A 54,489-nucleotide genomic window follows, 5' to 3' on the forward strand; every position below is an offset into this window, starting at 1 on the left:
CTGCGCCATAGCCCGACTGCAGGCCTTCATAACGATATTGGGTGAAGGAGCAAGCCCGAAAAGCATCGCGTGGCTCAGGCGTTTTGCATGCCGTCACGCAAGGCTTCCAGCCGCGCAAGAAGCGGCGCTATGGCGGCCGCCTGTTCCCGGATCGCTGCCGTATCGGTGGAAATTTGCCCCAGCAGACGTCCGGGGATGTCGGGCAGGTCGGTGGGCAAATCGGGTAAATCGATCTGGAGGGCAGGTGGCGGCGTCTCGTCCACAAACGGGAAGGCATCCTGAACCGGCGCGGCGGGTGCTGGCTTCGGTGCCGCTTTGACAGGCGCAGGTTTCGGTGCCGGTTTGGGCGCAACTTTGACGTCTGGGGTAGGGTCGGTCATCGACTGACCCAGCCCAGCCACGTACTTCACGCCTTTTTCGCGCAAAAGCTTCTGGGTGCCTTTGATGGTTAACCCATCTTCATGCAAAAGCTGCTTGATACCCCCCAGCAAATCCATGTCAGTGGGGCGGTAATAACGGCGTCCGCCTGCGCCCTTGACCGGTTTGATCTGGCTGAACTTGCTTTCCCAAAAGCGCAGAACATGGGTGGGGGTGTCCAACCACTCCGCGACCTCACTGATCGTGCGAAAGGCGTCCTTGGCCTTGGCCATCGATCAGCGCTTGTTGCCTGCTGCCACGCGATCTTTCATCAGATGCGAGGGGCGAAAGGTCAGCACGCGGCGGGGATGGATCGGCACTTCCTCACCGGTTTTCGGGTTACGCCCGATGCGGGCGGCTTTTTCGCGGACAGAGAAGGTGCCGAAAGATGAGATTTTGACTGTTTCGCCGCGCACCAGCGAGTCCGACACGTGGTTCAGTACGCTTTCCACCAAATCCGCGCTATCGTTTCGGGAGAGGCCAACCTGGCTGTGAACCGCATCTGCAAGGTCCATACGTGTCAGTGTCTTATCGGCCATCATCAATCCCCTGTGTTTTATTGGACGAGCATAGGCTCGCCGGAAATTCAGAGTCAATAACAATGGCTTGGCATTCGGCCTTGACAGTCGCTTTCTGCTTACCAGCGCAGAACGACGGCGCCCCAGGCCAGCCCGCCGCCAATGGCCTCGGTCACGACCAGGTCGCCCTTTTTGATCTGACCGTTGGCGACGCCGACCGAAAGGGCAAGAGGAATCGACGCGGCAGATGTGTTGCCGTGGTCTTGAACAGTCACGACAACGCGGTCCATCCCAACACCCAGTTTCTTGGCCGTGGACTGGATGATGCGGATATTGGCCTGATGCGGCACGACCCAATCGACGTCATCAGCACCCAGCCCGACCTTTTCGAGGGCAGTATCGGCGGTCTGGGCGAGTTTTTCGACCGCATGGCGGAAGACCTCTTTGCCCTCCATCCGCAACATACCGGTATTTTGGGTTGCGACCCCGCCATCGACGTAAAGCAGGTCTTTGTAGCGCCCGTCAGAGTTCAGATCGGTCGCCAGAATGCCGCGATCAGTGTTTTCACCGCTGCCGTCTTCGACGCCCAACACCAGGGCACCCGCACCGTCGCCAAAAAGCACGCATGTGCTGCGATCTGTCCAATCCATGATCCGGCTGAATGTCTCGGCCCCAATCACAAGAACACTGTCCGCCTGACCTGATGCAATCAGCGCATTCGCGTTCGCCAAGGCATAAACGAAACCTGCGCAAACCGCTTGTACATCAAAGGCATAGCCGGTCGTATTGCCGATGGCGTTTTGGACCATTGTTGCCGCAGAAGGGAATGTCATGTCTGCTGTAGATGTCGCCAAGACGATGGCATCAACCGCAGAGCCCTCCAGACCGGCCATTTCGAGAGCTGCCAGTGCGGCCTGGGTCGCAAGCTGCGAAGTGGTTTCACCCGGTGCCGCCAGATGGCGCCGCTCAATGCCCGAGCGCGCCTTGATCCATTCGTCAGTTGTATCGAGCGTTTTTTCGAACTCGGCGTTGGGAACAATGCGCTCAGGCAGGTAATGCCCGACCCCTTTCACCACTGCACGACGTACCATGTTGATTTGCCTGTTTAGGTATCGAGATCGTCTGTCTCAATTTCTTGACCTGCATCTTGGGCAAGTGATGCTGCAGATGCAACCCGCGCCGCCAGTTTATCCGAGAAACCGCTTTGCGCGAGGCGGTAGGCCAGATGCAGCGCCGCCGCCACCCCTGTTTCGTCGGCGGAGCCATGGCTCTTGATCACGGTCTGATTGAGCCCCAGAAAGACACCGCCATTGACGCGCCGCGGGTCAATGCGTTTGCGCAGGCGTTTCAACGAACCGCGTGCAAGCACCGCCGCAACGACGGAGAGCGGCGTTTTCATGAAGGCCGCGCGGAGGAGCTCCGCGATCAGCGTGGCTGTGCCTTCGCCGGTTTTCAGCGCCACATTGCCCGTGAAACCATCGGTGACAATCACGTCGATCTTGTCCGACGGCAAATCGCCGCCTTCGATGAAACCGACATAATCGAACTCACCTTTTTCTGCTGCATCTGCAATGAGTTCGTGGGCAACCTTCAACTCGGCCCGGCCCTTATGCTCTTCGGTGCCCACGTTCAAAAGCCCAATCCGGGGGCGTTCTATATCGAGCCCGTTGCGCGCGTAAGACGCGCCCATAAGCGCATAGGTCAAAAGATCATCTTGATCTGCGCGGATATCGGCGCCTGCATCCAGCATCACATTGAAACCTGCCGGGTTGCGTGAGGGCCAGAGGCAGGCGATGGCAGGCCGGTTCACGCCCTCGGCCTTGCGCAGGCGCAGCATCGACATCGCCATCAGCGCGCCGGTATTGCCGCAGCTGACGCAAACCGCCGCCTCACCATTGCGCACCGCCTCAATCGCCGACCACATGGAAGTCTTTTTGCCGTGCCGCAGCGCCTGGCTGGGCTTATCGGTCATCTCGACAACGTCTGTGGCGTTGGAGATTGCGACGCGATCCGCGATCTTGTGCTTTTCGACGAGCCGTTTCAGCTCTTTCTTCGGGCCATGCAGGACGGCGCGCGCCTCTGTCGCCTTGCCCATAAACTTGGCAAGGCCTGCAACCACAATTGCAGGCCCCTGATCGCCACCCATGGCGTCGACGGAAAGCACATTGCTCGCAGCATGCCCGGATTGCGGCGCTGCGTCCGTCTGGGCTTGTGTCATGCTGCTGCGCCTCTGGCTGGCGATTTATGCCGCGTCGTCTTCGAGGTCGATTTCGTTGGTGTCGGCAATCACTTCACGCGATGCGTAGTGACCGCAAGACGGGCACACGTGATGTGGGCGCTTCAATTCACCACAATTGTCGCATTCAACAGCATTCGCGCCGGTCAGCGCGTGATGTGAACGCCGGTTGTTGCGGCGCGATTTGGATACTTTGTTTTGCTGGACAGCCATGTCTCAACCCTATGATAGTAGGGCGTCGCGCCCTGATTTCCGTGCATCTGGCCGGGTCCTACGCCATTGCGGTAGCCCTGTCGAGACGCGATGTAAAAGAGGCCGCGAACATACTGCGATTCCGCATTTGTGCAAGCCTTTTTCCGCGTGTCTGTTGCGCGGCTTATTTGCCTTTCTTTTCAAGCTCTTCGCGCAAGGCACCGAGGGCGGCAAACGGTCTTGCAGCCTCATCCGTCATCGGTGTGACGCCGGGTTCGGCAAAAACGGTCTCGTCCAGCTGCGCACCTTCACTGCGCGGATAATCGGGGAGGGCGAGTGCCAAGGCCTCGATCATCACCGCGTTCAGGTCAAGAACGGTAGGCAGCGGCTCGACCGTATCATCTTCGGGCATCTCGCTTTCGCCGCCATCAGGTTCGACCCAATCCGCGACGTAGCTGCGGGTCACCTCCACATCGATCCGTGTCGTTACCGGATCAAGCGTGGTGACGCATGGCTGCACAACCGTTGCCCCCAGCGTGCCGTCAAGTGCCCAATCGCGGGCACCTTTGGTGGTCAATTGACCTGCAAAGCGTAATTTCCTGATTTGTGTGATCCCAAGTTCGTCGGCGATCCCCGCACGCTCTTCTGCGGTGGGCACAAGCGCAAAGTCGGTGGCCCGCCGGTTGGGCAGATCCGCCAAACGCAAGTGTGAAGGGGGCAGGGCGGTCACGGGTGCTTCCATTCTTGAACAGGGTCAGGTCGTGCTGTAGGGGAGATAAAAGCCCAAAGATGCCAAAGCAAGAGGCCCGCGATGATCCGCCATTTCCCGCTTTCCCCCAGCCTGCGTATGCTAGGTATTGTGCTGGGCGTTGCCGCGGCTGCTGGCTGCACACGGATGGAGCGGTTTCACGGCTTTGCCCCTTCGGAGGGGGATCTTGAGTCTGTGCAGGTCGGCCAGACCACCAAGGATGCGGTCCTGGCGAGTTTTGGCCCGCCCGTCTCTGACGGAACGCTCGACAATAATGCGGTCTACTACGTTTCCAGCAGGTTTGAGTTTTTTGGCCCATTCGCGCCAGAGGAGACAGACCGGCAGGTGGTTGCGATCCGCTTTGACGGAAACGATGTGGTGCGCGATGTCGGGCGGTACACGTTACAAGACGGGCAGGTTGTAGCGCTTGACCGGCGTGTGACCGAGGGCGGGATCAATGACGTGACGCTGCTGGGCCAGCTTCTGCGGTCCTTCGGACGGTTCAACGCAGCGACCATTCTGGGCGAAGAACCACAGGACTTCTAGTTGGTGGGCCATTGGCCGAATGGCATGTGCCACGAGCTACAAGCTAATTGATACAGTATTGATGCATTTGAGAATCGCCGCTATGGTTCCCCTGTTCTCAGGGCGGGGCGGAATTCCCCACCGGCGGTATGGGGCCATCGGCCCCGAGCCCGCGAGCGCCTTTGGTCGTGCCAAAGGGTCTAGCAGATCAGGTGAGAGGCCTGAGCCGACGGTCATAGTCCGGATGGAAGAGAGCGGGTTGAACGGGCTTTGCGCCCGATCTGTCCTGTTTGCCTTGGGTCTCGCTGGGGAAGAAAGGACAGATGCGATGATCCAGATGGAAATGAAAAGAGGGGCCGTGATTGGCCCAATGTATTTTGTCACTGCCGGGGCACTTTTTGCCGGTGCAAACACGGCGGTGCAGGGGGCGGCGATGCTTTATGGCGTGCCGTCACCCACGATTGCCTTTTGGCAATATGCCCTGGCCGCACTGGCCGCCTTGCCACTTGTCTGGCATGCGCCTTGGCGGACGGACAGGCCAGGGTTGCACATTTTGCGCGTGGTTCTGGCGGCCATTGGCGTGCAATTCTGGGTGGCCGGTCTCGCCCATGTGCCGATCTGGCAGGCGGTGGCGTTGATTCTGACCTCTCCGCTTTTCGTGACGCTGGGCGCGGGCCTGTTTCTGCGAGAGCGGCTGACATGGTCGCGTGTCATGGCCGTTTTGCTGGGTGGCTTTGGCGGTGTTCTGATCCTCGCACCTTGGGAGGAGGCGTTCAGTTGGGCCGCGTTGCTGCCTGTTGGTGCAGCAGCGTTCTGGGCGGGTTCGTCGCTTGTGACCAAGCTTCTCACCCGGACCGAGGATGCGGGTACCTTGACGCTGGCGTTGCTTGTGTTGCTGGTGCCCATCAACGGGGTTGCAGCGTTGGAGGCCGGGTTCGTTGTGACGGCAGAGGCGCTGTGGCTGGTGGCCTTGTCGGGCCTGTTGATCGCAGGGGCGCAATACTTATTGGCCAAAGCCTATGTGGTCGCTGATGCCGCTTATCTGCAGCCGTTCGACCATCTAAAGTTACCGCTCAACGTGTTGTTGGGGCTGGTGTTTTTCGGCTTTGCCCCACCGGGGCTGATGTGGGTCGGCGCAGCCGTGATTTTGCTTGCGGGGGCATGGGTAATGCGCGAGGAAGCGTAGGGCAAATGTTCAGGCTGCGGGACGGCCTTATGTCGTGATAGAAGCGATTTTGAGGGAGTGTGATTTGAAAATCCGCAAGAATCTCTTAGCGACTTTGCTTGCCATCGTTCCTGCCGCGATATCGGCAGACCAAATCGCCGAAGAGGCAATCAACGCTTACTTTGCGAACTACAGGGTTCTGGATGATCATCCCGGATGCAATGGCATCGGTCAGACGCCATACGAGATTTTTTTCGAGGCAAGCGATGTCCGTTTCAGCGTTGTTCATCACCCCACCGGCCAAAGCCTTCAACCAATGAGGCATAGCGTTGTATCCGGAGCAGTCGAACCCATTATCGTCGAACGCCCGCGCTGTTATCGCACAGAACGACGCGGCACCGAACCAATCCAAATAGAAGTCGCATGTGCGGGTGATCAGCCTAGTGAGGACCCCTTTGCTAGGCTGTCTGTGGAAAATGCATCACTTTCCATTTCAGCGCGTGTCGAGGCCTGCCTGTCTTTTTCGCAGTTTGATCTCCTTGATGGATCGTGGGACGCGCAACTTCAAAACGGGCTGCAAACAACATCTTCTCAAGGTTCTTTTCTGATGCGTCCCGAAACGACCTGCAGTCAATCTGTGCCTGCACAGCGTCCGTTCGCGACACTGGACTATGCCATGTCGGGTATTTGGGCAAATCCGGGTGACTACTCACGCTGGCGGCGCGCAAATAATTACAACGAGGCTGCCGCGCCGTCTCTTTTTCGATTGGTTCTGAAAGGACTTCCGCTGTCATCCGCCAACGATATGGCCGCATTTGCAATTGATGCTGCGACCTACTTCTTCGTCATTAATGAGGGTGGTGCAGGTTGTCCGGATGGCATTTGCGAGCTGCCGCGGCTTGGGCTTTTGGCGGTCGGGAGTGACACACAGGTTTGCCCCTAGGTGTTCGATGATGATCACTCATCCTCTGCCTCAAATTCCAAAGCCACCCCATTAATACAATACCGCAATCCCGTCGGCTGCGGACCATCAGGAAAGACATGGCCCAGATGCGCGTCGCAGCGGTTGCAGTGGACCTCGGTCCGTTTCATGAAAAAGCTGCGGTCGATGCTTTCGCCGACAATCTCGGTATCGATGGGCTGATAGAATGACGGCCAGCCGGTGCCGCTTTCGAACTTATGGGCTTGATCAAAGACCGGCGCGTTGCAGCAGACGCATTTATAGCTGCCGGGTCCTTTGGGAAAGTCCTCATGCGTGCCCGCCCGCTCTGTCCCGTGTTTGCGGGTGACCTTATAGGCCAGATCGCTGAGCTGTTCGCGCCACTCTGCATCCGATTTGACGATCTTTTCCATCGGTTTCATCTTCCTTTTGCCTTGCTTGCGCTTAACCTAGGCCCCACGGATCGGTTCGCCAAGGTGAGGCCATATGACAATTGCGTTGCGCAAAGGCGCCTATGTGGTGCGTCTGGCCGATGGGCCTGCCGATATGGCGGCCTGTCAGCAGATGCGGCACGTCTGCTTTTGCGGCGGCACAGGCGTGGATGCGGATCGGTTTGATCATCTCTCGCATCACATCATGGTCGAGGATCTTGGCAGAGGCCTTGTGGCCACCCTGCGCGTGGCGATCTGGCCGGATGGTCGCGCCATGCTTGGCGGCTACGCCGCGCAGTTCTATGACCTGTCCCGTTTGGCAGCAGCGCGCGGCCCATTTGCCGAGATCGGGCGGTTCTGCATCGACCCCGCCGTGCGGGATGCTGACGTCCTGCGGGTGATTTGGGGGGCGTTGGCCCGGATCGTGGACACCGAAGATGTCCGCTATTTGATCGGGTGCACGAGCTTTGCGGGGCTTGATCCCGCGCCCTATCAAGCCGCCTTCGCCCTTCTTGGCATGCGGCATGTGGCGCCTGGGCATTTGCGCCCGGCGGTGAAAGCGGGTGAAGTTACGCATTTCTCGACGGGTCCACGCGACATGAAAAGCGCCCTGCGCCAGATGCCCGCCCTTTTGCGCAGTTATCTGATGATGGGTGGCTGGGTCAGTGACCATGCGGTGGTCGACCGTGACCTGCAGACGCTTCACGTCTTCACTTGTGTGCCTGTCGCAAGCATTCCTACGGCGCGCGCGAAGGCGCTGCGCGCTGTCGCTGGTTGACCCTTTCGGCGCGCCGCACTAGCAGGCTGACATGGCACGTGCACCGTTACTCCAGCTTTCTGATATCGCGCTGACATTTGGCGGCGATCCTGTGTTCTCTAACCTGTCGCTTGTGGTGCAGCCGGGTGACCGCGTGGCACTGGTCGGGCGCAACGGGTCGGGCAAATCGACACTGATGAAGGTCATAGCCGGGCTGGTGGAGGCTGACAACGGCGCGCGTGTTTTGTCGCCGGGCGTGACGGCGGGCTACATGGAGCAGGACCCAACCATGGCTGGCTGCGCAACCCTTGGTGATTATGCGGCGAGTGGGCTGGGGCCGGAGGAGGCCTATAAGGTCGAAATGGTGGCCGAGGGGCTGAAGTTTGACCCTGCGGGCGACGTGGCCACAGCATCGGGCGGGGAGCGGCGCCGGGCGGCTTTGGCCAAGCTGATGGCCGAGGCCCCGGAACTGATGTTGCTTGATGAGCCGACCAACCATCTGGATATCGAAGCGATTGCCTGGCTGGAAAACGAACTGAAACAGACCCGCGCGGCCTTCGTTCTGATTTCCCACGACAGGGCGTTTTTGCGCGCCTTGACCCGCGCCACTCTGTGGATTGATCGCGGACAGGTGCGGCGGGCCGAGCAGGGTTTCGACCGTTTCGAGGAATGGCGCGACAAGATCTGGGAGGAAGAGGATCAGCAGCGCCACAAGCTGAACCGCAAGATCAAGGCCGAGGCGCGGTGGGCCGTTGAGGGGATTAGCGCCCGGCGTAAGCGCAATCAGGGCCGTGTGCGCGCCCTGCAGAACTTGCGTGCCGAACGGGCTGCGCAAATCAAGCGTCAGGGCACAGCTGCGATGGCGTTCGAGGGCGGGCCGGTGTCGGGGCGCAAGGTGATTGAGGCGGCGGGCCTTGCCAAAAGCTTCGACGGCAAGCCCATCGTGAAGGGCTTTGATTTGAATGTGCAGCGCGGCGACCGGGTCGCCTTTGTGGGGCCAAACGGCGTGGGAAAAACCACGTTGATCAAGATGTTGCTGGGGCAAGTTGATCCGGATGAAGGCCGTGTGAAGCTGGGGACCAATCTGGAGATTGCAGTCTTCGATCAGACCCGCGCGGCACTGAACCCCGACATGTCGTTGTGGGAGAACCTCGCCAACGATCCGGAAATCGGCGTCTCGGGCAAATCCGATCAGATCATGGTGCGCGGCGCGGCCAAACATGTAGTGGGCTATCTCAAGGAGTTCCTTTTTGACGAGGCACAGGCCCGCGCACCGGTCCGGTCGCTGTCAGGTGGTGAGAAAGCGCGGCTCTTGCTCGCGCGGCTTATGGCACGCGAAAGCAACCTGCTGGTGCTGGACGAACCGACAAATGATCTGGACGTCGAGACACTGGACCTGCTGCAGGACATTCTGGGCGACTATGAAGGCACGGTCCTGCTGGTCAGCCACGACAGGGATTTCCTGGATCGGGTTGCCACCACGACCGTGGCGATGGAAGGCAACGGGCAGGCGGTTGTCTACGCGGGTGGATGGACTGACTACCAAGCGCAGCGCACGTCGGACGCCTCAGATGCACCAGCCTCCACCAAACCTGTCATCAAAAAGGAAAAGGCGCCAGCGCAGAAAGCGGCGCCATCCGGCCTGTCGTTTACCGAAAAGCATCGTCTGGAGGAATTGCCCGACGTGATCGACCGGCTGACTGCAGAAATCGGCAAGCTCGAACAGCTGCTTTCCGACCCCGAGCTCTTCACGCGCGAGCCGGTAAAATTCCAGAAAGCCACCGACGCATTGATTGCCCGTCAAGAGTCCTTGTCTGATGCTGAGGATGAATGGCTAAAGCTGGAGGAAAGGGCGGCGGGGTAGCCGTTGCTCAAGGCGGGTAACGCGGAGGTTCAAACGCTCGTTTGCGCCTACACTACAAATCACCAGGATAGCCCAAAGGGCGAGCCCAAAAAACTATGAGCTGCTGCGCCAGATCGTGGCAAGTGTAATCGCATGCACCATCGCGATGAACACATTGCTCACAACGACCGGATTGCCAAAAGAGCCAACAGTAAGAGGCGTGGTTAGCTTGTAAAGCACTTGGACCAGCAAAAGCGCGATAACCAGCTTCGGGTCGCTAATGACGAGCAGTAGAGCTGAGACGAGCAGTATGGACAAGTAGACAGAAAGCAGGATGCTGCGCGCTTCTGACGGTGCGCCATAGGCCGATCCGACCCAATTGGCACTTGTCAGCAGGCCAAAGCAGACCGGGATGAGCACGCCGACGTTTAGGAGAAGTGAGAGTGTTATCATCGTTTGCATGAGCGGCTCCGTAAGCAGCGACATTATCAGGTACGAACCTGAGTTGTGGCTAGATCAGACCCGCTTTAATGGGACGACACGTGCGCTTAACAAAAATATCCGGGCATGTTGGTTGGACGCGGCGCAATGCGCAGATCTGCTTGGAGTCCACGTTTTCGGATGCCGCCCGCATGAACCGTGGCCAGTACAGGAGAGACTTGGCTTTGTGGCGCAACAAAATTTGGAATCTGCGCTCTCGTGCAAGTGATAACTACGCCTCAGCACAGCTTTGTGAGATCGCTGTCGCACGTGTTGTCGGCATAGCACCCAGCATGGTGGAAAAGACCTTCGCAGGGTCTCAGCTCATCTGTGCTGAAACCCTTTTTCGATACTGGCCATCTCCGAAACCAATAAATCAACGAAGTACCTCACGCGCGGTTGCAAGAATTTCTTGTGCGGATAGAGCGCAACAATTGGGACTTCTTCGCATACGACATTAGGCAATACCTGTAAAAGGCGACCGGCTATCAGGTCATCGTCCACCAAGACAGTTGGCAGCAGTGCAATCCCCATCCCCGCTAGGGCGGCGTCACGCAGGGCTTCGGCACTGTCCAGTCGTAAACGGACGTACCCAGGTGCATTGTTCCAGAGACCTGCTTCATCCCGTAAGGACCACATTTGACGTTTTCCAATACTCGAAAACTGCAGAAGGTGGTGCGTGCTGAGGTGGTCAATCGTTTTTGGCGGATCACGTCCTTCTAGATAGCCGGGAGATGCGCACATTACCGGCCTGTCCGTCATCAGTTTGCGTGAAATCAATGATGTGTCGGGGGAGCTCACACCAATTCGAATGGCTAGGTCAAACCCCTCCATTACGAGGTGAGCAATTGCATCAGAGAAACTGATCTCGCATCGAACTTTCGGCCACTCGCTTTGGAAGCGCTTCACAACCGGCAGGACAAGGCGGCGCCCCAACGCACCTGGTGCCGCGATCTTGAGGGTGCCAGCAGGAATCCCATGTAATCCTTCCATACTGGCGTCGGTGTCTGCAATCGCGACCTTAACGGCTTGCCCCTTATGATAAAGCCTTTGCCCTTCCTCGGTCACGCTGATCGCACGTGTGGTGCGGTTCAAAAGACGTACACCATATCTGTCCTCAAGCCGTGCTACCGCCTTTCCGGCGGTGGATCGGGAGAGGCCATTGATCTTGCCAGCCGCTGCGAAACTGCCAGCCTCCACGACAGACATAAAGACTAGGATATCGTTTACTTTTGAATCAGCCATTTTCCCAATTAGCGACCATAGATCGCCTCAGAAAAGAAAATCATGCGTCAATATTCTGGCGTATCTTCCGGGGCATCAAGCTAAAATGGGTCGTAAACATGCCAGACACACTCACGCGAATAAACCCGTCGACTTTGCCGGACACCGGCAGTTTAGGCTATTCTCAAATCTCCGTTGCCGATGCAGGCGCGTTAGCCTTTGTTTCTGGCCAGGTTGGCGCGGATGCTAAGACGTCTGAGGTGCCAGAAGGGCTTGAGCTGCAGATCAAGCAAGTGATCGAAAACCTCAACGCTGCATTGCATGCGATCAATGCGGGCCCGGAAGACATCGTCCAACTCCGGGTATACATGATTGACCTTAACCAAGACAGCATGGCCATCGCGATGCCTCCCTTGATGCGTTTCCTCAATGGTGCTAGACCAAGTCTGACAGGGGTTGGGGTCGCAGGACTTGCGGGCGCGGATCTGAAGGTCGAGATTGAAATGGTTGTTCAGGTTCCAGTCAAATCGAGTTGAGTATCTGCACTTAAATGCGCAGTTTGACCAAATACGAAGGTTGAACAGCATCGCTGTGAAATTCGTGGCCTAAATCGGTTCGCGCAAGGCTGGCCCGGATAGTCAGGGCATCCGCAATGCGCCGTCCAGCCGGATCGTTGTGCCGTTCAGGTAGTCGCATTCGACGATAAATCGTACCAAAGCCGCGAACTCCGCGGGGTCACCAAGACGCCGGGGAAAGGTCACATCTGCCGCCAAGCCCTCCATGACCTCTTGTCCCAACCCTTCGAGCATAGGTGTGCGGAAGATCCCCGGTGCAATGGCCATAACCCGAATCCCGTTGCGGGCGAGATCACGCGCCATCGGCAATGACAGACCGGCGATGCCTGCCTTTGAGGCGGCGTAAGCCGCCTGACCCTTTTGTCCGTCGAACGCCGCAATTGAGGCCGTATTGACGATAACGCTGCCCTCGTTCATTCGTTCTGCAGCCAGGCGAGCGACATTAAAGCTGCCTACGAGGTTGATATCGATTGTTCGCTTGAAACTGTCGAGCGCGTGCGGTCCGCCGCGGCCAAGCGTCTTTTCAGTCGTCGCGATGCCCGCGCAATTGGTCAAGGTGTTTAGCCCACCCATCGCGTCGTATGCTCTATCTAGCGCGTCAGCAGCGTTTCCCTCGTTCGTAACATCGACCTGAAAAAACGTGGCGCCGATCTCGGCAGCAAATGCCGCACCGTCGGGATTTTGATCGAAGATCGTGACCGTCGCACCTGCAGCGGTCAAGCCTTTCGCTGTCGCCGCGCCTAGCCCGGACGCTCCACCTGTGACAATGGCGCGGGATTGGGTGATGTCCATGTTGTCTCTTTCGTTGTTGGCACCTTGCCACTGCGCCGTTGTCCTCCAAAGCGCCGTACATAGGTCTTCGTTGTTCTAAGCCTGCTGATAACAGACACCCGGCTTAAGACCGCTAATCAATAAAGAATGCGACGGTTCCGGTAAACTCTATTGTGCCCTATCTTCGTCTGTCACCGCAGTATTCGATGCCTCAATACCGACCACCTCCTCGGCACTGCCGCCAAAAAATACCCGACAAGTCCGAAGTCGACGAGCACATATGGCGTGCATCGCCGCACTAGTCTCGAGCGGGTCTAACAGGGTTTGAGGTGCAAATCTGCATTGGTTACTTCCCGGACCGCGTGCGAGTCAGGTCGGTTCCCCCACCGTCTTTTCAGCCGCCTTGATCTCGCTCCAAAGGGCGTCCATCTCTGCAAGGTTGCTTTCAGCCGGGGTTTTTCCCCGTGTTGCAAGAGCATCTTCGACGGCCGAAAACCGGCGCTCAACCTTTGCATTCGTCCGGCGCAACGCAACCTCGGGATCAACATCAAGATGCCGGGCAAGATTGGCGAGCACGAATAGGAGATCGCCAAATTCGCTTTCCACGTCCTGCGGTTTCAACTGATCGCGTGCCTCGACCAGTTCCCGTGTTTCTTCCACGATTTTGTCGAGCACGCTTTCAGTCCGGTCCCAGTCAAAACCGACACGCGCCATTCGTTTTTGCAGTTTGACGGCGCGGGTCATGCCGGGCAAACCAATTGCGACACCGTCAAGGGTGCGCTTTTGCGCTTTTCCAGCGCGTTCGGCAGCCTTGATCTGCTCCCAGTCGGCGATTTGCTGGTCGGCAGATTTATCCCGGCTTTCACCGCCAAAGACATGTGGATGGCGGGCGATCATCTTGTCACTGATCGCCTTGACAACGCTATCAAAGGTGAAATAGCCAGCCTCGGCACCCATCTGGGTGTGATAGACAGTCTGCAACAGCAAATCGCCCAACTCGCCTTCAAGTTCCACCCAATCTGATCTGGCGATGGCATCGGCGACCTCGTAGGCCTCCTCGATCGTGTAGGGGGCAATGCTATCGAAATCCTGTTCGATATCCCAGGGACAGCCCGCATCTGGGTCCCGCAAGCGGCGCATGATTTCCAGAAGGCGCGGCATGCCACCGTCAGGATCGTGAATCAGTTCATCGTCCGTCATGGCACCTCTCGTCATTTGTGCCGACGCTAACCAAAGAAAAAAGCCGCGCCAAGAGGCGCGGCTTCTCAAATGCCATTGTGCGCGTTCAGAACTTAAGGGCGGCTCGGACAGAAAAAGTGTCGAGATCGAGATCTACTTCCGGATCTTCATCGTCGAAGGTTGTGCGCCTCGCCAGATACTCGGCACCGATCACGGCATTGTTCCCAAGGTCAAAGTCGGCGCCAACGCCAAAGTTGAAGCCGGTCGAATCTTCTTCGCCGTCGCTGATACGCGAAAACCCTGCAACCCCATAAAACAGGATGTTGTCGACCGCGAACCCAGCACGTCCTTTCAAGTCCAAGATATCAAGGTCGTCTGAGACGGTTTCACCAAGAATCTCCGCCTCAACATCGCTGGCTTGCGAAAAGGCAAGCTCACCACCAAACACAAAGTCATCATTTTGCACGTTGATGCCGCCGAAAATGCCGACACTTGTACTATCGTCTGCTTCGACGGAAGACGATGATCCCCCAACTTCCGAGGAAAACTCTGTGTTGGTGTTCGCACCGAGTATCAGGCCGGCATAAGCACCATTCCAATCAGCCAACGCATGTGTCGGTAGTGTGGTTGCAAGTGCTAACAAAACTGTTTTGAACCGATAAGTCATTGGGCATTCTCCAGAAGTGACTTTGTTAATGGCTGCTTCTCGGATATCGCTTCAGACGCAAAAAGCACTATGCTACCGAGTATTGCTCTGTTGTGTGTTGCCGCTGCGTCACATCTTCGTCCGAAATGCTGAGCGCTTTTCCGCCGTGATCAAGCAACGATGCAAAGTGCGCCGCGTGATTACTTGGCTCTGCACCGAAATTGAAACGATGCAGGATTGGCAAACCGCTCGATTGCGAAGTTCGTCTCGAACTGATCCTCCATCGCAACACGAGCGGCCAGATACTAGGTAGCAAGTCGTCCCTGACTCCTGAGGTGGCAATGTCACCGATGCCGGAATTGAAACTCTCACCGTGTCATCCTCTTCCTCTGCAGCGATATTGGCTGCAGACAAGTCAGCCGCTGCACAGATCAACCTATCGCGCAGATCATACCCGCCACTGGTTGCCTGATCGATCAACAGAGTATCAAAAAAAAGCACACGTTGCCGTCACTTCGGCCACGAAGTTTTCGCCGCGGAAATCACCCGTCCAGCACCAAACGCAAGATCGGTTTTTTACACCTCATGCCGGCCTATGAGGAAAGACAATGGTGTCACCCTAGATCCTGAAAGAAGCATCTTAATCGGTGTTCCGCGTCTGACTGCCACTCTTGCGAGGTTTATTCGCAGTCGGAAAAAATAGTTCGAAAGGCATCAACGAAAAAGGCCGCGCTAAAGGCGCGGCTCTTCGATTTCACGTAGTAGATTTCAGAATTTGAAAGCCGCGCGGAGGCTAACTGTATCTGCGTCAATATCGACATCACGATCTGTTGTGATGAAGCCCAAATCTACCTCAGCTTCGCCAGTTGTTTGCCGTGTCAGATACTCAACACCGATCATGAATTGATCGGCGACTTGGTATTCGAGCCCAGCGCCGAGCGCAAATCCAGCACCAGCAACATCAGTTATCGGACCCTCAACGCTCATTATAGAGCTACCGAACACGCCGTAAGCCATAATGCTACCTGCCGCGTAGCCAATGCGTGACTTCAAATCGATAATCGGTGATGCCAAGTTTTCGTCGCGATCTGAGTCCACTGGCGTGTCGTCAGCTGAAAGCAACTCGACCTCGAAACCAAATACCCAAGGCCCGTTTTGCGAGTTTCGACCGAAGAATCCTCCAAAAGTCGAGGCGTCATCGATGTCGCTGTCCGAAAAACCTTCGAGACCGAATTCACCGTTGCTCAGTTCACCGGTTGAAAGTCCGGCATACCAGCCATTCCAGTCCGCCGTCGCTGCTGTTGGCAGAGCGATCCCAGCAGTCAAAATGAGTGTTTTGATGAAAGACATCGTGTTCCTCTTTGAGTTGTCTCAATGCGCGCTGATTAACCAAGAGGACCCGCGACGACGACCTGCAAATCATGGCAATTTGAAGATGTGTTACACTTGCCACAGTTCTGCTGCCTGGTGCTCTATTCGGACACCTTGTCATGGTCGTTACAAGGCGGCATTCTTGCGTCGAAATCTTCAGGAATGATCCATGCCAGTTATCAACCGTATCGCCGACTTCACCTCTGATATGACGGCGTGGCGGCAGCACTTGCATGCGCATCCGGAGTTGCGCTTTGAGTGTTTTGAGACCGCTGCATTTGTGGTCGATCGTTTGCGCGAGTTTGGTGTTGATGAGATCCAAGAGGGTATCGCGACATCGGGCGTTGTCGCAATCATCAAGGGGTGTGCCGAGGGTCCCACCATCGGGCTGCGGGCCGATATGGATGCCCTGCCGATCGAGGAGGCAACCGGGCTTTCTTACGCATCGACCGTCAAGGGCAAGATGCATGCCTGCGGCCATGACGGCCATACCAGCATGCTTTTGGGGGCCGCGAAGTACCTTGCAGAGACACGGAACTTTGCGGGCCGTGTTGCCCTGATATTCCAACCGGCAGAAGAAAATGGCGGTGGCGCCGAGGTCATGGTCAATGAAGGTGTGATGGACCGCTTTGATATCAAAGAGGTTTACGCGCTCCACAATACGCCTGGCGCGCCATTGGGGAGCTTTTATACCACGCCGGGTCCGATCATGGCGGCTGTGGATTCGTTTGACATTCACATCACTGGCCGAGGTGGGCACGGGGCGATGCCGCATGAGACGGCGGACCCGATTGTGGCTGCCGTGGGCATCGTCAACGCGATCCAGACAATCGTCAGCCGCAACCATGCCACGCATGATGATCTGGTCGTCTCGGTCACGCAGATCCACACCGGCTCTGCTGATAACATCATCCCCGAAACAGCCTATATCAACGGGACGGTGCGCAGCTTTGATTCTGCGGTGCAGGGCATGGTGATGGCGCGTTTGGATGAGATTGTGGCGGGACATGCCGCTGCTTATCGGGTTCAGGCCGATCTGACCTATCAGGTGGGATATCCGGCAACGGTGAATGATCCTGACTGCACGACTTTTGCCGCCTCTGTCGCCCGCGACATTGCGGCGGATGTGGTGGATGATGCAGGCCGGGAAATGGGGGCTGAGGATTTTGCCTACATGCTCAATGCGCGTCCGGGCGCCTACCTTTTTGTCGGCAATGGTGACACGGCGGGATTGCATCATCCGGCCTACGATTTTGATGACAGGGCGGCGCCATTCGGGGCATCTTTCTTTGCGCGTCTGGTTGAGAAGGCTTTGCCAGTTGCCTGACCTCATTGCCGTCGTGATTGGCCCAATTAAGGGATGGCGCAATGACGCTTGATAAGGCTCGGGAGGAGGTTGACGCCGCGATCACGCGGAAGGACCCGCGTGGGCTGGCGTTCGAAAACGCCTTTGGTGGTGTCACCTCTTTTCTGCGTCGGACCTACACGAAGGACCTCACCGGGTTTGATCTGGCCGTCACCGGTGTGCCATTCGACCAGGCCGTCACCCACCGGCCCGGCACGCGGTTCGGGCCACGTGCCATCCGCGAGGCCTCGACTTTGCAGACCTTCGATCCGCCCTATGGTTGGGATGGCTTTGATCCGTTAACTGAGTTTTCCATCGCGGATTACGGCGATCTGGCCTTTGACTATGCGGATATCGCCAGCGTGCCAGAGCTGCTGCAGGCGCATACCGCGGGCATTTTGCGGCAGGGTTGTGGAACGATCACACTTGGCGGAGACCATTTCATAACACTGCCCATCCTGCGCGCCTATGCTGAAAAGTACGGACCAATGTCGGTGATCCAGTTTGACGCTCATTCTGACCTTTGGCCTGATGACGACATGGAGCGCATCGACCACGGCACGATGATGTATAAGGCGGTGAAGCTGGGCGTCGTGGATGTCAGCCGCTCCGTCCAGATCGGTATTCGGACCGAGTGTCCGGACTATCTGGGCATCCAGTACATCGATGCGCGGACCTGCCATGAATTGGGCAGTTCTTACGTTGTGGACCGGGTGAAGGCGATTGTTGGGGATAACCCTACCTATGTGACCTTCGATATCGATGCTCTGGATCCGGCTTTTGCACCCGGCACCGGCACACCTGTTTGGGGTGGGTTGGCAAGCTGGCAGGCCGCTGCGATGCTGCGTGATCTCGCGGGGATCAATATGGTCGGCGGGGACGTGGTCGAGGTCTCGCCGCCCTATGACACGACGGGTGCGACGGCCATTGCGGGCGCGCATGTGGCGATGGAGCTTTGCTGCCTTGCGCTCTGGAACAAAAGGAAAAAGTGATGCCGAACATGCCCATTTCCGGTAATGATCTGGCGCGCTTTTCCGGGCCGCAGACATTCATGCGGTTGCCTGAAGCAAGTTCACCTGAAGGCTTGGATGTGGGCTTTATCGGCATTCCGATGGATATCGGCACGTCCTGGCGCTCCGGTACGCGGATGGGGCCAAAGCAGTTGCGCGAGCAATCGGCGATGATCCGGCCATATAATATCCAGACCGGGGCGGCACCTTTTGATGCCTTGCAATGCGCCGATCTGGGTGACGTGGCGATCAATACGTTTTCGCTGAGCGACAGTATCCGTATAATTACAGAGACTTATGCGGCACATCTGAACCGTGACTTTGTGCCAATGACCCTCGGTGGCGATCATACGCTGACCCTGCCTATCTTGCGCGCGGTGGCGGCAAAACACGGTCCGCTGGCGCTGGTCCATGTTGACGCCCATGCGGATGTGAATGATGAGATGTTTGGCGAACGCGAGACCCATGGCACCGTGTTCCGGCGCGCCTATGAGGAGGGGCTCATCACCGCTAACAAGGTCTTTCAGATCGGGCTGCGCGGCACGGGCTATACGGCGGATGACTTTACCGAAGCGGCTGCGTGGGGCTTCAACCAATTCCTCGCGCCCGATTTGTGGCACAAGTCTATGACGCCCTTGGCCGCTGATATCAAAGCGAAAATCAGCGATCAGCCGTGTTACATCACCTATGATATCGACAGCCTGGACCCCGCCTTTGCCCCCGGAACCGGCACGCCAGAGATCGGCGGGCTGACAACGCCACAAGCGATGGAACTGATCCGGGGCTTGCGGGGTCTCAACATCGTGGGCTGTGATCTGGTCGAGGTCTCGCCCCCTTACGATCCGTCCGGCAATACGGCCCTGACCGGCGCGAACCTGATGTTCGAGATGTTGTCGATCTTGCCGGGCGTGCCGTATCGTTAACGGTCTTCGAGATAATCGGCTGAGACGTAGCCTGTGACCGAAGGACTGTCGGCCAAGGACACCTCACACCAACGCTGCCCCACCTCTGTCACGCATTGACGTTGGTTCAACACCGTGCCGTCCGGCAGACCCATAATGATGTTGAACCCCAGACTAGGGCCTGAACGGAGCTTGAGCAGATCATCTCCGGCGCCAGTCACGACAACCTGATTTGTGCCGATGGGAGTGCAACCTGCCGCCGCAGCAAGAGCCAAGAAAGTGCAGAGAAGAGCACGCGCCATGTATCACCTTTTTCTCCTGCGTAGCGCGGCATGTGCGCAAAGCCCAGCCCGGAATGGTTTGCGCTGGTAGCCCCGGCCCAGAATGCGTACATAACGGCAACACCGCTCATCAAGGGAATGGCTGATCCATGCGCTTTCTGACTGTGCTTATCGTTCTCGTTCTGGCGCTCATGGCCTATATCCGGCTCGCCCCAACGAACGCCGAGAAATGGCACGCCTTGCCTGATGTGAACGAGCCCGGCGATACGCGGGAAGAGGGCGGTTTTTTGGCCGTGCGCCGTATCGCAGCACCTGCTGATGAGGTGCTAACGGCGGTCGAGCAGCGCGCCTTGGCCACGCCACGCACGCGCCTACTGCGGGGCAACGTGGCGGAAGGGATGATCACGTTCCAGACCCGCTCCCTGATCTGGGGCTTTCCGGATCATACGACAGTGGCGGTGCAGGGGGATTTGCTGGTGATCTATGGCCGGTTGCGCTTTGGCCGGTCTGATTTGGGTGTGAACAAGGCGCGGATCGAAGGCTGGCTCGAAACGCTTGGCCCCTTGACCGCACCTTTGTGATCGGCCAATCCGAGCGTCATGATTGCAGCCGACCGCATTGAACAACTGATCGACCGTTTCCAGTTTCTGGAGGCGAAGATGGCCGATGGTGCCGCGGGCGCGGATATTGCCGCCTTGGGCAAGGAATACGCCGAACTGCGCCCGGTAGTTGAGACGGTGACGGCCTACAAAGACCTGATCGGCCAGATCGCGGATGCTGAGGCGATGCTGTCGGACCCGGAAATGAAGGAGTTGGCCGAAGCGGAGCTGCCGGAGCTGAAGGCGCAGCTTGAAGCGTCTGAACATGAAGTGCAATTGGCGCTGTTGCCGAAAGATGCCGCGGATGCGCGTCCCGCGCTTTTGGAGATCAGGCCGGGCACGGGCGGCGATGAGGCGTCGCTGTTTGCCGGAGATTTGCTCCGGATGTATCAGCGCTATGCCGAAGGGCAGGGCTGGAAGTTCGAGATCCTTGAGGAAAGCCAGACCGAGCTGGGCGGGATCAAGGAAGTTGTGGCGCGGATCGCGGGTGACGGTGTTTTTGCGAAGATGAAGTTCGAAAGCGGTGTGCACCGTGTGCAGCGCGTGCCTGAGACGGAAAGCGGCGGGCGCATTCACACCTCTGCCGCGACGGTCGCTGTGCTGCCAGAGGCGCAGGACGTGGATATTGAGATCAATCCGGCGGATATTCGCATCGACACGATGCGCGCGTCGGGGTCCGGCGGGCAGCACGTGAACACGACCGACTCGGCGGTGCGCATCCTGCATGAGCCGACGGGGATCATCGTTGTCAGTTCCGAGAAGTCGCAGCACCGCAACCGTGAGATTGCGATGCAGGTGCTGAAAACGCGGCTGTTTGATCTGGAGCGGCAGAAGGCGGCGGATGAACGCTCTGCCGACCGGAAGGCGCAGGTCGGGTCGGGTGACCGGTCCGAACGCATTCGTACCTATAACTTCCCGCAGGGGCGGATGACCGATCACCGGATCAACCTGACGCTGTATTCGCTGGGGCAGGTGATGCAGGGCGATCTGGATGAAATCATCGCGGCCCTGCAAGCGGACGCGCAGGCGACGCTGCTGGCGGAGATGGGTGGGTGACAACGGTTCGCGAAGGTTTGCGCGAGCTTACGATGCATTTGCAACGCGACTATATCCCTGATGCAGGTAAAGAGGCGCGCCTATTGCTCGGCCATGTGCTTGGCCTACCAAGTCACAGGTTGCGTTTGCATGAAGCAGATCCCCTCGATCAGAAGAAATTGATGCATGCGATGGACTTGGCTGGGCGTCGCGGTGTCGGTGAACCAATGAGTCACTTGCTGGGCAGCCGCTGCTTTTACGGACGCGACTTTCTGGTAAACCGCACAGTGCTTGATCCTCGTCCAGAAACAGAATGCCTGATCGCGGAAGCGTTGAAAGAAGACTTCTCTGATCTCCTCGATCTTGGCACCGGAAGCGGCGCAATCGCAATCACACTTTTGGCAGAAAGGCTGGATGCTGTTGGTCTTGCGACGGATGTTTCAGAGCTTGCCCTGGGCGTTGCGCAACACAATGCACAGGTGCATGGCGTTGCTGAGCGCCTTGGAACTGAGCAGTCCGACTGGTTTGATGCGGTCGGAGGTATTTTCGACCTGATTGTGTCCAACCCCCCTTACATCGCTGCCGAAGAGATGAATGAGTTGCAGAACACCGTGATCGAGTATGAACCGCGCATTGCCCTGACAGATGAGGCGGACGGACTTTCGGCTTATCGCAAGATCACCTCAGGCGCCCCCGACCATTTGCGGCCCGCTGGGCGGTTGATCGTGGAGATTGGACCGACGCAGGCGCAGGCGGTCGCTGCAATGATGGCCGCCGCCGGATTTGAGGGCATTTCTGTGATTCCCGACCTCGATGGCCGCGACCGGGTTGTAGTAGGGTATCTTCCGCAAGCAGGCGTTTAAACGGGCCATAAGCTGTAAAATCCAAACTTTATGCAGTTTTTGCTTGTCTTGCCCCCATTCAAATGCTTATTCAAACGTATCGGCGGGTTGAGAACCTTTCCGGACCTCTCCCCGATCAGTCGCCAGAACATTGCAAGGCCAGATCATTTCAGACGCGCAAGAGGCGCGCACGGGCCAGCGTCACGACAGCTAAAGGCTAAACTTACTTATGAGATCATCGAAGTCACGGTCGCGGAATAAGAACCGCAATAACCGCCCGTCAGGTGGCAACATCATCAATCGGGTGTTTGACAGCCAGGGTCCCGATGGCAAGGTGCGCGGCACACCGCAACAGATTATAGAGAAATACAATCAGCTGCATCGTGACGCCGTGTTGTCTGGCGACCGTGTGGATGCAGAGAATTATGCGCAGCACGCCGAGCACTATACACGGCTTTTGGCAGAGGCGCAGCGCGAGGTCGAGGCGAAGCGCGAAGAGCAGGAAGAACAGAACCGCCAGCGCCAAGCCGAGCGTGATCGTGAGCGTCAGGAGCGTCTGAAAGCGCAAGAGGCGGCGGCGAATGATCCGGCCTCGATGGAACAGCCTGATGTGGCCGAGCCACAGGATTCCGGGCTGGTTGAGACACCCGAGGAAAAACCAAAGCGTCCACGCCGTCCGCGAAAACCGCGTAATCCCGAGGGTGGGGGCGATGCGCCGAAACCAGCGCCGGATGACGGGGTGGCCCCGGAGGCCGCCGAATGAACACAAAGCCCTCCGATTTCGGGGGGCTTTGTTTTTTGGACATCGAAGAAGTGTCCGGCACGATGCTGGACCGCCTTGTGATCGTGGGTGCAAATGGCGCGGGCAAGACCTGGTTGGCGCAGCATCTGGGAACGGCACTTGATGCATCCGTCATTCACAAAGATGCGCTGGCCTTGATGTCGGGTTGGCGCCAACGGCCGAGGAGCGAGGTGCAAGCCGCGCTTTGCAGAGCGGTGCAGGAAGACCGATGGATACTTGATGGTGGGCCGTCAATTCTCGGAGGGCCGGTCCTTGCGTGCGCCACATTAGTCATCTGGCTGGATGTGCCCGATCCTTTGCGCGCCTGGCGGGTGTTTTCTCGTAGCGTACATTATTTCGGGCGCGTGCGCCCTGAACATCCGACGGGAAATCGTGATTGGCCTGGCCCGCGACAAATGCGGTTCTTGTGGCGGGCCCTGACCGGCGGCGCGTCGTTTCGGCGTGCCATTGTCGGTGCATTGGCCGATACCGACATACCCGTTCTACGCCTTACAAAGAGGGCTGAGATACGCGTGTTTCTGCAGCAGTTAGCGCTACGATGAGGTCCGGGACGAAGCCGCGCTCAGACTGCGGGCGAGGGCGCAGAAGGCCTCAAGTGAGACTTGCTCGGCCCGCTCGGTCGGCGGAATGCCCGCGGCGTGCAGATGATCCTCAATCGCTGGGCCAAGCGATTTGAGTGCGGAGCGTAGCATCTTGCGGCGTTGATTGAAGGCCGCGGCAACAACCTTGTTGAGCATCGCCGCATCTGCCGGGTAACGCGGGGCGGGCAGGGCGGTGAGCTGTACGACAGCGGAATGGACCTTGGGCGGCGGGCTGAATGCCTCTGGCGGCAGTGTCATGACTATGCTCACGTCGCTCCGCCATTGAGCAAGGAGTGCGAGACGCCCATAGGCTTTGCTGCCCGGCTCTGCCACGATCCGTTCGGCCACCTCGCGCTGGAACATCAGCGTCAGGCTCGTCCAGAAAGGCGGCCAGTCTTGTGGCGTGAGCCAGCGCACCAGTAATTCGGTTCCAACATTATAGGGCAGGTTGGCGGCGACCTTGATCGGGGGCGTCAGGTGCTCGAGCGGGTCGATCTCAAGTGCATCACCATTGATCGTTGCGAGCCGCCCCTGATAGGCCGCTGCGATCTCGGCCAATGCTGGCATGCAGCGAGGGTCTTTTTCCACCGCAAGAACGCGTCGTGCGCCTTCGGCAAGCAGCCCCCGCGTCAGACCGCCGGGGCCAGGGCCAACCTCAAGCACGTCAGCTTGCGTTAGATCCCCGGCCAGTCGCGCAATCTTGGCCGTGAGGTTGAGATCAAGCAGGAAGTTCTGACCCAGCGATTTCCTTGCAACCAGATCGTGCGTTGCGATCACCTCGCGCAAGGGAGGCAGGGTGTCGATGCCGCTCATCCCCGTTGCGTGACCATTTGCGCGGCGGTCCTGATGGCCGCGATCATGGATGTGGCGTCAGCCTTGCCTTTGCCCGCAATATCAAACGCAGTGCCGTGATCGGGCGAGGTGCGGATGAAAGGCAGGCCAAGCGTGATATTCACGCCACCCGAAAAATCCAGCGTCTTGATGGGGATCAGGGCCTGATCGTGATACATGCAAACGGCCACGTCATAGCGTGCGCGCGCATTTGGGTGAAACATCGTGTCAGCGGACATCGGCCCGATGATCTCAAGACCCTCACTGCGTAAGGCGTCCAGCGTGGGGGTGATCACCTCGATCTCTTCCCGCCCCATTTTGCCATCCTCACCCGCGTGCGGGTTCAGACCTGCTACTGCAATGCGTGGCCTGTCGATCCCGAAATCGCGCCGCAAGGCCGCGTGGGTAATCAGAAGCGTATCTGTCAGCAGGCGCGCACTGAGTTGTGCAGGAACATCGACGAGCGGAATGTGGATCGTAGTTGGCACCACGCGCAGGTCTTCGCTGGCCAGCATCATCACCACCCGGTCAACGCCTGCAAGTGCGGCGAGATACTCGGTGTGGCCCGGATAGGCGAAATCGGCCCCGTCCATCAATGCGGCCTTGTGAATGGGCGCCGTGCAAAGGGCACTCGCGATGCCGTCAGTCACCAGATCGACGCTAGTCGCAATCGCCGCGATGACGTGTGCGGCATGGCGTGGATTGGGGGTGCCGGGTGTTGCTGACGCGCCGAAGTCTTCTGCAAGAACGGGCAAAGCATGGCGGCTGATCTGTGCGATATCGTCCTCGCGGCCCACCAACTGGATTGGCAGATCAGGCGGCAGATGCGTGGGATCCCCGATCCAGAGAAGCGGGATATCGCCGTGCAGACGTTTCCATGCAGAGGCGGCGATCTCTGGCCCGATACCTGCCGGTTCGCCGCAACTGATTGCGATAGGTTTCATCAGTTGCGGATGACGGCCGAGGCGCGCAAATCCTGCAGCAGCGCATCCGCCAGAGCAGTAAGACGCTGACTGCGGATCTGGTTGCGTACAGTATCGGGATTGGCACTGCCTTGGCCTGCATTTACGCGGTCGCACAACATCAGAAACACCAGCGTGTTCCCGTTGTTGCGGGTCAGGTTTGTGGAGACCTCGTTGCGGTCGAGTCGCGCAAGCTCAAGTGCGATATCGCTGGCGATGTCGGTGGGGGGAAGTGAGACGCGGTCGAGCACTTCGGCGGGCTGCCCGCGCGCCACGCCATAAAGGTCGTCGCAAGTGTCTACGCGGTTGCGAATCTGTGCGGCAGTACGCAATGCGCCCTCGGACCGCCCGCCCGGGATGTAATAGGCCGCATAATCAATGCTGACCGGCGGGGTGACCGGCAGCACCGCTTCGCGTGTGCCGCGCAGCTGAAACAGCGCGATGCCGTTGGTGATCGGTAGAGGCTCCGTCACTTCACCCGGCTCCAAATCAAGGATGACCGCCCGGATCTGCGGCGGATAATTCGTGATCGGCAGCCAGCCCAACCGCCCGCCATTGTCGCGTGATGGCAGGGCAGAGACCTGACGTGCTGCATCTTCAAACTCCGCAAAGGTTCGGAAATCAGAGATTATTTCGGCTACTTCCTGTGCACGCGCTGCCCGGTCAGGCGGTGCCGCGATGATGATTTCATTCAGCAGGACTTGTAGTTCGGTTGTCGCGCCGCTTTGCGCCGCAATGGCGCGTTCGACATCAGCATCCGTCACATTGACCTGCCGTCCGAACCGCGCGCGGATGTATTGACGCCAGCTCACACCTACTTCGACAAAGTCGCGCAGTGTCTGCGGTTGCACGCCGTTTTGGGCAAGAACGCGCTGGAATTGTGGAAGGGAAAGATTGCCCCTTTGCGCGAACGCCTCCAACTCAGTTTGCAACGCCTCTTCGGAGATGGCCAAGCCGACACGCTCCATTTCCTGTTGTTTGAGCCGATCCTCAATCAGGCCAGTACGGGCGGCCTCATTCAGGTCACCGCTGGTGTTAAACACGTCCAGAAGACGGATACGCTGCGACAGCTCAAACTGTGTGATCACCCGGTCATTGACAGTGATTACGGTTGTCAGCTGTCCTTGGGCGAGCCCTGTCGATGCAAGACCGGTCGCCGCCGCAATTGCTAGAAGCGCAGCCCTGAAACCAAACGCACGCATGCTGTCTTTCGTCCTTTGCTAATTCCGACAGGTTCCCGCCGCGGCACCCCCGGCGCGCCCTGTCGAAAACCCGATTATGGCGCCACTTAACTGGTAATCGGTGGTGGGTTCAACTGTATCTGAAGAGGTGAACCTGCGCGAGGCGGAAACGTTTATTCTCACGCATTCATTGCGCCATTCCACGCCCACGCCGCTCCGAACAGGACGATCGGCCGCAATATCGTAGCGCGCATCAAGTTCGAGTGACCACGCTGTACTCAGGTCGAAATCAGCGTCAAATGTCCATTCCGAGATTGTCTCGGGGCGGTCTTCTCCAATGTCAGAGCTTTGCCAGATATATGACGCATCCAACGCGATCTTGCTGTTGCGCCAAGTGATACGCGCGTCGGCCCTGTTCAGCCCGCTTCTGTCATCTACAAGACCCCTTGCATCAAGGAGAAAGCCGCCGGGGATAATCAATTGCCCGCCAACAAGCCAGTCTGATTGCAGCTCCTCCAGACCAGAAGACTGCGTGAATTCTGCCTCTTCCTCGCTACGCCAGACTCGCCCGAATGAAAGAGTAGAGGTGGTGCCTATCCGCCCAATGCGAGTCCAATTGAGCCCGGCAGCGATCTGACTGCCAGTCTCTGTAATGTCGTCACCCGCAAAACGTGACAGATCGAACAGGTTTCCGGTATCGAGTTCGCTGCGAGTGCTATCCTCATTAGGTGGCTTACCGCCAAAGCTTTCGGACCACGCCATGCTGATCGTAGGTTCAATCAATTGTTGGATACCCGTTGCGCCGACACGGGCCAAGGGCCAGCGCAGAGTAGCAGTAGCGCCGGGCAAGACGCGCACATCAGTGTCGGGGAAGTCCGTATCATCAGCCACCTTATATAGATCACCGCGTAGATTGGTCTGAAAAGTGCCGACCAAGCCCGCGGGCAGGATCCAGCTATCCTGCCATCGCGCGCCGAGGCCCGCGCGCACCACATCCCGGCCTTCCGCGCCATCTGTGTCGCTAAACCTGTAGGCGACATCAGCGCTGCCATCAAAAGTCAATATGCCACCGAAGGCAGGTTGGCTGCGCCTTTGATAACGTGCATCGGCAATGAGCGGTGGCAACGAGTCGTTCACCTCATCATCTCGCAAGGTTTGATAGTAGGTCAGCCGTGTCTGGGCGAGCGTTGCACCGGTAACGCGCAGAAGACCAACCGCACTGTCGAGCCTGTCCTTGGACGAGTAACCGTAGTTTTGCAGATAGGCGCGGTCGCTGACCGCCTCAATGTCAAAGCTGAGCTGCACGTCATTGGGTAAATCAAACGTTCCTTCAGCAAAAATGTAAGAGCGGTTATCGTCTCGAAGCGTATCATCACTCACCGCAGCTTCTGCGCGGACCCGTCCGCGAACAAAGGCCTGCCGATAGATCAGCTCCAAGGTACGTGTTTCTGGCGATACGTAAGGCGTCACTGTAATGTCCGCGTGATCACCAAGCGTTATGAAATAGGGCACCTTAACTCCAGTGCCAAGCTGAGTGGTATTGCGTTGTTCGGGTTCCAGAAAGCCGGTGGCGCGGTCAAGCGACGGGTCAGGGAGGCGCATGCGGGGCACCCAGAAAATCGGTACCCCCCTCACGCGAAATGTCGCATTGGTGAAGTAAAGTAGCTGTTCCTGTTGGTCATGGATCACCCGCTCTGCCCGGATTTCCCACAAAGGCGGACGATTACCGCATACCTGACAGGATGTTGCCGCTGATTTGTAAAGTTGTGAGTAGCGGCCTTCGCGCTGGTCGATCTGGTTAGCGACAAGCTGCAATTGCTGATCAAGAACGATCCGAGCGCCTTGTAGGATACCGTTTTCGAGCCGCGGATCAAGCGTGCCTTGATCTGCGGTCAGCACCGTGCCATCGGCAGTTCTAATCACGATTGGCCCCGTGATCTCAAGCCGGTCCGTGGTTTGATCATAGACGATTTGCTGGGCACTCATCCGATCCCCGAGATAGAGTACCTCAATACTGCCTGTCGCGACCAGTTGCCCTTGATCATTCACAGTGACGCGATCAGCGACGAGCGTTGCGGCCCCCTGTGCGATGGTCGTGCAGGGCCAGATCAAACAGACCGCCAGCCAAAGCCACCGCATCAGCCGTCCTCATTATGCAGAAGTATGCCGAAGGAGAGGCTCATGGCCGCAAGAGGGGGGGCCCAAGCGGCCAAAATCGCAGGCAATTGGCCGTTCTCGCCCAGCACAAGCGCGAAATTGCGGATAAAGTAGATCACGAAGGCCAGAAGGATCGCAAACAATACCATCAAGCCAGTGCGTCCACCGCGCTGATGGCGCAAGGTAAAGCTCGCGCCGATCATTACCATTGAGACCAGAAAGGCGGGCAGCGCCAGTTCCGTATGAAACCACACCAGATGACGTTGTGCGGAAAAGCCTGCGCTTTGCAATCGTGCAATAAACGCTGGCAATTCCCAGATCGGGATCGAGGATGGCGTGCCGAAACTGTCTCGGATCTGATCGGGTGTCAGGCTCGATGGGATGGCCAGTGTATCCTGCAACACAGCAGTGGCCTCCGGTACGTTGTTGTTTCCGAACCGCCAGTTCTTGGCAGTGGTCAATTGCCATGCACCAGATACCAACGTTGCCATTTCGGCATTTACACGCTGCACAGGTTGGCCCTCAGGCGAGAAGGTTATGAATGTCACATCGGATAGGATGGTTCCGTCAAGATTTGCGCTCTGAGCACGGATGACGGTTTGGCCTTCCGCACTGCCTTGGCGCAGCCACAGCCCCGATGAACCAATCGACACAACCGAGCTATCACCGCGCAGTGCGCCGCTACGCAACTCATATGCTTTTGATGTACTAGCGACGATCGGGTTCAGCACACCAACCGCCAATCCGCCAAGGCAAAGTGCCACGATTAGCGGCGCGGTCAGCGCCCGTATGGCAGACCGCCCCGCTGCCCGCGTCACCACCATCTCTGAGGAGCGCGAAAGACTGAGAAAAAGCGCAATGGTTGCGAGGATCATGATCAAAGGCAGGATCTGATAAACGCCCTGTGGGATGTTCAGCAGAGAAAGGGTGACGATCTCGACCATCGTGGCGTCAGACCTGCCATGACGGCGAAACTGCTCGGTCAGGTCGATGAAGATCATGATGAGAAAGAAAACCGCAAAGACCCCCATGAAGGTCATCAGAAAACGTCGCGCGAAGTAGCGATGCAAGATCATGAGAAAGTGATGTCCCGCGCCCGGCGCTTGAACAGGTTTGGCCGACTGGCCCAAAATAGTAGGAACCATACAATCACGAAGCCTGCAACGCTTGGCAAATAAGTGGCAAACCACAGATTTGAATCACTGCGCGCAGCGTTCAAACCCGCAGACTCAATTCCTTTGATCAACACAATCAAAAAAATTGCCGCGATAATCTGCCGCCAGACGCCAAAGCGACTGAAATTCCCTATCAGCAGGGTCGCAAAGCCAAGAAGAGCAGCCACCGTACCCAGTAAGGCCTGATTAAACCTGTCATGCCCGCGCGATAGAAGAGTGGCCGTTTCCTCGCGAGTCGCAGCTTTGATCTCCGGCGTTGGGTTCAAGAGTTGCCATGTTGAAAGGTGGCTTGAGCGCAGTCTTGCGCTGCTTGTGCTGTTGATTAGACTGCCCACATTGTATGCGAAATCCGCAAACTCCGTAGTGGACAAACGATCATCCTCAAGCCGCAGGCTTTGCACCATCCCGTCAATCATAACCAATTGTGTGTCGTCGCCGTCCTGCACCAAATAGGCGCGCGAAGCGGTATAGGTTGTGTGCTCAACTTCGCTGCGCGTATCTGACAAAAAGATGTCCTGCAATTCACCCGCCGGTGAGATCGCACGGATGTAGAAAGTTACACCCCTTGCTGGTTCAATGAACTGGCCTTCGGTCAGTAGTCGGGCTGTGACGCTCTGCGAGATTTCGGCGAGGCGCTGATCATATTGTGCGCGGCTCATGGGAACCAGGAAATGCATCAGGAGAGACATCAGTGCCGCAACTATCAGTCCGAAGTAGAGGACCGGCCGGGCCAGTCGAAAGGCAGAGTAGCCGGTGGCCTGCACCACGACCAACTCCGATTCCGTTGTCATCCTGTTGGTCACGTAAACCGCCGCTGCGAAAGCCGCCAAAGGCAGGGCAAGCCGCATCACGCTAGGCAGTGTAAGGGCCGTGAACTCCAGAAAGACAGTGGCGGATTGCCCGTCGGCGATCAATTGGTCGAACAGAACAACCGCCCGATTGATCCAGTAGATCAGCACCAGAACAAGGCTAAAAAACCCGAACAGCACCATCAGTTGCGACAGCATATATCTGTCAAATCGCGCCAATGAACTGTCCTTTGTTTGTGTGTCCTGCCTTCTTGCAGCGCAGGCTATCTCATTGGTGCGGTGGATTGAACCGCTATCTGGTCAATACCAGCAGGCCGGGCTAGGTATTGCGGACAATTCATTGACGCGCAGGGAGTGCTTATGACGACACCAGCCGAAATCCAGTTCAAAGAGGTTGATCTTGACACCGTGGCAGAGGCCAGCGGCAAGGTTGTGGTGTTTGTCGGGCCAGATGCCCGCCTTGATGCGGGTGCCCGCCGGGTCAACCGGTTGACCAAGAAAGCGCTCGCCCGGTTTGTCGAAAGCGACAGGTTTGAAAAGATGTCGTCAGGTGATGTGACGCAGCTCGCATTTCCTGCAGGGCTTGCGGCCGATGCTCTCTGTGTTGTCAAACTCCCCCGCCGCCCCTCGGTGATGGAGGCGCGAAAGGCCGGTGCTGGCCTAGCCAAGGCGCAAAGCGAGAGCGATCTGCTGGTGCTCGCCGGGACCTTGGCGCGCGCAGATGAGGTCGCGCTTGGCCTGGCTTTGCGCGGCTACACATTCGACGCCCACAAGACCGATGATAAGAAGTCAGAGGGTGCCATCACCTTTATGGTGTCCAAACCCGAAGAGGTGGCGAAGTCTGCAGCACCAATGGCCGCAATTGCCGAAGGTGTGTTTTTCACCCGCGATCTGACCAATGAGCCGGCGAATGTCCTGACCACGGATGATTTTGCCGCGCGCCTCGCCGCGATGCAGGAATTGGGTTTGGAGGTCGAAATCCTCGAAGAGGACGAATTGGAAAAGCTGGGCATGCGCACATTGCTCAGCGTGGGGCAGGGCTCTGCCAGCCCGTCCAAAGTTGTTGTCATGTCGTGGAATGGCGGCAAGAAGGGCGATGCGCCATTTGCGCTGATTGGCAAAGGCGTGGTGTTCGATACTGGGGGTATCAGTCTGAAGCCCCCGGCGGGCATGGAAGACATGACCATGGATATGGGTGGTGCCGGGGTCGTGGCAGGCGTTATGCGCACGCTCGCGCTGCGGAAGGCGAATGCCAATGTCGTGGGTCTGGTGGGGCTGGTTGAGAATATGCCCTCGGGCACTGCCACCCGCCCGGGCGATGTAGTCAAATCGATGAAGGGCGACACGGTTGAAATCATCAACACCGATGCGGAAGGGCGATTGGTGCTGGCCGATGTCCTTTGGTACGCGCAGGACCGTTTCAAGCCCGTGGGTATGATCAATCTAGCGACCCTGACGGGTGCCATCATCGTGGCGCTGGGTCATGAAAATGCCGGGGTCTTTTCCAACTCGGATGAGTTGAGCGACGCGTTTCTCAAAGCAGCGAAGACAGAGGGCGAGGGGGCCTGGCGTCTGCCATTGGCACCAGCCTATGACGAGCTTCTGAAATCGCGGATTGCGGATATGAAGAACGTGGGCGGGCGCATGGCAGGCTCCATCACCGCCGCGCAATTTCTGCAGCGTTTCGTCAAAGACGATGTGCCTTGGTGCCATCTTGATATCGCGGGCACGGCAAGTGTGAAGAAAGAGACGGCTTTGGCCCCGGCAGGTGCGACGGGCTGGGGTGTCATGGCGCTCAACCGTTTGATCGCGGACAAATATGAGGGCTAGGTGGGCGCAGCGTTCTTCTATCACCTGACCGACAGTCCGCTTGAGGCGACATTGCCAATGCTGGTGGGCAAGGCGCGCGGCGCGGGCTGGCGGGTGCTGGTGCGCGCCACGGATGACGCGCTGCTGAAACGTCTGGATGATGTGCTGTGGCAAGGCCCGGAAGAACAGTTCACGCCCCATGGGCTGGCCGGTGGGCCTTATGATGCGGATCAGCCGGTTCTGCTGGGTGACGTCGCGTCTGACGGGTTTGCCTGCGTGATGAGTGTGGCGGGCGCCGATGTGACCCCGGATGAGGTCAATACGCTGGAACGCACCTGCATTCTCTTTGATGGACATGACGGCGATGCCCTGCAACATGCGCGCGGGCAGTGGAAGGCGCTGACCGATGCAGGCTGCACGGCGCAATATTGGGCGCAAGAGGGCGGGCGCTGGACCAAGAAAGCCGAGAAGTAGGTCTGGTGGCGGGGAATGTCTGACGCGTGCTGAGACGCTAGTACGGCCTAGCAGACCAGAGCGGGCAATTGCCGGATCACGTTTGAATCGCCGCGTGCGCGGGCCAGTGTCCAGGAGCCTTCGAGCGACAGGAACAGGCGTTTGGCGCTTTGTGCGGCGGCATCCGGGGTCTGCCCGAACCCTTCCGCATAATGCGCGATCCGGCCCATCCAGCGCGCGAAGATGTTACTAAGGGCGTCGCGGAAGGCCGCATTGTCCGGGCCACCATGCAAAGTCGCCGAAACCGGGCAGCCGATCCGGCCCTCATGGATGTCGAAGTATTTGGCGAGCTTGTAGCAGAATGTCGTGACACCGTAGGCGTAATCGCGCGCGCCATCAAAAGAGGCATCGATGATGCGCAGAACCTCAGTCGCGGCAATCTCGGCAGCGGCGAGGGCCAGATCGGCTTTGCCATTTGGGTAATGGTGGTAAAGCGAGCCCTTGGGCACGCCAGCCCGTTCCAGAACTTCGGCGATGCCCACGCCGTGATACCCTTTCTGCTGAAACAGAAAGCCAGCCTCGACGGCGAGTTTTGTGCGGGTGTCATTCATGAAATTGCTTCTTGCATGAATGGACCGATTGGTCTAGGCCTTGATGTAGACCGACCGGTCTATTTCTTGGAGGGCGGCTATGAACATACATGCAGGGATCGGATACGAGGATCAGTGGTTCTATTCGGGTGGCCAAAAGCTGCGCGGGCGGTTCTTTGGGACCTATACGCGCCCGCGGGCTGTTGCGGTGCTGCACGGTGCAACTGGTGTTCCACAACGCTACTACGCCAAATTTGCCCGCTGGCTGGCCGAGGCGCGCAATATTGCCTGCCTGACCTATGATTACCGGGATTTCGCCAGCTCTGCGCGGGGGCCGATGAAAACCTCCACCGCGACAATGGCGGATTGGGGCGTGCATGACCAACAGGCGGCGCGTGATCATCTGCGCGGTCTGGTGGAAGAGGTGCCCCTTTGGGTGATCGGCCATTCGCTGGGCGGCATGATGCTGCCATTCCAGAAAGATCTCGATCAGATTGACCGCGTGATCGCGATTGCGTCTGGCCCGGCCCATGTCGCGGGCCATCCATACCCTTACAAGCTTTACGCAGCCGCCTATTGGTATGCGGTTGGCCCGCCCGCCACCTATCTGGCCGGTTACATGCCCGGCAAGCGTTTGGGCTTTGGCAATGACATCCCGGCAGGCGTCTTCTGGCAATGGCGGCGCTGGTGCACCAAGCGGGGCTTCTTTGCCGGCGACATCGGAGCGCAATTGCCCATGCCCGATTGGTACGGGGTGAAAGCGCCAGTGAAGGTCGTGGCGATCAAGGATGATGCATTGATCCCGCCCAAATCGGTGTGGGGCTTGATGGATTACTATCGCGCTGCTGACAAAACCCAGTTGGTGGTTGATCCAGATGCCTATGATCTGGACGGGATCGGTCACATTGCCCCATTTGCAGAGGTCAATCGCGCGATCTGGGCCGATCTGATCGCCTGATTAGTTAGGGGCTGCGAAGAACTGGAAAGTCGGATCGAAATCCTCGGGCAATTCCGTTGGCGCTTGCGTGCAGGCGGCGAGCGTCAGCAGCAGGATCAGCGCCCTCATCGCGTCAGAACCAATTCGCCATTGGCGATCTCGATTCGGTCATAAAGACCCAGATAGGTCATGCCCAACAAGGATTCGTCCATCGCCCCGCCATTGACGACGGCAGGCACATTCCGGTCTTGCATCGGACCAATTGCGACGCTGGCGATTTCGACGGAAGCCGTCCGCACCACGCCATTGGCGGTTTGTGCCGCACCGAAATAGCTGAGCGTATCCGGGTCGATCCCAATGCGGCGCGCGTCGTCCTGGCTCAACACCACCTGGCTCGCCCCGGTATCGACAACAAAGCGGATCGGGACGTCATTGAGGTCCAAAGTCAGATAATAATGCCCGTCCGGGCTGCGCGGCACCGCGATCTGACCGTCATCCATCACAGTCTGACGGGCCGCGACGTCGCCGCTGATATCCTCCCACAAGCCGTAAGCGCCGATTACACCGATGAAAATCAGCGCCCAGATAGCGGCTTGCTGGGCCATTTTGCCCATATTGTTGCGCCCTGCGACGATGGCAGAGCCGCCAATGGCGACGCCCAGCAGGACGAGGTAGGTCAATTGCATGATCTGATCTGTACTCATGACGCTGATATAGGCGCTAGCCGCCGATCCCAAAACCCCTGAGCCCATCAAGCACGAACTGCACCGCGAGTGCTGCCAGCAGCATACCAAGCACGCGCGTAACGATGTTGAGGCCCGTTTTGCCCAAGGCCCGTTCGATGGAGGGGGCGGCGAGGAAGGCCATGAAGACGATGAAGAGAACGGCGAGAAGGACGCCCGCAATGGCCCCGAAATCGACCGCGCGTTGCGCTTCACCTGCCAATAGAATGATGGTCGTGATGGCACCTGGTCCAACGATCAACGGCAGGGCAAGGGGGAAGACCGAGGGGTCGTCGTGATGCTCTGCCTGGCCTTCGGCGGCGCTTTCCTCGCGGCGCGCTTGACGCTTCTGGAAGAGCATGTCGAGGGCGGTCAGGAACAGGAGGACACCGCCAGCGATGCGGAAAGCGTCCATCGAGATGCCGATAAAGCCGAGGACCGTCTCGCCCAAGAACAGAAACAGCACCATCAGCACCGCCGACACGACGCAAGCCCGCACCGCAATCGCCCGCCGTTGTGCCGCGCTCATCCCTTGCGTAAGCGCAATGAACACAGGTGCCAGCCCCGGCGGGTCGATGATGATGAACATCGTCGTGAAAGCGGCGATCAGCGCGGGGAGTTCGGTCATGGAATGGATGATTGGTGGGTTTTCGCACCGGGGGCAAGAGGGCAACGCGTTGAATGGCTTGGCGCCCTGTCCCATACTCCAACTATGGAAAGACTTAAGGCTTCAATTCTGCGAGTGTTCGCATTTGCGTTTTTTTGCGTAGTGATCGCCGTTTCGCCCGCCAGAGCAGAACCCATTCCCGGAGCAGATGAACCTGCGCTGCGTGAAGCTGCCTTGATGTGGTTGGCGGAGGATCAATCAGAATCCGCGTTGCGGACGATTGGGGAACTCGCAGCTGAGGGGAATGTTGCTGCGCGACTGTTTTTGAATCAGGTTTTCGCGCGGCGGTCTTTCCACAACGAAGGACTAACGCGCGAGGCATTCCTCGCGCTGCTTCCAGCAGTCTCGACAGAAGAAGAGCGTCGTTTGCGTCCCTTCAATGTGGATCATGAGGCCTATCCGGCTCTGCGCGCTTTACGACACATTGCACAGGCAGAGACTTCGGAAAAATGGATCGACAACGCTGAGGTGATAATCGCCGCTGGAATGAAATCGCGGCTCGCCCAATTTGTCGAATTGGGCATCGTAAACAATGATCCGATTGATATCGAATTGGCCAAGTTTGCTGCAGAAAACCTGCAGGATGATCCTGACGTGTCGCGTATCGTGACATGGTTTTTTGGCTATTCCCATGTAACTGCAGATTTAGTCGCGGAGATGGATCCCGCAAAAGCCGCAGAAAATGCGTCCCGTTGGAAAGAGGAGTTTTGGACAACTGAACGTGCAGAGGCGTTTCAGCAGGCATTGATTTCGCGCAATTGGATGGCGCTAGAAGTAAAAGGTATGTTGCGCTGGTTTGATGAGGGCAAAAGAGGGCTCGTAGAGCAATCCGATATGGGCGAGCATACGCTAAGATTGGGCGAACTGATCAGTATAGGGCCTTATGGACCGGATTACGCGCCTCAGCCTCCGACCACTGAGGAGATTGACATGTTGGCGACTAGCTACCGTCGATATGCAGAAGGAAATCCCTGGACAAGGCCAAACATCCGACTGTGTGACAAGTACTGTCAATCACAAGCTGCGACATGCGTTGCTATGCTTGGGTTGCTTGGCGATGCTGGTCTGGGCACAGAACCAAATTACACCCCGGTTCTGACGGTGGGTGAGTACTATCAGTCAGATCGCGCAGTTGCTGAAAGGCTTATTGCATTAGGCTTGGTTGATCTGCCGCCGCCACGTTATCCAGAGTGGTTAGAATTGCCACAATGCCTGATGGAGCCAGCGCGTAGGGCAGCGGGTACAAGGTGAACTGAAATCAGATTTCCAGAAATCTGAAGTCTCCGGCAGAAGATATTGTCGGATGACAAAAACTAATTGGACTGTCCTGGCGCTGTGCTTTTCTGATACTCAGAAACAAGATCAAAAAAGACATCCAAGTGCATCGCAGTGTCTCGCGTATTCTCTTCAATTGCAAAGCTAAAGCCGAGATTGGTACTCTAACCCTTCGTTTCATACAGCCACTCTGAGAACGAGGAGACGGTAAACCTCCTTCCGCGATGCTCCTCAACGATGCCGTGGTTGTTGAGGGCAACTTCGTAGCCCAATAGCAGGTTTTCAATAGGAGCTAGAGAGCCGCCAGTGAACATCCCTGGACGTTGACGCATCTGTTCAACGTAATCGTAAATGCTGATGCTCTTGCTTTTAAGCATTTTCCGCCTTCTCCAACTTCTCCAGCGCTGCCATCCAGAGCCCCTCGGCCCGCTCAAGCCCGTCCATGACTTCGGCATATTTCTTGTTCCACGTCTCCAACTCGCCTGCTTTGCCGTCCTCGTAGAGCGCGGGGTCGGCGAGTTTTTTGGCGAGTTTGTCGCGCATCTCGTTGATTTTGTTCACGCGGTCTTCGCTTTTGCGGACCTCCGCCCGCAGGGTCAGGATTGTGTCGCGGCTGGGTTTGGGGGTTTTGACGGCTTTGGGTTTCTCCGCAGGCTTTTCGGGCGTCAGCAGCATCTTGCGGTAGGCTTGCAGGTCGTCCTCGTAGGGCTTCACCCGGCCGTCTTTGACCAGCCACAACCGGTCGGCCACCATCGACAGAAGGTGCATGTCGTGGCTGACAAGGATCACGGCGCCGGAATAGGCGGTGAGCGCTTCGACCAGCGCCTCGCGGCTTTCGATGTCGAGGTGGTTGGTTGGCTCGTCGAGGATCAGGAGATGCGGGGCGGGCAGGGTGGCGAGCAGGAGCGATAGGCGTGCCTTTTGTCCGCCGGAGAGGCGGCCGACCTCGGTTTCGGCTTGATCGGCGCCAAGGCCGAAACCGGCAAGGCGGGCGCGAAGTTTGGCTTGACCCTCGTTCGGGCGTTCGCGGAAGAGGTGGTCTAGTGGGGTTTCTTCGACCCGCAATTCGTCCACCTGATGCTGTGCGAAGAACCCGATGCGCAGCTTGTTCGAACGCACCATCTTGCCGCGGGCGGTGGGCAGCCGGTCCGACAGCATTTTCGACAAGGTCGATTTGCCTTCACCGTTGCGGCCCAGAAGGGCGATGCGGTCGTCCTGATCGATGCGCAGGTCGAGATCGTGTAGGACGATGTGGTTGCCATAGCCGACGTCGGCACCTTCGGTGGCGATGATGGGGGGCGAGAGTTCTTCGGGTTCGGGGAAGGTGAAGATGGTGCGCGCGGCGTCTTCGGGCGCGCGGATCGTTTCCATCTTTTCAAGCATTTTCACGCGGGACTGGGCCTGTTTGGCCTTGGAGGCCTTGGCCTTGAACCGGTCCACAAAGGCCTGCAAATGCGCGCGCTGCGCTTCCTGCTTCTTGGCCGCCGCCGCCTGTACAGCCCGTTTCGCCGCGCGCTGTTTGGCAAAGCTGTCATAGGGGCCGGTGTAGTAGGTTAGCCCTTTGTCTTCGAGATGCAGGATGCCGCCCACGGAACGGTTCAGAAGCTCGCGATCGTGGCTGACGATCAGGACGGTGTGGGGGTATTTGACGAGGTAGGCCTCCAACCACAGCGCGCCTTCGAGGTCGAGATAGTTGGTTGGTTCGTCGAGCAGCAGGAGGTCGGGTTCACTGAAAAGGACTGCGGCGAGGGCGACACGCATTCGCCAGCCGCCGGAGAAGGCGGAGCAGGGCATCTTCTGCTCATTATTGGTGAAGCCGAGGCCGCGTAGGATGGTAGCCGCACGCGCCTCTGCCGACCAGGCGTCGATGTCGGCGAGGCGTGTCTGGACCTCGGCAATGCGCTGGGGGTCGGTGGCGGTTTCGGCCTCGGCGAGGAGTGCTGCACGTTCCGTGTCAGCGGCGAGGACGGTGTTGATGAGCGAGACGTCGTTACCGGGGACTTCCTGGCTTACACCGCCGATCTTCCAGCCCTGTGGCAGGCTTACGGAGCCGGTGTCGAGCACCATCTCACCCCGGATGACCCGGAAAAGCGTCGTCTTGCCCGACCCGTTCCGGCCCACGAGGCCCACCTTGTGCCCGGTCGGGATCGTCACGGTCGCGTTTTCGACCAGCGTGCGGCCTTCGACAGAATAAGTGATGTCGGAAATCTTGAGCATGGGCGGGCTTTGCCTGATCAGCCCTGCAGGGTCAATCAGGCAATTGTGGTTTTCCGAGGGGCCAGCAAAAGAAGGGCCAGCGCAATCAGCGCGGGCACCGATTGCACAAAGAAAATGCGGATGGAGACTGTCGCCATACCCATCAGCCCTGCCGCGATCACAAAGAGCAGAAAGCAGGTCGCCACATTGCGTTGCCAGACATCGTCGCGGATCAACAGCGCCCAGAGCAGCCCGGTGGCAAGGAAGCCATTATAGATGCCCTGATTGGCGGCGATCGCTGTGGTTTGGCTGAAAAGCTCTGGCGGGAAGGACGCGAAGACACGAGGGCCGGTCACTTCCCAAGCGAAGATCTCGAAATAGGCGATATAGGCATGCAGGGCCGCGATCAGGGCGATGAGGACAAGGGCCAGAATGCGCATGGTGTTTGTCCTCAGTGTTGCTGATTGCTGCACAATAGCGCTCTGGGCGCCTCTATTCAAATGGCGGACCGCACGGGCCGCTGTCATAAAACCTTCATCCCCTTGTTACGTTATCGTTGCCCCCACGCTGCATGGGATGCGGCACGAGAAATTTGGGGACCTTCATGACTTATCGTACCATTGGCCTGACGTCTGTCTTGGCGCTGACTGCTGGCATGGCGCAGGCGGACGCATTTAACCGCATCGCATCCTTTCCAACCCATCTGAATATCGGCGACGGCGATCAAGCTGTTGAAACATCTGCCGAAATTATCGCGTTAACCGCGGATGGCATGACGCTGGTCTATACCGACAGCCCACTGGGTGTGATCGGGCGGATTGATATCACTGATCCTGCGAACCCAGCGCCGCTAGGCAATGTTGGCCTTGATGGAGAGCCGACTGCGGTAGGAATCGCCGGTGCAACGGCTTTTGTTGGTGTGAACACATCCGAGAGCTTTACCGAGCCCTCCGGCCATCTGGTGGCCATCGATGTCGCAAGCGGCGATGAGCTTAGCCGCTGTGATCTGGGCGGCCAGCCCGACAGCATTGCGGTCGCGCCAGACGGCAGCTTTGTCGCTGTCGCCATCGAGAATGAGCGGGATGAGGATTTGGGCGATGGCCGCACGGGTCAGCTGCCTGCTGGTGCCTTGGTTATGGTTGATGTAAGCGAAGCGGGTGCGGATTGCGCAACATTGCAGACGGTCGCGCTGACGGGCCTTGCCGAGGTTAGCCCCGAGGACCCCGAGCCTGAATTTGTCGACATCAACGCGGCAGGTGATGTGGTCGTCAGCCTGCAGGAAAACAATCACATGGTGGTGGTGAACCGGGCGGGTGAAGTGACCTCGCATTTCAGTGCGGGAGCGGTTGATCTGGACATGATCGACGCGACCGACGAGCGCGGCGCGCTGATCTTTACCGAAAGCCAGGCGGGCGTTGTGCGGGAGCCGGATGCGGTGAAATGGGTCGATGAAGATCACTTTGCCACTGCCAATGAAGGCGATATGGATGGCGGCTCTCGCGGGTGGACGGTTTTCAACCGTGACGGCACGGTTGTCTATGAAAGCGGTGTCAGCTTTGAACACGCGATCATTCAGGCGGGGCATTATCCAGACAAACGCTCTGACAGCAAAGGCGTTGAGCCGGAAAGCATCGAGACGGCGACCTTTGGCGGCACGCGGATGATCTTTGTGGGGTCTGAGCGTGGGTCGATGGTTGGTGTCTATGACGCGACTGATCTGGCGAACCCTGTTCTGGCGCAACTCCTGCCATCGGGGATCGGGCCTGAGGGCTATGTGTCGATCCCGGAGCGGAACCTGCTGGTCTCGGCCAATGAGGTGGATCTGATCGAAGATGGCGGCGTGCGCAGCCATGTGATGATCTTTGAATATTCCGACGCGGATCCGGTTTATCCGCATCTAACTTCGGCTGGCGCGGATGAGCTGATTGGCTGGGGCGCGATTTCGGGCCTCGCGGCTGTGGGTGATGAGACGTTGGTGGCCGTGAATGACAGCTTTTATGGCTATCAGCCTACGATCTTCACGATTGATGTGAGCGCAATGCCCGCGCGTATCACCGATGCACTGCCTGTGACACGTGCAGGGCGTCCGGCGCAGAAGCTGGATATGGAAGGGATCACCTCGGATGGTGAGGGTGGCTACTGGATCGCCTCGGAAGGGCGGATTGACCGGATGGTGCCGCATGGTCTTTATCACGTGAATGCTGATGGCGAGATCGAACAGGAGATTGGTCTGCCGAATGAACTGCTGGCCGTGCAGCGCCGCTTTGGCTTTGAAGGGCTGACGCTGGTTGGTGATACGCTCTGGATGGCCGTGCAGCGCGAATGGGAAGATGACCCGGCGGGGTTGGTGAAACTGATAGCCTACAACCTGGGGACTGAGGAATGGGGTGCGGTGCACTATCCGCTGGACGCGCCTACTGCCGGTTGGGTTGGCCTGTCAGAGATCGTGGCGCAAGGCGACCATGTCTACCTTCTGGAGCGCGACAATCAGATCGGTGCGGCGGCGGTGACCAAGCAGATCACCCGCGTTTCGCTTGACCAAATGGTGCCCGCACCTTTGGGCGGTGACCTGCCTGTCGTGAGCAAGGAAGTTGTCCGCGACCTGATCCCCGATCTGACAAGCACCGGCGGCTATGTCCTTGATAAGGTAGAAGGTCTGACCTTCACCCCGGACGGTCGTGCATGGGTTGCCACGGACAATGACGGGGTGGACGATCATTCCGGCGAGACGATGTTCTTCGCTGTGGACGGCCTGACCGACAGCGAAAGCTAACCATTCGTCGGCCACGCATGGTGTTCGTCATCAATGATCAGGGGGTGGGCATGGCTGTGCCCGCCCCCTTTCAGATGCGGATGATCGTCGGGCAGGTCAGGATGGCTATGTGCCACGATCACCGGATCGCCCGCGGGCCAAAGCCGCCATGCGAGTGCGACGCCGATCAGTCCGATTACACCCAGCGCAGCAAAGGTCACCTGCGCGCCATACTGGGTCATCAGCGTACCGGCCAGCGGATAGGTCACCAGCCAGCACGCATGTGACAAAGCGAATTGCGCTGTGAACACAGCGGGCCTATCATCGGCATGAGCAGACCGGCGGATCAGCCGCCCTTGCGGCGTTATGGTCGCGGAATAGCCAAGACCCATCAATGTCCAAAGACCCAGAAACAGCGGCCAACTGGGTGTGACGGCGGTCTGTAACCCCATCAGCATAGTCAGCAGCGCGGCACCGGTCAGCATGACCGGGCGGTCATTGCGGTTCTGCAGAAGGCGCGGCAGGGCGAGGGCAGCCAGCATCGACCCAGCACCAAAGGCGGCAAGTGCGATGGCCACATCCCGATCGCTCCCGGCGTAGAATCCGCGCACCACAACCACCGTGTTGACGATGACAAACGCGCTCGCCGCAGCGGCAGGCAGCGTGAGCGCCAAAAGGCCGCGCAGGCGTGGCGTGGCTAGATAAATCCTTGTGCCGCGCGTCAGCCTTTCCGAGAAGGGGCGGTCCTTGCCCGCACGGCGCATAGGCAGTGTGGTGGCTTGTATCAAAAGGGCAGAGATCAGAAATCCGATCACCGTACCCCCGAACAGCCAGTGATAGCTGATCAGCAAGAGCATGAGGCCGGCGAGCGCGGGGCTGAGCAGGTTCTCCAGATCATAGGCGAGGCGGGACAGCGAAAGGCCCTTGGCGTACTCATCCTCATCCTCCAGCACATCGGGGATGGTTGCCTGAAAGGTCGGGGTGAAAGTGGCGGAAGCGACCTGCAGCAGGAAGATGGCCAGATAAATCTGCCAGACCTGCGTGATGAAGGGCAGCGACAACGCGACCACGGCCCGGACGATATCCGCCCCGATCAGCACCTGCCTGCGCGGGATCTTGGCGACCATGGCCCCCGCAATCGGCGACAGCCCCACATAAGCGACCATCTTGATCGCATAGGCCGTGCCTAGGACCGCACCTGCTGCGGCCCCCGCAAGATCAAACGCCAAAAGGCCAAGCGCCACGGTCAGAAGGCCCGTGCCCAAAAGCGCGACGACCTGTGCTGCAAAAAGCCGCCCGAAAACAGGGTGGAAAACCAACTGCCACATGGGCCAAGGCTACCGCCCCGATCTGCCCTGCGCAAAGCCCCTTTTCTCTGCTTTGGCGCCATGCTAGGGGCGACGCAAATGTAAACTTATCAAGGAAAGACCAGAGATCATGGCAATCCAGCGCACATTTTCGATCATCAAACCTGACGCCACCAAGCGTAACCTGACCGGTCAGATCGTCGCCAAATTCGAAGAGGCTGGCCTGCGCGTTGTCGCCTCCAAGCGCATCCATCTGACCCTGGCACAGGCGCAGACATTCTATGGTGTGCACAAGGAACGCCCGTTCTTTGACGAACTGTGCGAATTCATGATCTCAGAGCCGATTGTGGTGCAGGTGCTCGAAGGCGAAGACGCGATTGCGAAGAACCGCGAAGTGATGGGCGCCACGAACCCAGAAGACGCCGCCCCAGGTACAATCCGCAAGGAATTCGCGCTGTCGATTGGTGAAAACTCGGTCCACGGCTCTGACGCGCCTGAAACGGCAGTGGAAGAGATCGCCTTCTTCTTCTCCGGTCTGGAACTGGTGGGTTAACTAATCAGGGTGGGTTTCACCCACCCTACGGGATCATGGGCCGTCCGCACCGTTTTGGCGCGGGCGGCTTTTTTATTCAGACTGCGCTCAAGCGCGCGGTAGTTGCGGATATTGGCGCAATAGAAAACGTCGAACACGTCACCCACGACCGGGATCACACCAATGGCCGTATCAAAGGCCGTATTCAGCACCATGTACGCCAGCGTGCCGGGTGAGGCACCCAGCCTGCGCGCCTGATTGATCATCCAAAGGCCGGGTAGGGCAGTCAACAGGTCACCGACGACCGGCATGAGGCCGATCAGGTTGTCAAAACCAATGCAGATCCGTGTACCGGGGATCCTGACAAGGGCGTCCATCCGAAAGGCGAGCTTGCGGAGGCGGGCGAGTTCGAAATCAATATCCTGTTCTATGTTCATACCTTTTACATACACGATTTTCATGGGTATGTGAAGGGTATTTACTTTGCTTTGCGGTCAATGACGCCGATTTGGTTCAGGATTCTCTCAAGTTCCGACCGGTCTTGATCGAAACTGCGGGCCTTGATCGCGTCGAACTGCTTGCGCAGAGCCTGTTTCTCTGCCCCCTTGCAATCGTTCCAGGGACGGCCCTGCAACGCCATGTGCAGAACGTAATAGCCGATGAAATGAGGTTTGCTGCCGTTTTCGAGCAGTTTTGCATAGGCCGCGTCGGCGCCGAGTGCACGCAGCTCTTCTGCCGATGTGATGCCAACCGCTGTCAAAGCCTCCGCAAACGCGGGGCCAATGTTACGGATCGTTGTCAGTGCTGCCATGCGGCCAGTCTAAGCGGCCTGCGAAAAAAGGGCCAGTGAGGGGCAAGGCGGGATCGGGGAGGACGATCCTGGCAGCAACGACCTCACCGGCCATATGCAACTATGTTAACCGTTAGATACTCGCAAAATCGGTATAAACGTGTGTCTGCGGCTTGCTTTGGCCCTGTTGTACGGGGGCCGCCGGCTTTGCCGCGACGGCGGGTTTGGGGGTAGTCGGTTTTGCGCTGGCCATTTTCTGGTCCTTTCGCTTGCTCGTGTGTTTACTCTATCCAGCTTACCTTTGATCTGACGAGGCGGGCGTGGCCTGAACGGGCTTGTGACGTGACAAAAATGTGACGAATAAGTCTGGTTTTATCTGTGCCAATCGTCACGTTAGTTAAAGAGCGCGTCGTAGGGTTATGAAAATGAGAAATATTTTCTGGTGAGATTGTGTCGCTGAGTGCGCCGTTTCATGTAATGCAGGGCAAGCCAACTGCGATTTGGCGGAGAGGCCCCACGCAGCTATGTGTCAGAAATGAAACCTGATTGATGGAGTAGTGCAGCTTTTCGCCAGCGGAAGCGTCGCGATGATCTGGGCAAGGATGGCGCTTCAGATCGAATGGAGCTGCGTTCTCCGCGCTTCACGCGCGGTGATTCCCCAGATTAACGGCGCCCTGGACGGGTCGGTTTGATCAGGTTGTCGATCTCTTCCATCACCGCCTCGGTCTCGCTATCGCTCTGTTGGGCGGGTGCTGGCGCCTCACTTGGCTCGTCAACGACTTCGGCATCTGCAGCCTCATCCTGAGAAATGAGCGGCGTTGCCTTGTTCATCTGTTCGGCTGCACGTTCGGCCAGCAATTGCCGGGCACGCGTTTCAGCCCGGCGGACACGCACGGCAGTCAGAAACGCCTCTTGCAAGGTTTGCGAAGAGGCACCCACGATCTCGCCAATTTCGTCGACGATCCGGTTGTCGGCACTGCGCCGTTCATCGGCCAGCGCCAGATCCGCCAATTCACCTGCGACGCGTTCGAGGTATTCATCAGCCATGGCTAGCGCGTCGTCTCCGTCAGCCGCCGGCGCACATAGGCTTTGACGGTGTCGATCATCGGATCCATATGCGGATCTTCGAAGAAATGCCCGGCCCCTTCCATGCATTCATGGGTGATGGTGATGCCCTTCTGCTCGTGCAGCTTGTTGACGAGGTTCACCGTATCCTGCGGTGGCGCGACACGGTCATTGGTGCCGTTGATGATCAGCCCCGAAGACGGGCAGGGGGCGAGGAAGCTGAAATCATACATATTGGCGGGCGGGCTGACCGAAATGAAACCGGTAATCTCGGGCCGCCGCATCAGAAGCTGCATGCCGATCCAGGCGCCAAAGGAAAAACCTGCGACCCAGCAATGCTTGGAATTGTTGTTCATCGATTGCAGGTAGTCGAGCGCGGAGGCCGCGTCGGAAAGCTCACCAACGCCCTGATCGTATTCGCCCTGGCTGCGCCCCACGCCGCGGAAGTTGAACCGCAGGACAGTGAAGCCCATGTTGTAAAAGGCATAATGCAGGTTGTAGACGACCCGGTTGTTCATTGTCCCGCCGAATTGCGGGTGCGGATGCAGAACAATGGCGATGGGCGCGTCTCGGTCTTTTTGCGGGTGATAGCGCCCTTCAAGGCGCCCTTCGGGTCCGGGGAAGATAACTTCGGGCATTCTGTTCCGTCGTTGCTGGGGCCATCTGCATTGTTGACGAAAATGCTAAGGCACTTTAGAAAGATTCTAAGTTGGGGATTTGCCCCCTGAACTCGTGTGCAGGGTGAACTAATGACGCGGCGGCGTGGCGTCAATGAAATTGCGCAGCCGGTGGGGGAGGTGACATGAAGTTAAGCACCAAGGGGCGTTATGCGATGGTCGCACTGGCGGATCTGGCGCTGCAGAAAGATGATGCGCTGGTGAACCTGACCGAGATTTCCAAGCGGCAGGATATCTCGCTGCCCTATCTGGAGCAGCTCTTTGTGAAGCTGCGCCGGGCGGGACTGGTCGATTCTGTGCGCGGACCGGGCGGTGGGTATCGTCTGGCGCGCCCGGCATCGGATATTCGGGTGTCGGAGATTCTGGGCGCGGTCGATGAGACAGTGTCGGCGATGCATAAGGGCGCCGGGGCATCGGGGGCGACGTCCGGCAGCCGGGCGCAATCCATGACCAACCGGTTATGGGAAGGTCTTTCGGCTCATGTGTACGTGTTTTTGCATCAGGCGCGGTTATCGGATGTGGTGGGCAATGAACTGGCACCCTGTCCGGCGGTGCCAGCCTTGTTTGAAGTTGTGGATGAAGGATAGGGGCTCTGCCCCCGGCCCTGACGGGCCTCCCCCTAGGTATTTCGGAACATGAGAAGAGATGCGCGTTTATCTGGATCATAATGCCACATCGCCTTTGCGGGTGGAGGCGCGAGCGGCGATGCTCGCGGCGATGGATGTCGTGGGTAATCCGTCATCGGTGCATGCGGAGGGGCGTGCGGCGAAAGGGATTGTGGAGCGGGCGCGTGCGCAGGTGGCTGAGGCTGTGGGGGCATCGGGTGCGGATGTGGTCTTTACCTCTGGGGCGACGGAGGCAGCGGCTTTGGCCTTGGCGGGGCGTGGGCTGAAGGCGGCCCCGATTGAGCATGATGCGGTGCATGCCTGGATTGATCCGGTTTTGCCGGTCGTGGATGGCGCGGTTGTGGTCGATGACCCGGCGGGGTCTGCCGTGCAATTGGCCAATTCCGAGACGGGTATTTTGCAGGATTTGCCGCAAGGACTGGCCGTGTCTGACATTACGCAGGGCTTTGGCCGGGTGCCGTTTGCCTTTAACTGGTCGGGTGTCGGCATGGTCTTTTTGTCAGCCCATAAGTTTGGCGGGCCGAAAGGTGTTGGTGCGCTGGTTTTCCCGCAAGGTACTGATGTTGCGTCACAAATGAAGGGTGGCGGGCAGGAGATGGGCCGCCGCTCTGGCACCGAAAACGTGGTGGCGATTGCCGGGATGGGGGCTGCTGCCGCAGCGGCGCAGGCTGATCTGGCGGCGGGAAAATGGGACCGGGTGCAGAAACTTAGAAATATTCTAGAAAGTGCTATTGAGGCCGCCGAAAACAGTACTATTTTTGTCGGGAAAGATGCAACGCGGCTGCCGAATACAAGCTGCTTCATCACCGAAGGGTGGAAAGGTGAAACCCAGGTCATGGCGATGGATTTGGCGGGGTTTGCCGTCTCGGCAGGGTCAGCCTGTTCCAGCGGCAAGGTCAAGGTCAGCCGGGTTTTGCAGGCCTTGGGCCTGAACGACGACCAGGCGGCATGCGCTTTGCGTGTCTCGCTTGGTCTGGACACATCAGAGGAGGAGGTCATGCGCTTTGCGCAGGCCTGGACGGAAAAACATGCCCGCAGGCGGGCTGCTTGAGAGAGAGGATGCCATGAACGCGATGGATACAGTCGAAGTCAAAGAAGGTGTCGATCAGGAAACGGTTGATGCGGTCAAAGAGCTCTCGGGCAATTATAAATATGGCTGGGAAACCGAGATCGAGATGGAATATGCGCCCAAGGGTGTGAACCCCGAGATCGTGCGCCTGATTTCCGAGAAGAACAATGAGCCGGACTGGATGACCGACTGGCGTCTGTCCGCTTTTGCGCGGTGGGAAAAGATCGAAGAGCCGACCTGGGCAATGGTTGATTACCCTGACATCGATTTCCAGGACATCTATTACTATGCCCGGCCGAAGAGCATGGAAGAGAAGCCGAAATCGCTGGACGAGGTCGATCCAAAACTGCTCGCGACTTATGAGAAGTTGGGCATTCCGCTAAAGGAACAGATGATCCTGGCGGGTGTTGAGGGGGCTGAAGATGCTCCTGCTGAAGGTCGCAAGGTGGCTGTGGATGCGGTGTTTGACTCCGTATCGGTTGGCACGACTTTCCAGAAGGAGCTGGAAAAGGCCGGGGTGATCTTCTGTTCGATTTCTGAGGCGATCGAGAAGCATCCGGAACTTGTGAAGAAGTATCTGGGCAGCGTTGTGCCGCCGTCGGATAATTTCTATGCCACGCTGAACTCTGCAGTTTTCTCGGATGGATCATTTGTCTACGTGCCGCCGGGCGTGCGCTGCCCGATGGAACTGAGCACCTATTTCCGGATCAATGCCGAGAATACGGGCCAGTTTGAGCGGACGCTGATCATCGCCGACAAGGGATCGTATGTGTCTTATCTGGAAGGCTGCACGGCGCCCCAGCGAGATACGGCGCAACTGCATGCCGCAGTCGTCGAGATCATCGTCGAGGAGGATGCGGAGGTGAAATACTCCACCGTCCAGAACTGGTATCCGGGCGATGAGAACGGCAATGGTGGAATCTATAACTTTGTGACCAAGCGCGCCGATTGCCGGGGCGACCGGGCCAAGGTGATGTGGACGCAAGTTGAAACCGGCTCTGCCGTGACCTGGAAATATCCAAGCTGCATCCTGCGCGGCAATGACAGCCAGGGTGAGTTTTATTCCATTGCCATCGCCAACAACATGCAGCAGGCCGATACCGGCACGAAAATGGTCCATCTGGGCAAGAACACGAAGTCGCGGATTGTGTCGAAAGGTATCAGCGCGGGCAAGGCGCAGAACACTTATCGCGGTCTTGTCTCGATGCATCCGAAGGCCAAGGACAGCCGCAATTACACGCAGTGTGACTCGCTTCTGATAGGCGACAAATGCGGCGCGCACACCGTGCCTTACATCGAGGTGAAAAATAACTCGTCCCGTGTAGAGCATGAGGCGACGACGTCTAAAGTGGATGATGACCAGCTTTTCTATTGCCGTTCGCGGGGCATGGACGAGGAAGAAGCGGTTGCGCTTGTCGTGAACGGGTTCTGCAAGGACGTGCTGCAGGCCTTGCCGATGGAATTCGCGATGGAAGCGCAAGCGCTGGTTGCGATTTCGCTGGAAGGCTCTGTCGGCTAGCACATGACGATGCATTCGCGCATAGATCGTCGCGAGACGGCCATCGGGTGGCCCCGATCTTGCCGCAGTTCGCTGGCAATTGAGATGTATTGGAGACATCTCGGGGTTGCCGCCGATGGCGAACACAAAGCAGGACATCAACGACTTCAATCGGCGGATAAAGAACATCAACAATCCGCGCAACAAGTCCTACTACGACCCCGATCTGAAGATGCATATCCCCAAGCGGGTGCCGCGCGACAAGATCAAGAAGCCGAAGGTCGCCAACGACGAGGATATCATCGGACCGTTTCTCGTCTCCGGCATCATCGGCGCGTTTTGTCTCGCAATGGCTCAGCTTTTGCGCGTGCGGTACTTCGAACTGATCGAGACAACGCCCATCACGATTGCCATCGACGTGATGGCAGGGCTGTGGTTCCTTTTGGTTTTGACCGCGCTGATCAAACGCAATTCCTGGGGCGCGCGATTTTCCCAGATGGTCGGTGTCTGCGCGATGCTGGCGGCCGGTCACAATTTGTTCTGGCGCTGGCCCGAACAGATGGCGACGATCTACACGCCGGAATACGCAGCCTATATCGAACGTACGACACAACCGCCCTCGGTGGTGATCGGGTCGACCGTCTACAACTTTTAACCGCTAAACGTCCAAACTCTGCAGGCACGACCCTTTGCGCGACCGCGCGCAAGGGGCGAATTGGCACGCCGCATTCATTCGCATTCTGAGGAGAGAACGATGCTGGAAATCAAAGACCTGAAGGTCCAACTGGAAGAAGAAGACAAGCAGATCCTCAAAGGCGTTGATCTGACGATTGAGCCCGGCACGGTGCATGCGATCATGGGGCCAAACGGGTCGGGCAAATCCACATTGTCTTACGTGCTCTCCGGGCGCGATGGCTATGAGGTCACCGAAGGGTCGGCCACGCTGGATGGCGCTGACCTGATGGAGATGGAGCCGGAAGAGCGTGCTGCAGCCGGTCTGTTTTTGGCGTTCCAATATCCGGTGGAAATCCCCGGTGTGGGCAACATGACCTTTCTGCGCACAGCGGTGAACGCGCAGCGCAAGGCGCGCGGTGAAGAGGAATTGAGCGCGGGTGACTTCCTGAAAGCCGTGCGTGAAAAGGCGAAAAGCCTCAAGATCGACAGCGATATGCTCAAGCGCCCCGTGAATGTGGGCTTTTCGGGCGGCGAGAAAAAGCGCAACGAGATTCTGCAGATGGCGATGCTTGCGCCCAAGATGTGCATTCTGGATGAGACTGATTCCGGTTTGGATGTGGATGCGATGAAACTGGTGTCGGAGGGTGTGAACGCCCTCCGCTCAGAAGGACGGGCATTCCTGGTCATCACCCACTACCAGCGCCTTCTGGACCATATCAAACCTGACGTCGTGCATATCATGGCGGACGGCAAAATCGTGAAATCCGGCGGCCCTGAACTGGCGCTGGAGGTCGAAAATAACGGCTATGCCGACATTCTGGCAGAGGTGGCATAAATGGCCCTTCCACAAGTCAAAATCGATGCGACCGGGGCGCGGCTGAGCGGCGTGACGCTGCCGGGTGGCGCCACTTGGGCGCAAGAGGCGCGGTCGGCAGCCTTGGCGCGCGTGCGGCAGATGGGCCTGCCCGGCAAACGCGATGAATATTGGAAATATACCGATCCAACTTCATTGAATGCTCCGACAGCACCAGAGGCGGCCCTTTTTCACAATGATGAAGGTCCTCTTTTCGCCGATGTGGATCGCGTGCGGATCGTCTTTGTCGATGGCGTGTTTGACGCGGATGCCTCGGACGATCTGAGCGCGGAAGGTGTTGAGATCGAACGTCTGGCGGACGCGATGCAGGCCGACATCCATTGGGTCAAGGACGTCTACGGCGTGCTTGAGGCGCGCGGTCAGAAGCCGGTCGAGCGCCCCTTGGCGGCGTTGAACACAGCTTTGGCTACCGATGGTGTTGTGATCCGTGCCACCGGGAAGGTCTCAAAACCCATCAACTTCATCTATCTGCATCATGATGTTGCCTCTGATGCGGTGCTGCATAACGTGGTCAAAGTCGATGTGGGCGCCGAGGTCACATTGCTTGAAACCGGCCCCGCTGCGGCGCGTTTTTCCAAGCAGCTTGAGGTCGAGGTTGCCGAAGGTGGCGTATTTCATCATGTCCGCGCCCAAGGTCGTGACCATGAACGTCGTGCCTCAACCCATTGTTTTGCAAGGATTGCGGCTAATTCCAGTTTCAAGTCGTTCACGCTCACCTTCAATGGTGTGCTGACGCGGAATGAATGTGTGATTGAGATTGTCGGTGACGAGGCCGTGGCTCATGTGGCCGGAGCCTGCGTCGGGGATGGCAAGGATTTCCACCACGATGACACCGTGTTCATCACCCATGATGCTGTGAATTGCGAAAGCCGTCAGGTCTTTAAGAAGGTCCTCCGCAACGGGGCGACCGGCGTCTTCCAGGGCAAGATCCTCGTTAAGGAAGGCGCGCAGAAAACGGATGGCTACCAGATAAGCCAGTCGCTTCTGTTGGATGACGACAGCCAGTTCCTCGCCAAGCCGGAACTGGAAATCTACGCCGATGATGTGGCCTGTTCGCATGGCTCCACCTCCGGCGCGATTGATGAGACGGCGCTTTTCTATCTGCGCTCGCGCGGGGTGTCGGCGAAGGACGCACGGAACCTTCTGACGCTGTCATTCCTCGCCGAAGCGCTGGATGAGATTGACGACAGTGCCTTGGCCGATGAATTGCGGGACCGGCTCGAAAGCTGGTTGTCGCGCCATAGCTGATGCCGGTCACGACGGACATTGTCCGCACGTGGCGCAGGCCACGGGCGGTGATGCGCGACCTTCTGGATCAGGGCCGGCGCGAGGATCGGGCGATTGCCTATCTGATGATCGCATGCTTTCTGATCTTCGTCGCGCAATGGCCGCGCCTGTCGCGGCTGGCCGCCGGGTTTGACCTGCCGCCGGGCGCGGATGTACCTGCGCTCGACCGGTTGATGGCCTATGAGTTCATGGCGTGGCTGATGATTTGGCCTTTGTTTCTTTATGTCTTTGCCGCACTGACGCATGTGATCGCTCGGGTGTTGGGCGGGCAGGGGGATTGGTATGGCGCGCGGCTGGCGCTTTTCTGGACGATGCTGGCCACGACCCCGCTTTTGCTGCTTTATGGACTGACCGCCGGTTTCATGGGGCCCGGGGTTGAAACCCGTCTGGTTGGCGGGATATGGGTAGCGTCCTTTTTGATCATTTGGGTGCAGTGTCTGCGCGAGGCGGAAAGCAAAGCATGACGATCAGTTTCCAAACCTGGATGCAAACGGTCTGGATCAGCGTGACCCAACCGGCCGAGATGGCGGGCAAGGTGCTGTCGATGCAATTTTCGCGCGATGTCCTGTGGACCGCGCTGGCTCTGGTCGCTGTGCTGAACGTGCTTTTGCTGGGTGTGCTGCAACTCATTTCGCCAATGTCTGCCGATGCACCCGAGCAAGTGATCACCGTGTCGCCCTTTGGCTATTTGGCGATTATCGGTGCTTTTCTTACCTTCATGATTTTCATGCTGGTCCATGCCGGACGCATGATGGGTGGTGATGGCACGATTGAGGGGACGCTGACCCTGCTGGTTTGGTTTCAGGCGGTCAGCCTGACACTGGAAGCCATGCAGGTCCTGCTTGTCCTGCTCAGTCCGGCGATTGCCGCGCTTTTCGGGCTGATGTCGCTGGGTGCGATCATTTGGGTCTTTGTCAATCTCGTGAATGTCCTACATAGTTTCGCGAATTTGGGCAAAGCCATCGTTGTGATTTTCATGGCCCTGATTGGCACCGTGCTGGGCACTGGATTGGTGATGGGCATGCTGGGGATCACTCCACCGGGAGCATTTTGATGTTTGATGTCGCAAAGGTCCGCGCAGATTTTCCGATCTTGGCGCGCGAAGTGCATGGCAAGCCGCTGGTTTACCTCGACAGTGGTGCGTCAGCGCAAAAGCCGCAAGTGGTGATTGATGCGGTCGCGCAAGCCTACTCGCAGGAATATGCGAATGTGCATCGCGGTCTACACTACCTCAGCAATCTGGCCACCGACAAATATGAAGGCGTGCGCAGCATCATCGCCAAGTTCCTGAACGCCCCGTCCGAGGACTGCATCATCTACAATTCCGGCACGACCGAGGGCATCAACATGGTGGCCTATGGTTGGGCCATGCCGCGTATGGAGGCGGGCGATGAGATCGTGCTGTCGATCATGGAGCACCACGCGAACATCGTCCCCTGGCATTTCCTGCGCGAACGCCAGGGTGTGGTGATCAAATGGGTGGATGTGGATGCCAATGGTGACCTTGATCCGCAAAAGGTGATCGACGCGATTGGCCCGCGGACCAAGCTGGTGGCGCTGACCCATATGTCGAACGTGCTGGGCACCATTGTCGATATCAAGGCGATCACCGCCGCCGCCCATGCCAAAGGCGTACCGGTGCTGGTTGACGGGTCGCAGGCCGCTGTCCACATGCCAGTTGATCTGCAGGATCTGGGTTGTGATTTCTATGCGATCACCGGCCACAAGCTCTACGGACCTTCAGGCTCCGGCGCGATCTATGTTTCCAAAGAGCGGATGGCCGAGATGCGCCCCTTCATGGGCGGCGGCGACATGATCCGCGATGTGACGCGTGATACCGTCACATGGAATGACCCACCGATGATGTTTGAGGCGGGCACGCCGGGCATTGTCCAGATCATCGGGATGGGCGTGGCGCTTGAGTATATGATGGACCTCGGCATGGCCAATATCGCCGCTTACGAGCGCGAGTTGCGCGACTATACCCGCGACCGCCTCGACGGTCTCAACTGGCTGAATGTGCAGGGAAAATCAGCGACGAAGGGTGCCATCTTTTCCTTCACGCTCGACGGGGCCGCGCATGCCCACGACATCTCAACGGTGCTCGACAAAAAAGGCGTCGCCGTCCGCGCAGGCACCCATTGTGCCATGCCGCTGA

At 58.2% G+C, this 54,489-nt stretch carries 61 protein-coding genes, 1 tRNA gene and 1 riboswitch (2 of these 63 running past the window's edge); of the genes, 29 read left to right on the forward strand and 33 right to left on the reverse strand.

Going from position 1 to position 54,489, the window contains the following annotated elements:
- From SLH49_RS17275 to SLH49_RS17305, 7 genes are all read right to left on the reverse strand, one after another.
- Positions 1 to 15 (reverse strand) — tRNA-Pro (locus SLH49_RS17275); it reaches 62 nt to the left of the window's first position.
- A gap of 59 nt (positions 16 to 74) precedes the next feature.
- Entirely contained in the window at positions 75 to 650 is a 576-nt protein-coding gene (locus tag SLH49_RS17280) for a MerR family transcriptional regulator (RefSeq protein WP_320270397.1), read from the reverse strand.
- Positions 651 to 653: 3 nt separating this feature from the next.
- Positions 654 to 956 carry an integration host factor subunit alpha gene (ihfA, locus tag SLH49_RS17285; RefSeq protein WP_320238791.1) on the reverse strand — a complete coding sequence of 101 codons (303 nt, stop codon included), beginning with the start codon at positions 954 to 956 and terminating at the stop codon, positions 654 to 656.
- A gap of 98 nt (positions 957 to 1,054) precedes the next feature.
- Entirely contained in the window at positions 1,055 to 2,026 is a 972-nt protein-coding gene (locus tag SLH49_RS17290) for a beta-ketoacyl-ACP synthase III (protein WP_320270398.1), read from the reverse strand.
- Positions 2,027 to 2,040: 14 nt separating this feature from the next.
- Entirely contained in the window at positions 2,041 to 3,153 is a 1,113-nt protein-coding gene (gene plsX, locus SLH49_RS17295) for a phosphate acyltransferase PlsX (protein ID WP_320270399.1), read from the reverse strand.
- Between the two features lie 24 nt (positions 3,154 to 3,177).
- Positions 3,178 to 3,384 carry a 50S ribosomal protein L32 gene (gene rpmF / locus SLH49_RS17300; protein WP_320238788.1) on the reverse strand — a complete coding sequence of 69 codons (207 nt, stop codon included), beginning with the start codon at positions 3,382 to 3,384 and terminating at the stop codon, positions 3,178 to 3,180.
- 163 nt (positions 3,385 to 3,547) lie between these two features.
- Complete coding sequence (locus SLH49_RS17305; RefSeq protein ID WP_320270400.1) at positions 3,548 to 4,093, reverse strand: DUF177 domain-containing protein; 546 nt, start codon at positions 4,091 to 4,093, stop codon at positions 3,548 to 3,550.
- An 81-nt stretch (positions 4,094 to 4,174) separates the two neighbouring features.
- On the opposite strand from SLH49_RS17305, the gene SLH49_RS17310 reads away from it, so the two are divergent.
- From SLH49_RS17310 to SLH49_RS17320, 3 genes are all read left to right on the forward strand, one after another.
- On the forward strand, positions 4,175 to 4,657 hold the full coding sequence (locus SLH49_RS17310) for an outer membrane protein assembly factor BamE (RefSeq protein WP_320270401.1): 483 nt from the start codon (positions 4,175 to 4,177) through the stop codon (positions 4,655 to 4,657).
- Between the two features lie 89 nt (positions 4,658 to 4,746).
- Positions 4,747 to 4,896, forward strand: a riboswitch (FMN riboswitch).
- Positions 4,897 to 4,964: 68 nt separating this feature from the next.
- Positions 4,965 to 5,822, forward strand: coding sequence for a DMT family transporter (locus SLH49_RS17315; protein ID WP_320270402.1), 858 nt, complete (start codon positions 4,965 to 4,967; stop codon positions 5,820 to 5,822).
- A 64-nt stretch (positions 5,823 to 5,886) separates the two neighbouring features.
- Positions 5,887 to 6,744, forward strand: coding sequence for a hypothetical protein (locus SLH49_RS17320; protein ID WP_320270403.1), 858 nt, complete (start codon positions 5,887 to 5,889; stop codon positions 6,742 to 6,744).
- A 14-nt stretch (positions 6,745 to 6,758) separates the two neighbouring features.
- On the opposite strand, the gene msrB is transcribed toward SLH49_RS17320, so the two are convergent.
- Positions 6,759 to 7,154, reverse strand: coding sequence for a peptide-methionine (R)-S-oxide reductase MsrB (msrB, locus tag SLH49_RS17325; RefSeq protein ID WP_320270463.1), 396 nt, complete (start codon positions 7,152 to 7,154; stop codon positions 6,759 to 6,761).
- A gap of 73 nt (positions 7,155 to 7,227) precedes the next feature.
- Here msrB and SLH49_RS17330 point away from each other — a divergent pair, with 73 nt between their 5' ends.
- Positions 7,228 to 7,950, forward strand: a complete 723-nt coding sequence (locus tag SLH49_RS17330) for a GNAT family N-acetyltransferase (protein WP_320270404.1) — start codon at positions 7,228 to 7,230, stop codon at positions 7,948 to 7,950.
- Positions 7,951 to 7,981: 31 nt separating this feature from the next.
- A complete protein-coding gene (locus SLH49_RS17335; RefSeq protein ID WP_320270405.1) occupies positions 7,982 to 9,793 on the forward strand; it encodes an ABC-F family ATP-binding cassette domain-containing protein in 1,812 nt (603 codons plus the stop codon).
- A 93-nt stretch (positions 9,794 to 9,886) separates the two neighbouring features.
- On the opposite strand, the gene SLH49_RS17340 is transcribed toward SLH49_RS17335, so the two are convergent.
- Positions 9,887 to 10,234 carry a hypothetical protein gene (locus tag SLH49_RS17340; protein WP_320270406.1) on the reverse strand — a complete coding sequence of 116 codons (348 nt, stop codon included), beginning with the start codon at positions 10,232 to 10,234 and terminating at the stop codon, positions 9,887 to 9,889.
- Between the two features lie 342 nt (positions 10,235 to 10,576).
- The gene (locus tag SLH49_RS17345) at positions 10,577 to 11,497 is read right to left on the reverse strand and encodes a LysR family transcriptional regulator (RefSeq protein WP_320270407.1); all 921 of its coding nucleotides are present in this window, start codon (positions 11,495 to 11,497) and stop codon (positions 10,577 to 10,579) included.
- On the opposite strand from SLH49_RS17345, the gene SLH49_RS17350 reads away from it, so the two are divergent.
- Positions 11,485 to 12,012, forward strand: coding sequence for a RidA family protein (locus SLH49_RS17350; protein ID WP_320270408.1), 528 nt, complete (start codon positions 11,485 to 11,487; stop codon positions 12,010 to 12,012). The two genes, SLH49_RS17345 and SLH49_RS17350, sit on opposite strands and share 13 nt — an antisense overlap.
- A 102-nt stretch (positions 12,013 to 12,114) precedes the next feature.
- Here SLH49_RS17350 and SLH49_RS17355 read toward each other — a convergent pair whose 3' ends face one another.
- The 4 genes from SLH49_RS17355 to SLH49_RS17370 all read right to left on the reverse strand — a co-directional run bounded on the left by SLH49_RS17355 (position 12,115) and on the right by SLH49_RS17370 (position 15,997).
- Positions 12,115 to 12,843 carry an SDR family oxidoreductase gene (locus tag SLH49_RS17355; protein ID WP_320270409.1) on the reverse strand — a complete coding sequence of 243 codons (729 nt, stop codon included), beginning with the start codon at positions 12,841 to 12,843 and terminating at the stop codon, positions 12,115 to 12,117.
- Positions 12,844 to 13,191: 348 nt separating this feature from the next.
- Entirely contained in the window at positions 13,192 to 14,022 is an 831-nt protein-coding gene (mazG, locus tag SLH49_RS17360) for a nucleoside triphosphate pyrophosphohydrolase (protein WP_320270410.1), read from the reverse strand.
- 85 nt (positions 14,023 to 14,107) lie between these two features.
- Entirely contained in the window at positions 14,108 to 14,668 is a 561-nt protein-coding gene (locus SLH49_RS17365; RefSeq protein ID WP_320270411.1) for an outer membrane protein, read from the reverse strand.
- 747 nt (positions 14,669 to 15,415) lie between these two features.
- Entirely contained in the window at positions 15,416 to 15,997 is a 582-nt protein-coding gene (locus SLH49_RS17370; protein WP_320270412.1) for an outer membrane beta-barrel protein, read from the reverse strand.
- A gap of 190 nt (positions 15,998 to 16,187) precedes the next feature.
- Between SLH49_RS17370 and SLH49_RS17375 the strand changes: the two genes are divergently transcribed.
- The 3 genes from SLH49_RS17375 to speB (SLH49_RS17385) are packed head-to-tail and all read left to right on the forward strand — an operon-like array spanning position 16,188 to position 19,296.
- Positions 16,188 to 17,345, forward strand: a complete 1,158-nt coding sequence (locus SLH49_RS17375; protein WP_320270413.1) for a M20 aminoacylase family protein — start codon at positions 16,188 to 16,190, stop codon at positions 17,343 to 17,345.
- 41 nt (positions 17,346 to 17,386) lie between these two features.
- Positions 17,387 to 18,355 carry an agmatinase gene (speB, locus tag SLH49_RS17380; protein WP_320270414.1) on the forward strand — a complete coding sequence of 323 codons (969 nt, stop codon included), beginning with the start codon at positions 17,387 to 17,389 and terminating at the stop codon, positions 18,353 to 18,355.
- Positions 18,355 to 19,296 carry an agmatinase gene (gene speB / locus SLH49_RS17385; RefSeq protein WP_320270415.1) on the forward strand — a complete coding sequence of 314 codons (942 nt, stop codon included), beginning with the start codon at positions 18,355 to 18,357 and terminating at the stop codon, positions 19,294 to 19,296. The genes speB (SLH49_RS17380) and speB (SLH49_RS17385) overlap by 1 nt, the downstream gene beginning before the upstream one ends.
- Here speB (SLH49_RS17385) and SLH49_RS17390 read toward each other — a convergent pair.
- Entirely contained in the window at positions 19,293 to 19,577 is a 285-nt protein-coding gene (locus SLH49_RS17390) for an SH3 domain-containing protein (RefSeq protein ID WP_320270416.1), read from the reverse strand. The two genes, speB (SLH49_RS17385) and SLH49_RS17390, sit on opposite strands and share 4 nt — an antisense overlap.
- A 128-nt stretch (positions 19,578 to 19,705) precedes the next feature.
- Here SLH49_RS17390 and SLH49_RS17395 point away from each other — a divergent pair, with 128 nt between their 5' ends.
- The 5 genes from SLH49_RS17395 (at position 19,706) to SLH49_RS17415 (ending at position 23,376) form a co-directional block, all read left to right on the forward strand.
- Positions 19,706 to 20,137: a DUF1499 domain-containing protein gene (locus tag SLH49_RS17395; protein ID WP_320270417.1), complete on the forward strand. Its 432-nt coding sequence runs from the start codon at positions 19,706 to 19,708 to the stop codon at positions 20,135 to 20,137.
- A gap of 18 nt (positions 20,138 to 20,155) precedes the next feature.
- On the forward strand, positions 20,156 to 21,211 hold the full coding sequence (gene prfA, locus SLH49_RS17400) for a peptide chain release factor 1 (RefSeq protein WP_320270418.1): 1,056 nt from the start codon (positions 20,156 to 20,158) through the stop codon (positions 21,209 to 21,211).
- Positions 21,208 to 22,053 carry a peptide chain release factor N(5)-glutamine methyltransferase gene (gene prmC / locus SLH49_RS17405; protein WP_320270419.1) on the forward strand — a complete coding sequence of 282 codons (846 nt, stop codon included), beginning with the start codon at positions 21,208 to 21,210 and terminating at the stop codon, positions 22,051 to 22,053. Before prfA ends, prmC begins: the two co-directional genes overlap by 4 nt.
- A gap of 208 nt (positions 22,054 to 22,261) precedes the next feature.
- Positions 22,262 to 22,795, forward strand: coding sequence for a DUF4167 domain-containing protein (locus SLH49_RS17410; protein ID WP_320270420.1), 534 nt, complete (start codon positions 22,262 to 22,264; stop codon positions 22,793 to 22,795).
- The gene (locus tag SLH49_RS17415; RefSeq protein WP_320270421.1) at positions 22,792 to 23,376 is read left to right on the forward strand and encodes a DNA topology modulation protein FlaR; all 585 of its coding nucleotides are present in this window, start codon (positions 22,792 to 22,794) and stop codon (positions 23,374 to 23,376) included. The genes SLH49_RS17410 and SLH49_RS17415 overlap by 4 nt, the downstream gene beginning before the upstream one ends.
- On the opposite strand, the gene rsmA is transcribed toward SLH49_RS17415, so the two are convergent.
- From rsmA to lptF, 6 genes are read right to left on the reverse strand one after another with little or no spacing between them, the layout of a single operon-like run.
- Positions 23,368 to 24,228 carry a 16S rRNA (adenine(1518)-N(6)/adenine(1519)-N(6))-dimethyltransferase RsmA gene (gene rsmA, locus SLH49_RS17420; protein WP_320270422.1) on the reverse strand — a complete coding sequence of 287 codons (861 nt, stop codon included), beginning with the start codon at positions 24,226 to 24,228 and terminating at the stop codon, positions 23,368 to 23,370. The genes SLH49_RS17415 and rsmA overlap by 9 nt on opposite strands.
- A complete protein-coding gene (pdxA, locus tag SLH49_RS17425) occupies positions 24,225 to 25,190 on the reverse strand; it encodes a 4-hydroxythreonine-4-phosphate dehydrogenase PdxA (protein ID WP_320270423.1) in 966 nt (321 codons plus the stop codon). The genes rsmA and pdxA overlap by 4 nt, the downstream gene beginning before the upstream one ends.
- Positions 25,190 to 26,410 carry a peptidylprolyl isomerase gene (locus tag SLH49_RS17430; protein WP_320270424.1) on the reverse strand — a complete coding sequence of 407 codons (1,221 nt, stop codon included), beginning with the start codon at positions 26,408 to 26,410 and terminating at the stop codon, positions 25,190 to 25,192. The genes pdxA and SLH49_RS17430 overlap by 1 nt, the downstream gene beginning before the upstream one ends.
- A gap of 18 nt (positions 26,411 to 26,428) precedes the next feature.
- Entirely contained in the window at positions 26,429 to 28,528 is a 2,100-nt protein-coding gene (locus SLH49_RS17435; protein WP_320270425.1) for an LPS-assembly protein LptD, read from the reverse strand.
- A complete protein-coding gene (gene lptG, locus SLH49_RS17440) occupies positions 28,528 to 29,622 on the reverse strand; it encodes an LPS export ABC transporter permease LptG (protein ID WP_320270426.1) in 1,095 nt (364 codons plus the stop codon). Before lptG ends, SLH49_RS17435 begins: the two co-directional genes overlap by 1 nt.
- On the reverse strand, positions 29,619 to 30,728 hold the full coding sequence (lptF, locus tag SLH49_RS17445) for an LPS export ABC transporter permease LptF (RefSeq protein ID WP_320270464.1): 1,110 nt from the start codon (positions 30,726 to 30,728) through the stop codon (positions 29,619 to 29,621). Before lptF ends, lptG begins: the two co-directional genes overlap by 4 nt.
- A gap of 162 nt (positions 30,729 to 30,890) precedes the next feature.
- Between lptF and SLH49_RS17450 the strand changes: the two genes are divergently transcribed.
- Both SLH49_RS17450 and SLH49_RS17455 read left to right on the forward strand, forming a co-directional pair.
- Entirely contained in the window at positions 30,891 to 32,360 is a 1,470-nt protein-coding gene (locus SLH49_RS17450; protein WP_320270427.1) for a leucyl aminopeptidase, read from the forward strand.
- Positions 32,361 to 32,813, forward strand: coding sequence for a DNA polymerase III subunit chi (locus tag SLH49_RS17455; protein WP_320270428.1), 453 nt, complete (start codon positions 32,361 to 32,363; stop codon positions 32,811 to 32,813).
- Between the two features lie 47 nt (positions 32,814 to 32,860).
- Here SLH49_RS17455 and SLH49_RS17460 read toward each other — a convergent pair whose 3' ends face one another.
- Positions 32,861 to 33,403, reverse strand: a complete 543-nt coding sequence (locus tag SLH49_RS17460; RefSeq protein ID WP_320270429.1) for a TetR/AcrR family transcriptional regulator — start codon at positions 33,401 to 33,403, stop codon at positions 32,861 to 32,863.
- A gap of 79 nt (positions 33,404 to 33,482) precedes the next feature.
- Here SLH49_RS17460 and SLH49_RS17465 point away from each other — a divergent pair, with 79 nt between their 5' ends.
- Positions 33,483 to 34,340: an alpha/beta fold hydrolase gene (locus SLH49_RS17465; RefSeq protein ID WP_320270430.1), complete on the forward strand. Its 858-nt coding sequence runs from the start codon at positions 33,483 to 33,485 to the stop codon at positions 34,338 to 34,340.
- Here the strand turns inward: SLH49_RS17465 and SLH49_RS17470 are convergent, their stop codons facing one another.
- From SLH49_RS17470 to SLH49_RS17480, 3 genes are read right to left on the reverse strand one after another with little or no spacing between them, the layout of a single operon-like run.
- Positions 34,341 to 34,448, reverse strand: a complete 108-nt coding sequence (locus tag SLH49_RS17470) for a DNA polymerase III subunit chi (RefSeq protein WP_320270431.1) — start codon at positions 34,446 to 34,448, stop codon at positions 34,341 to 34,343.
- On the reverse strand, positions 34,445 to 35,023 hold the full coding sequence (locus tag SLH49_RS17475) for a TIGR02281 family clan AA aspartic protease (protein ID WP_320270432.1): 579 nt from the start codon (positions 35,021 to 35,023) through the stop codon (positions 34,445 to 34,447). The genes SLH49_RS17470 and SLH49_RS17475 overlap by 4 nt, the downstream gene beginning before the upstream one ends.
- Positions 35,024 to 35,039: 16 nt before the next feature.
- Positions 35,040 to 35,669, reverse strand: a complete 630-nt coding sequence (locus tag SLH49_RS17480; RefSeq protein ID WP_320270433.1) for a MarC family protein — start codon at positions 35,667 to 35,669, stop codon at positions 35,040 to 35,042.
- A gap of 84 nt (positions 35,670 to 35,753) precedes the next feature.
- Here SLH49_RS17480 and SLH49_RS17485 point away from each other — a divergent pair, with 84 nt between their 5' ends.
- Positions 35,754 to 36,959: a hypothetical protein gene (locus tag SLH49_RS17485; RefSeq protein WP_320270434.1), complete on the forward strand. Its 1,206-nt coding sequence runs from the start codon at positions 35,754 to 35,756 to the stop codon at positions 36,957 to 36,959.
- Positions 36,960 to 37,147: 188 nt separating this feature from the next.
- Here the strand turns inward: SLH49_RS17485 and SLH49_RS17490 are convergent, their stop codons facing one another.
- The 3 genes from SLH49_RS17490 to SLH49_RS17500 are packed head-to-tail and all read right to left on the reverse strand — an operon-like array spanning position 37,148 to position 39,619.
- Positions 37,148 to 37,360: a hypothetical protein gene (locus SLH49_RS17490; protein WP_320270435.1), complete on the reverse strand. Its 213-nt coding sequence runs from the start codon at positions 37,358 to 37,360 to the stop codon at positions 37,148 to 37,150.
- The gene (locus SLH49_RS17495) at positions 37,353 to 39,200 is read right to left on the reverse strand and encodes an ABC-F family ATP-binding cassette domain-containing protein (RefSeq protein ID WP_320270436.1); all 1,848 of its coding nucleotides are present in this window, start codon (positions 39,198 to 39,200) and stop codon (positions 37,353 to 37,355) included. Before SLH49_RS17495 ends, SLH49_RS17490 begins: the two co-directional genes overlap by 8 nt.
- Positions 39,201 to 39,235: 35 nt before the next feature.
- A complete protein-coding gene (locus SLH49_RS17500) occupies positions 39,236 to 39,619 on the reverse strand; it encodes a DUF1304 domain-containing protein (protein WP_320270437.1) in 384 nt (127 codons plus the stop codon).
- Positions 39,620 to 39,783: 164 nt separating this feature from the next.
- On the opposite strand from SLH49_RS17500, the gene SLH49_RS17505 reads away from it, so the two are divergent.
- A complete protein-coding gene (locus SLH49_RS17505; RefSeq protein ID WP_320270438.1) occupies positions 39,784 to 41,952 on the forward strand; it encodes an esterase-like activity of phytase family protein in 2,169 nt (722 codons plus the stop codon).
- Here the strand turns inward: SLH49_RS17505 and SLH49_RS17510 are convergent.
- A complete protein-coding gene (locus SLH49_RS17510; protein ID WP_320270439.1) occupies positions 41,949 to 43,259 on the reverse strand; it encodes an MFS transporter in 1,311 nt (436 codons plus the stop codon). The two genes, SLH49_RS17505 and SLH49_RS17510, sit on opposite strands and share 4 nt — an antisense overlap.
- Positions 43,260 to 43,368: 109 nt before the next feature.
- Here SLH49_RS17510 and ndk point away from each other — a divergent pair, with 109 nt between their 5' ends.
- On the forward strand, positions 43,369 to 43,791 hold the full coding sequence (gene ndk, locus SLH49_RS17515; RefSeq protein ID WP_320270440.1) for a nucleoside-diphosphate kinase: 423 nt from the start codon (positions 43,369 to 43,371) through the stop codon (positions 43,789 to 43,791).
- Here the strand turns inward: ndk and SLH49_RS17520 are convergent.
- The 4 genes from SLH49_RS17520 to SLH49_RS17535 all read right to left on the reverse strand — a co-directional run bounded on the left by SLH49_RS17520 (position 43,788) and on the right by SLH49_RS17535 (position 46,263).
- Entirely contained in the window at positions 43,788 to 44,207 is a 420-nt protein-coding gene (locus SLH49_RS17520; RefSeq protein ID WP_320270441.1) for a DUF4112 domain-containing protein, read from the reverse strand. The genes ndk and SLH49_RS17520 overlap by 4 nt on opposite strands.
- 41 nt (positions 44,208 to 44,248) lie before the next feature.
- Positions 44,249 to 44,581 carry a TfoX/Sxy family protein gene (locus tag SLH49_RS17525; protein WP_320270442.1) on the reverse strand — a complete coding sequence of 111 codons (333 nt, stop codon included), beginning with the start codon at positions 44,579 to 44,581 and terminating at the stop codon, positions 44,249 to 44,251.
- A 642-nt stretch (positions 44,582 to 45,223) separates the two neighbouring features.
- Complete coding sequence (locus SLH49_RS17530; protein ID WP_320270443.1) at positions 45,224 to 45,607, reverse strand: hypothetical protein; 384 nt, start codon at positions 45,605 to 45,607, stop codon at positions 45,224 to 45,226.
- Between the two features lie 2 nt (positions 45,608 to 45,609).
- Positions 45,610 to 46,263: an alpha/beta hydrolase gene (locus SLH49_RS17535; RefSeq protein WP_320270444.1), complete on the reverse strand. Its 654-nt coding sequence runs from the start codon at positions 46,261 to 46,263 to the stop codon at positions 45,610 to 45,612.
- Between the two features lie 164 nt (positions 46,264 to 46,427).
- On the opposite strand from SLH49_RS17535, the gene SLH49_RS17540 reads away from it, so the two are divergent.
- From SLH49_RS17540 to SLH49_RS17580, 9 genes are all read left to right on the forward strand, one after another.
- Complete coding sequence (locus SLH49_RS17540; RefSeq protein WP_320270445.1) at positions 46,428 to 46,889, forward strand: Rrf2 family transcriptional regulator; 462 nt, start codon at positions 46,428 to 46,430, stop codon at positions 46,887 to 46,889.
- Positions 46,890 to 46,947: 58 nt separating this feature from the next.
- Positions 46,948 to 47,979: a cysteine desulfurase family protein gene (locus SLH49_RS17545; RefSeq protein ID WP_320270446.1), complete on the forward strand. Its 1,032-nt coding sequence runs from the start codon at positions 46,948 to 46,950 to the stop codon at positions 47,977 to 47,979.
- Between the two features lie 13 nt (positions 47,980 to 47,992).
- A complete protein-coding gene (gene sufB, locus SLH49_RS17550) occupies positions 47,993 to 49,516 on the forward strand; it encodes a Fe-S cluster assembly protein SufB (RefSeq protein WP_320270447.1) in 1,524 nt (507 codons plus the stop codon).
- A gap of 115 nt (positions 49,517 to 49,631) precedes the next feature.
- The gene (locus tag SLH49_RS17555) at positions 49,632 to 50,150 is read left to right on the forward strand and encodes a hypothetical protein (protein ID WP_320270448.1); all 519 of its coding nucleotides are present in this window, start codon (positions 49,632 to 49,634) and stop codon (positions 50,148 to 50,150) included.
- A gap of 99 nt (positions 50,151 to 50,249) precedes the next feature.
- The gene (gene sufC / locus SLH49_RS17560; protein ID WP_320270449.1) at positions 50,250 to 51,005 is read left to right on the forward strand and encodes a Fe-S cluster assembly ATPase SufC; all 756 of its coding nucleotides are present in this window, start codon (positions 50,250 to 50,252) and stop codon (positions 51,003 to 51,005) included.
- The gene (locus SLH49_RS17565) at positions 51,006 to 52,292 is read left to right on the forward strand and encodes a SufB/SufD family protein (protein WP_320270450.1); all 1,287 of its coding nucleotides are present in this window, start codon (positions 51,006 to 51,008) and stop codon (positions 52,290 to 52,292) included.
- Positions 52,292 to 52,795 carry a YIP1 family protein gene (locus SLH49_RS17570; protein ID WP_320270451.1) on the forward strand — a complete coding sequence of 168 codons (504 nt, stop codon included), beginning with the start codon at positions 52,292 to 52,294 and terminating at the stop codon, positions 52,793 to 52,795. Before SLH49_RS17565 ends, SLH49_RS17570 begins: the two co-directional genes overlap by 1 nt.
- Positions 52,792 to 53,385 (forward strand): YIP1 family protein, encoded by a 594-nt coding sequence (locus SLH49_RS17575; RefSeq protein ID WP_320270452.1) that lies wholly within the window; start codon positions 52,792 to 52,794, stop codon positions 53,383 to 53,385. Before SLH49_RS17570 ends, SLH49_RS17575 begins: the two co-directional genes overlap by 4 nt.
- Positions 53,385 to 54,489, forward strand: the 5' portion of a protein-coding gene (locus SLH49_RS17580; protein ID WP_320270453.1) for a cysteine desulfurase. 116 nt of this gene lie beyond the right edge of the window; 1,105 of the gene's 1,221 nt are visible here — the first part of the coding sequence; the start codon lies at positions 53,385 to 53,387; the stop codon falls past the right edge of the window. Before SLH49_RS17575 ends, SLH49_RS17580 begins: the two co-directional genes overlap by 1 nt.

Origin of the sequence: Cognatiyoonia sp. IB215446 (assembly GCF_033963825.1) — a bacterium.
GTDB lineage: Bacteria > Pseudomonadota > Alphaproteobacteria > Rhodobacterales > Rhodobacteraceae > Yoonia.

Coding starts and splice junctions, on each gene's coding strand:
- SLH49_RS17280 (WP_320270397.1), bottom strand. CDS start 650: ATGGCCAAGGCCAAGGACGCCTTTCGCACGATCAGTGAGGTCGCGGAG.
- ihfA (WP_320238791.1), bottom strand. CDS start 956: ATGGCCGATAAGACACTGACACGTATGGACCTTGCAGATGCGGTTCAC.
- SLH49_RS17290 (WP_320270398.1), bottom strand. CDS start 2,026: ATGGTACGTCGTGCAGTGGTGAAAGGGGTCGGGCATTACCTGCCTGAG.
- plsX (WP_320270399.1), bottom strand. CDS start 3,153: ATGACACAAGCCCAGACGGACGCAGCGCCGCAATCCGGGCATGCTGCG.
- rpmF (WP_320238788.1), bottom strand. CDS start 3,384: ATGGCTGTCCAGCAAAACAAAGTATCCAAATCGCGCCGCAACAACCGG.
- SLH49_RS17310 (WP_320270401.1), top strand. CDS start 4,175: ATGATCCGCCATTTCCCGCTTTCCCCCAGCCTGCGTATGCTAGGTATT.
- SLH49_RS17315 (WP_320270402.1), top strand. CDS start 4,965: ATGATCCAGATGGAAATGAAAAGAGGGGCCGTGATTGGCCCAATGTAT.
- msrB (WP_320270463.1), bottom strand. CDS start 7,154: ATGGAAAAGATCGTCAAATCGGATGCAGAGTGGCGCGAACAGCTCAGC.
- SLH49_RS17330 (WP_320270404.1), top strand. CDS start 7,228: ATGACAATTGCGTTGCGCAAAGGCGCCTATGTGGTGCGTCTGGCCGAT.
- SLH49_RS17335 (WP_320270405.1), top strand. CDS start 7,982: ATGGCACGTGCACCGTTACTCCAGCTTTCTGATATCGCGCTGACATTT.
- SLH49_RS17340 (WP_320270406.1), bottom strand. CDS start 10,234: ATGCAAACGATGATAACACTCTCACTTCTCCTAAACGTCGGCGTGCTC.
- SLH49_RS17345 (WP_320270407.1), bottom strand. CDS start 11,497: ATGGCTGATTCAAAAGTAAACGATATCCTAGTCTTTATGTCTGTCGTG.
- SLH49_RS17355 (WP_320270409.1), bottom strand. CDS start 12,843: ATGGACATCACCCAATCCCGCGCCATTGTCACAGGTGGAGCGTCCGGG.
- mazG (WP_320270410.1), bottom strand. CDS start 14,022: ATGACGGACGATGAACTGATTCACGATCCTGACGGTGGCATGCCGCGC.
- SLH49_RS17365 (WP_320270411.1), bottom strand. CDS start 14,668: ATGACTTATCGGTTCAAAACAGTTTTGTTAGCACTTGCAACCACACTA.
- SLH49_RS17370 (WP_320270412.1), bottom strand. CDS start 15,997: ATGTCTTTCATCAAAACACTCATTTTGACTGCTGGGATCGCTCTGCCA.
- SLH49_RS17375 (WP_320270413.1), top strand. CDS start 16,188: ATGCCAGTTATCAACCGTATCGCCGACTTCACCTCTGATATGACGGCG.
- speB (WP_320270414.1), top strand. CDS start 17,387: ATGACGCTTGATAAGGCTCGGGAGGAGGTTGACGCCGCGATCACGCGG.
- speB (WP_320270415.1), top strand. CDS start 18,355: ATGCCGAACATGCCCATTTCCGGTAATGATCTGGCGCGCTTTTCCGGG.
- SLH49_RS17390 (WP_320270416.1), bottom strand. CDS start 19,577: ATGGCGCGTGCTCTTCTCTGCACTTTCTTGGCTCTTGCTGCGGCGGCA.
- SLH49_RS17395 (WP_320270417.1), top strand. CDS start 19,706: ATGCGCTTTCTGACTGTGCTTATCGTTCTCGTTCTGGCGCTCATGGCC.
- prfA (WP_320270418.1), top strand. CDS start 20,156: ATGATTGCAGCCGACCGCATTGAACAACTGATCGACCGTTTCCAGTTT.
- SLH49_RS17410 (WP_320270420.1), top strand. CDS start 22,262: ATGAGATCATCGAAGTCACGGTCGCGGAATAAGAACCGCAATAACCGC.
- SLH49_RS17415 (WP_320270421.1), top strand. CDS start 22,792: ATGAACACAAAGCCCTCCGATTTCGGGGGGCTTTGTTTTTTGGACATC.
- rsmA (WP_320270422.1), bottom strand. CDS start 24,228: ATGAGCGGCATCGACACCCTGCCTCCCTTGCGCGAGGTGATCGCAACG.
- pdxA (WP_320270423.1), bottom strand. CDS start 25,190: ATGAAACCTATCGCAATCAGTTGCGGCGAACCGGCAGGTATCGGGCCA.
- SLH49_RS17430 (WP_320270424.1), bottom strand. CDS start 26,410: ATGCGTGCGTTTGGTTTCAGGGCTGCGCTTCTAGCAATTGCGGCGGCG.
- SLH49_RS17435 (WP_320270425.1), bottom strand. CDS start 28,528: ATGCGGTGGCTTTGGCTGGCGGTCTGTTTGATCTGGCCCTGCACGACC.
- lptG (WP_320270426.1), bottom strand. CDS start 29,622: ATGATCTTGCATCGCTACTTCGCGCGACGTTTTCTGATGACCTTCATG.
- lptF (WP_320270464.1), bottom strand. CDS start 30,728: ATGCTGTCGCAACTGATGGTGCTGTTCGGGTTTTTTAGCCTTGTTCTG.
- SLH49_RS17450 (WP_320270427.1), top strand. CDS start 30,891: ATGACGACACCAGCCGAAATCCAGTTCAAAGAGGTTGATCTTGACACC.
- SLH49_RS17460 (WP_320270429.1), bottom strand. CDS start 33,403: ATGAATGACACCCGCACAAAACTCGCCGTCGAGGCTGGCTTTCTGTTT.
- SLH49_RS17465 (WP_320270430.1), top strand. CDS start 33,483: ATGAACATACATGCAGGGATCGGATACGAGGATCAGTGGTTCTATTCG.
- SLH49_RS17470 (WP_320270431.1), bottom strand. CDS start 34,448: ATGAGGGCGCTGATCCTGCTGCTGACGCTCGCCGCCTGCACGCAAGCG.
- SLH49_RS17475 (WP_320270432.1), bottom strand. CDS start 35,023: ATGAGTACAGATCAGATCATGCAATTGACCTACCTCGTCCTGCTGGGC.
- SLH49_RS17480 (WP_320270433.1), bottom strand. CDS start 35,669: ATGACCGAACTCCCCGCGCTGATCGCCGCTTTCACGACGATGTTCATC.
- SLH49_RS17485 (WP_320270434.1), top strand. CDS start 35,754: ATGGAAAGACTTAAGGCTTCAATTCTGCGAGTGTTCGCATTTGCGTTT.
- SLH49_RS17490 (WP_320270435.1), bottom strand. CDS start 37,360: ATGCTTAAAAGCAAGAGCATCAGCATTTACGATTACGTTGAACAGATG.
- SLH49_RS17495 (WP_320270436.1), bottom strand. CDS start 39,200: ATGCTCAAGATTTCCGACATCACTTATTCTGTCGAAGGCCGCACGCTG.
- SLH49_RS17500 (WP_320270437.1), bottom strand. CDS start 39,619: ATGCGCATTCTGGCCCTTGTCCTCATCGCCCTGATCGCGGCCCTGCAT.
- SLH49_RS17505 (WP_320270438.1), top strand. CDS start 39,784: ATGACTTATCGTACCATTGGCCTGACGTCTGTCTTGGCGCTGACTGCT.
- SLH49_RS17510 (WP_320270439.1), bottom strand. CDS start 43,259: ATGTGGCAGTTGGTTTTCCACCCTGTTTTCGGGCGGCTTTTTGCAGCA.
- ndk (WP_320270440.1), top strand. CDS start 43,369: ATGGCAATCCAGCGCACATTTTCGATCATCAAACCTGACGCCACCAAG.
- SLH49_RS17520 (WP_320270441.1), bottom strand. CDS start 44,207: ATGAACATAGAACAGGATATTGATTTCGAACTCGCCCGCCTCCGCAAG.
- SLH49_RS17525 (WP_320270442.1), bottom strand. CDS start 44,581: ATGGCAGCACTGACAACGATCCGTAACATTGGCCCCGCGTTTGCGGAG.
- SLH49_RS17530 (WP_320270443.1), bottom strand. CDS start 45,607: ATGGCTGATGAATACCTCGAACGCGTCGCAGGTGAATTGGCGGATCTG.
- SLH49_RS17535 (WP_320270444.1), bottom strand. CDS start 46,263: ATGCCCGAAGTTATCTTCCCCGGACCCGAAGGGCGCCTTGAAGGGCGC.
- SLH49_RS17540 (WP_320270445.1), top strand. CDS start 46,428: ATGAAGTTAAGCACCAAGGGGCGTTATGCGATGGTCGCACTGGCGGAT.
- SLH49_RS17545 (WP_320270446.1), top strand. CDS start 46,948: ATGCGCGTTTATCTGGATCATAATGCCACATCGCCTTTGCGGGTGGAG.
- sufB (WP_320270447.1), top strand. CDS start 47,993: ATGAACGCGATGGATACAGTCGAAGTCAAAGAAGGTGTCGATCAGGAA.
- SLH49_RS17555 (WP_320270448.1), top strand. CDS start 49,632: ATGGCGAACACAAAGCAGGACATCAACGACTTCAATCGGCGGATAAAG.
- sufC (WP_320270449.1), top strand. CDS start 50,250: ATGCTGGAAATCAAAGACCTGAAGGTCCAACTGGAAGAAGAAGACAAG.
- SLH49_RS17565 (WP_320270450.1), top strand. CDS start 51,006: ATGGCCCTTCCACAAGTCAAAATCGATGCGACCGGGGCGCGGCTGAGC.
- SLH49_RS17570 (WP_320270451.1), top strand. CDS start 52,292: ATGCCGGTCACGACGGACATTGTCCGCACGTGGCGCAGGCCACGGGCG.
- SLH49_RS17575 (WP_320270452.1), top strand. CDS start 52,792: ATGACGATCAGTTTCCAAACCTGGATGCAAACGGTCTGGATCAGCGTG.